Genomic DNA, 57,671 nt, shown 5'->3' on the forward strand with positions numbered 1-57,671 from the left:
GATCGAAACAGCTCCTTGGCCTGCTGTTTCGTCATGGGAGCGTGCGGCTTATTGTCATCCTCGGTGCTTTGTCCGGGAACCTGCCCCAAGGCAGTTATTGTGCAGGAAGCCATCAAAAACGAGCATGTCGCCCATTGTCTTACTCGCCCCACCGTAGTCTTCCGCATTCCTGGCTGCAAACCTGCCTCACTCTCGGACCGCTATAATCAAGTGTACGCAGAGTCCGCTCGAGACGTCGCGCTGACCTTTATGACGACAGAAACTCGCTCCAACACGTTCCCTGCAATCCCATCCTCTTCCGACCCGCAGCTCGAGGCGTTGCTGCATGGGGTGGGTATCGTTTCGCTAGACCAGACAGGATGGATACGGGTCACCGGATCTGATCGCGTACGCTGGCTCAACGGCATGGCGACAAACTCAGTTCAGGGCCTTGCAGCCGGGGAGGGAGTGTATAACTTCTTTCTCAATGCGCAGGGGCGGATTCAGGGCGATGGCAACGTCTTCGCCCGCGAGGACGAGCTGCTGATTGAGACGAGCCACAATCAGGTGGCGACACTGATCCCCTATCTCGACCACTACATCATCATGGATGACGTTGAGCTGGCGGATATCAGCGAGACACGTCACGGAATAGCGCTTATCGGCCCAGAGACGTCGTCCATTCTAGAAATGGCCGGCCTTCCGGCAAGCGAGCTCAAAGAACTGCAAGAGCAGACCGTCTCCTGGAACTCCCGAAAGGTTACGCTCATTCGCGCTTACGGCAGGATCGTTCCTGGATTTGAATTGTGGATGGAAACAGCTGAGGATGCTGAGTCACTCAGGAAGGCTCTGGGAGCTACGGGGGCCGTACCTTGCGGAACCGCCGCGTTGGACGGGCTCCGACTTCTGGAGGGCATGCCCCTGTTCGGCACAGACATTCGCGATCGCGATCTTCCGCAGGAGACCAATCAGGCGCGAGCTCTCCATTTCAACAAAGGCTGCTATCTGGGCCAGGAGATCGTCGAGCGTATTCGTTCGCGCGGCAGCGTTCACCGTGTCTTTGCTACCTTCCGCCTGGAAGGCACATTGCCTGCACCAGGTACAGCTCTCCACTCCGCGGAGAAAGCAGTCGGCGAGTTAACCAGCGTTGCCGCATTACCGATACCCGGCGACTATGGACCCACTCTCAACCTTGCGCTGGGCTATGTCAGACGCGAGGCTCTGGATCGGCACGAACCTCTTCAATATCCGGGCGGCGTGGCCCATCCATCGACTACTCACACCTTTACGCACGGCGACGGTACGTCCGCCTCAAGCATCTGATTCATCAGAGAGATCAAATAATGTCCGAACAAAATAAGCCCTTTGTCGTCACAGATCGCCGCAAATTCAACCTCGATGGCGAACTTCGCCCAGACGCTGATCCATCTCCGGAGTCCGACGAGCGCGAGACGGCGCAGACCGCCTCTCCCATCCCTGTGACCGCTCTTCCAGAGGAGGAGGCTGTCTCAGATGACGCCCTCTCAGATGAAAGGGCCGATGAGCTGTCGGAGGAGATGCTCTCCGGACCCACAGAAGAACAGTCAGAACAGGCGCGGGCAGCCTATGAGGCTACCTCAGAACGCCTCGACACCGCCATTCGCGCGGCAAATCCAGGTGCCGATCATCCGCCTGCCATGAACTTCGAGACTCTCGTTCAATCCATCTACATGACAAGCATCGTTCAGCTTGGGGGTGCCACCCCGGAGGGTCAGCAGCCTCAGGTGGATCTGATGGGTGCACGACAGAGCATCGACATGCTGGGACTGCTGGTAGAGAAGACCAAGGGTAATCTCACGGCTTCCGAACAGCGCCTTCTGGAAAGCGCGTTGTTCGAATTGCGCATGGGATTCCTCGAGATCACGCAGGCCCTGGCTCGCTCTGCCGGGGCCAAAGGTTCCAATCCGGCTCCGGGCAAACCGAGCATCGTCCGCTAGGAGAATGGAGGCTACACTTACCTTTCTCGGAACGGGTACCTCGATGGGTGTCCCCACGCTAGGCTGCGACTGTGCGGTGTGCGCATCCGCGGTTTCGCCCATTGGCGACTCTCGCAATCGTCGTACACGCCCCTCTCTTCGTCTTAGCTACAACAATCACGTTGTGCTGATCGACACCGGACCGGACTTCCATGCACAGGCCATACGCGAGAACATCCGGCACGTCGATGCCGTTCTCTATACCCATGGCCACGCCGACCATGTTCTTGGGTTCGATGACCTGCGCCCACTCAGCTTTCAGTTGAAAGAGAATCTTCCCCTATATGCGGACGTGGAGACCGCGGACACTTTGCGCAGGATCTTCGATTACACGTTTCGTGTGCGGGATCGCTACGCAACAGCCGCCCGCGTTAGCATTCATCCGCTTGATGAGAGTGTCGCCGGAGCCGACGTAGAGATCTTTGGCGCACACTTTCGGCGTGTTCCCGTCACCCATGGAGCACAGACCATTACGGGGTATCGTTTTGGCACCGCTGCTTACCTGACCGATATGAGTGACATCCCGCCCGAGAGTGTACCTCTCCTGCAGGATCTCGACATTCTCATCCTCGATGCACTGCGTCGCCAGCCGCATCCCAGCCACTCGCACCTTGAGCGCTCTCTGGCCTTTGTCGAGCAGCTGAAACCTCGGCGTGCCTTCTTTACTCACATTAGTCACGACCTCGACCACACCGCTACGGAAGCCGAGCTACCTCCCAATGTCCGGCTCGCTTATGACGGCCTTCAGCTGAATTTCGAGATCGCCTAGATGACAGGTTCGAGCCGCATGAAGATCTATCGCTCCCTCTCTGAGCTTCCCAACCCGATGGGTCCGACTGTCGCGACTATCGGAAACTTCGATGGCGTACATCGCGGGCATCAGGCGGTGATTTCGGAGGTGATCCAGCGCGCTAACGCTCTTGGTGCTGGCTCGCTGGCGATCACGTTCGAGCCGCATCCTGCTCGAATTCTTCATCCCGAGAACAGTCGACCTCTTATCACTCCGCTGGCCCAGAAGCTCGAGTTGCTTGAGGCAACGGGACTCGATGCAACACTTGTCCTTCCCTTCACCCAGGAACTGTCGCGCACCAGCGCACAAGACTTTGCGAAACAGGTCTTGAAGGATCGCCTGGAGATTGTGGAACTGCATGAGGGAGAGAACTTCCGCTTCGGCTATCAGGCAGCTGCGGGAGTAGAGTCGCTCGACGCCATGGGACACGAACTCGGCTTCCGAGTCATCATCTATTCCCCGCGGGTGCTTCGCAGGGAAGCCATCTCCTCTACGCGTCTCCGCAGGCTCGTCACGGAAGGAAATGTCAGCGCTGCACGCAGCCTGCTCGGTAGACCCTTCAGCATCATAGGCACGCCGGCATCAGGGCGCGGATACGGTACACGCTACACGGTTCCCACCATCAACCTGGCGCCGTATCACGAACTGATTCCCGCAATCGGGGTATACATCACAACGCTCACGGTAGCGGGCGAACGCTTTGAGGCGGTGACCAATGTCGGCAACAGGCCCACCTTTGGCGAGGACTCCTTTACGATCGAGTCTCACCTGCTCAACTTTCATCCGATTGATCTGACTGACCGAACGCCGCTGCGATTGAGTTTTCTGAAACGCTTGCGCGATGAGATTCGCTGGCCCTCGCCAGAGGCTCTACGAGAACAGATTGGGCGCGATGTGCGGTTTGCCCAACGCTACTTCGCCCTCTGCGATCGACTTACCTCAGCGGCGGTCTAACCATCTCCTGAGCGCGCCACGTCCAAGGGTATGCGTCCTTCAGCGATTGTCCCCGCCTACCGGAGCTTTCGATGGCGATGATTTCGCAGGAGCAGGGGATCTATTCTCCGAGACGCTTAGAAGCTTTTTCTGCAGACTCTCGCCAGGGAAGACTTCTTTAGGTTTACTGGCAATCGCTACCTTCATGAAGTCCATCCAGATCGGCAGTGCCGCTCGTGCACCGGTTTCCTTTTCGCCGAGCGATTGGCGATTGTCGTAGCCGATCCAGGTGCCGCAGGTCACAGATGGCGAAAAGCCCACGAACCAGGCATCCGTGTAGTTGTTGGTTGTACCTGTTTTTCCGCCGAGAGGATGATCCAACTGGGACGCGCGTGCTGCAGTGCCCATGCGGACGACGGCCTCGAAGAGTTGCATCATGGTTCGCGCTGTCTCGACGGAGATAACCTCGCGTACATCGGTAGGCTTTTCATCGAGGGGCAAGCCATCTGCCTGGAGGACCTTGCGTATGTAGTGCGGCTCGATGCGGATGCCATCGTTGGGAAAGACGCTATACGCGCCCACCTGGTCATACAGCGATATATCTGCCGAGCCGAGAGCTACCGGAAGGAACGGTGGGATCTCGCTCGTAATTCCGAACCGATGTGCTGTATCGATTACCTTACGAATCCCCACGTGAGAGGCAAGCTTGAGCGCCGGGATATTTCGGGAATCCGCGAAGGCATAGAGCAGTGAAATGGGCCCCATGTAGTTGCCTTCATAGTTATGAGGCGTATATGGGCCGCTGGGCGTAGGAAAGGTCACTGGACCATCCACGATTACGTCACTCGGTTTCGCACCCTGTTCGATGGCAGTCGTATAGACGTAAGGCTTGAACGAAGAGCCGACCTGTCGTTTCGCCTGCGTAGCCCGATTGAATTGCGACAATGCGAAGTCTCGTCCGCCTATCATGGCCAGGACCTCGCCGGTAGCGTTATCGACAGCCATAAGCGCTGCCTGCGCGCCGGAGTCCTGCTCCAGCGAGGCCTTCCACGTTCCAGCAGGTCCGGGAGCGAGAATCTTCAGGTACACGAGATCTCCGTTGCGGAGGAAGGCGTCGGCCTCAGGCCACTGCGTCCATTGCCAATTCTCGGGGGTCAGGACGGCGACCTGGTTGCCCAGTTTCACGGTGACTCGCTTAGGCTCAACGGCAGTCACTACCCCGTGAATATAGCTATCCTTCGTGATCGGCTGGATCCAGTCGGGATGCTTGTAGCTCTCGATGTCGCGCCCGGAAAGCACGATATTCGGAAGGTCCCCTTTCCATCCTTCGCGACGCTCGTATGCGGCTGCACCGTCAAGTACAGCTCTGTTCGCTACCGACTGCAAGTCCAGATCAAGGGTCGTATAGACGCGAAGACCAGCACCGTGGACTTCCTCGACGCCATACTCCTTCTCTAACTGACGTCTCACTTCTTCAACGAAATAGGGCGCTATGCTGTTGGCCGGAGGCTCGATGTGCAGGCCCAGCGGAGCGGACTTTGCCTTCTCCTCCTGTTCGGCAGTGATCTCGCCATCCTGGCGCATCTCGCTCAACACGAGATCTCGTCTCTTCAGGGCACGATCCGGGTAACGCACGGGCGAATAGTATTCCGGCCCTTTGGGCAACGCGGCGAGCAGAGCGGCCTCCGGTAGGTTCAGATCGCGAACATGCTTGTTGAAGTAATACTCTGATCCCGCTTCAAATCCGTAGGTGCCTCGTCCGAGGTAGATCTGGTTTGCATAGAGTTCGAAGATTTGATTCTTCGTGAACCGTCTCTCGATCTGCATCGAAAGAATGACTTCCTGGAGCTTTCGGCCGTAAGTCTTTTCACTCGAGAGAAATAGATTTCGCGACAGCTGCATGGTGAGGGTAGAAGCTCCCTGTGCCTTGCCCTTCGAGTGCAGATCCCGGTAGGCAGCGCCCAGCGCGCGCACAAGATTTACGCCCCAGTTGCTTTCGAAGCTCTTATCCTCGATAGACAAGATTGCCTGCTTCAGGACCGGCGGAAATTCAGAGTAAGGAACTACGATCCGCCGCTCCAGAGCAAAGGAGCCAAACGGCCTTCCGTGCACGTCCAAAAGCTCTGTGGTCGTATTGGGCCGATACCGTGTCAGATCGTCAATCTCTGGCAGGTCGATCGAATAGACCAGCATCAGGCCACACATTGCACCGAAGGTGGCCGACAGCGCAAGCAGAATGTAAAAGGTTACAAGACGGGCTCGTCGGCGGCTAGGGTACTCACGCCACTCAGTTAAGCGCCGCACGAGCCGCTGCCAGGCTGGCTCAGAGGCGGTTTTTACGGCACTATCATCGCGTCTATATAAGCTCGGCACTGCCCTTCACCATAGCATGCTCGGGCCTGTGAGGCAGATTACGCAAGCATAGGGCAGTTTCGCAGATTCCAGGAAAAAACACCCTGACCGAACAGCTTTACGCGGCCTTGCTCTTCAGCAGATCGAGCGCCTTGTTCAGTTGCTCATCGATTGAAACGGCAGGCTTTTTCGTCTCAGGCTGTGGTGTCGTTGGGGTCGCAGCGTCCTCATCCACCGGCGCATTGTCATCGATATTCGACGCAACCAGGACTCCGGGGGTCACACCTTCGTCTTCAAGTTTTTTGCCGGATGGAGACTCATACTTCGCAACTGACAAGATCAGCGCCGCACCGTCGGGCAGCTCAAAGGTCTTCTGCTGCGAGCCTTCGCCGAAAGTCTTCTCGCCAACCAGGTCTGCCCGCTTGTTATCCATCAAAGCCGCAGCGACGATCTCGGCAGGACCCGCCGTTCCGCGATTCACCAGAACCACTACAGGTGAGGTGGTATCAATCGCCTTTGAGGGTTCGGCCGTAAAGGACTGCTTCTCGACCTTCTGGCCCTCTAACGTTGCAATCGTGCCAGACTTCAGGAGGAAGTTCGTCAATCGGAACGCCTCGGCGTTATCTCCTGCAGCTACATCGCGAAGATCCAGCAGGATCTTCTTATTTCCTGCCTTCTGCATTCCCTTGAGCTTGCTCTCCACCTGCTGCACGTGCTCATGATCGAGCACAAGAGGTTTGAGATAAAGGATGGAAGAGTTCTCATACATCGTCTCTGCCACTGCAGGGATAGAAGTGACAGCCCGTGTCATGGTCAACTTCTCAGGCTGTGCCCGACCGGGACGAACGACGGAAAGCGCCAACTCGCTGCCGGGAGCACCTTCGAGCATGAGGCGAACGACAGCAAGAGACATATCCCGCGTGTCCTGAGTTCCAATGGCTTCTATGATGTCGCCGTCGTTCAGGTCGGCTTTGTCGGCAGGGCTGCCGGGAACAACCGAAACAACCGTGGCATAGCCCCAGCGCTTCGACACGTTAATTCCAACCTGCGCCTTGCCACCCTTCTCTTCTTTGAAGGTCTTGTAATCGGCGGGGCTGAGATAGCTCGAATCCGAGTCGAGGGATTCCAGCAGACCCCGCAATGCGCCGTTAGTCACCAAAGAGATGTTGGGTTCTTCGACGTAATCGGTCTGGATATGCCGGAGGACCTCGCTGTACACGTTGATCTGGTGGTACGCGCCATCCTGATCGTCCGTGGCAGCGCTAACGCCAGTCGAATTGACGCCTAAAAAGACGGTGAGCACCAAGACCACCGAGACGGACAGCAAAAGAATCTTCGAAATCTTCGGCATAGAAAGAGAACTCTCCAGGCGGTGAGAGACCACCCAACAGGCGTTAGACGAACCGCCCTGACAAAATGATACTCTCGCCCAGCGATTCCGTGATATCGGCGATGATCAGGATTGCGGCATTACCACCACCGGTCGAGGACGGCAAGGAGGATCTACCAATAGTGCACGGGGCGCGCTACTATGCGAAAGTGAATATCTTCAAGAAGCGGCTGAACTCCGGAGAGACGTTATCTCTTTTGGAACTCATCAACCGAAGACCGACCCCCCCGGATAGCTTCAAAGTGATGTTTATCGGTAACTCTCTGACACTGCATGGGTTCCTCAAGAAGGTATGGGACATTCCGTGTGGAATGGCTGCATCTTCTCCTGAAAAGGATTTCGTTCATCTGGTGGCGGATGGGATACAAAAAACAACTGATAAGCCTGTCGAGATCCTCTACAACAATGGCGGTAACGGGAAGATCCGAGAGATGGTGGGGTATCTACAGACTGGTAAGTTTTCGCCCCATCTCGTTGTCATTCAGGGGGGAGAAAACGATCGGTTCGATTCGTATTTCAAAGAATACTATCTGCAACTGATCGATTACTTTCAGTGCCCCAAGATCGTGCTCGGAGACTGGTTTACGAAGGAGAAGAGCGACTACTCTCAATGGCTTTGCGCTGAGAAGAACATTCCCTTTGTGAGTCTCTATAGCATCTCCCGCAACGAGGAAAATATGGGAGATGGAGGTCCTTATCGGCGCAAGGATGTCGCGGCGCATCCCAATGATTCAGGAATGGCCGCTATCGCTGAAGGTGTGCTTCACTGTTTTGATCGTCTCCGCACTGAAAATAGCGCGTTCATGGACGTTTTGGGCAAGAGCTTGCCTGCTGTCTGCTCGGGCGGCTCGTCATCCACAGAGTGAGTCAAGATTGTGAGGAAGCGATCACCTTTCCTGCTGACGGTATACTCAAAGGGTTCCGCGATACGATGGCTTTCAAACACGTTGGGTCGTACCCAGGATGTTCTTGGTGGCGGTGGACAGAATCGAACTGTCGACCTACGGGTTATGAGTCCGTCGCTCTAACCATCTGAGCTACACCGCCAATGTGTGAAAGCTATGCCCACCAGAAATCATCGCGAATCGAGGAGAATCGCCGCGGCACAGCCTGGTTCAATCATACTTGATTCCCCCTTGGGGGAAAAGCCCAACGGAGGAAGACCTCTGCGTATCGTTGGAGTTATACCGGCACGGCTTGCTTCCACGCGCCTGCCGCGAAAGATCCTGCGACCTATAGCTGGACGTCCAATGCTTGCCTGGGTCTGGGAAGCCGCTCAAGCATGCCCCCAACTGGATGAGTTGCTGGTCGCTACCGATTCCGAAGAGATCGTCGACCTCTGCAACCAAAATGGCTGGCGGTGCCAGCTCACCTCGCCGTTCCTCGCCAGTGGAACTGACCGAGTTCACGCTGTATCTCAGACGGTAGATGCTGACGTGTACGTCAACATTCAGGGAGATGAGCCTCTCCTGAAACCTGAACATATAACGAGCCTTCTGCTGCCCTTCGCAAATCCGCAGGTCGAGGTGTCGACGCTAAAGGTCGCATGCACCCCGGAGAACATTCACAACCCAAATGCCGTCAAAGTTGTGACAGCATCCGACGGTCGTGCCCTCTACTTCTCCCGCGCAACCATTCCGTACAACCGCGATGGCAATCCCGCGCTCTACTGGAAGCACATCGGCCTCTATGCGTATCGCAAGGCCGCCTTACAGCAGTTTCCAATGCTTCCAGCAAGCACGCTCGAACACACAGAACGGCTTGAACAGCTTCGGTTCCTCGAAAATGGCGTAAACCTGTATGTGGAACCGACACTCTTCGACACTATAGGCGTCGATACGGAAGAAGATCTCCGGCTGGTGGAATCCATCCTTATGCGCTAGCGCTTCTCTGCAGCGAACGCCAAAGCCAAGCCACCGTTATGAACTTCCGCCCGTACCTTTTCCAGGGACTCCACAATCCAGTCTGCCTGCTCCAGCTGAGCGAGGGTATGCGTTCCAACCACCCCAAGCACACGTGAGCCTGCGGCCTTTCCAGCGCCAACCCCGGAAGGGGCATCTTCGACGACGATGCATTCGTCCGGGGTGCACCCGAGAAGTTGTGCCCCTTTGCGATATGGTTCGGGATCCGGTTTCCCCTTCTCCACCTCGTCTGCACTCACGATACGGCCAGGTACCGGGAGTCCTGCTGCCTCCAGTCTGCTAAGCATCAGCCTGCGAGTGGCTGACGTGACGATAGCCCACCGTTCCGATGGAAGGCTCTCGAGCAGTTCCTTCGCGCCTGGGAGAACTCGTAAATCGGAGGTGTCTGCGATCTCCAGATCTTCGATGACCTGCAGGCCTTCTAAGGGATCGATGTCGGGACGGAGGCTGCGAATGATATCGATCGCGCGTACTCCGTGCGGGACCTCGTAGGTATCGGCATTCGGAATGTTGTATTTCTTCGCCCAGATATGCCAGCAGCGCACGACGGAACCGATGGAACTGATTAGAACCCCGTCCATATCAAAGAGCAGGCCCTTTGTCTCTACGCGAACGACTTCGCTCAAACCTGTTCTCCTCTTAATACAAATTCCTTTGCTGCTTCCAGGACCTTCGCCACTGACTCTTTAGAACAGCTCTCGCAGTAGACACGAAGGAGGGGTTCGGTGCCTGAGGCGCGTAGGAGGAGCCAGGTCTCGGCGGCCTTGGCTTTGCCTGCGCACTCCGGGTTATCCAGGAAAAACTTGATTCCGTCGAGATCCTCCGTCCGCAAAACTTTCATCCCAGCCATTTCGTTCAATCCTGTTTTCGCCCGCGTGATCGCAGACTGTTTGACGGTTTCTTCAATGTGCATGTCGATCCTGCCGTACTCGTGAACACCGAACTCGTCTTGCAGCATCGTCACCAGCTCGCCCAGAGTCTTTTTTTCGTCGGCCATGACGTTCGCCAGGAGCAACGAATTCAAGAGTCCATCCCGTTCGGGAAGATGCCGGCTGATCCCCACCCCTCCCGACTCTTCACCGCCGATCAGGATCTCTTTTTCGAGCATCAGGTCTACGACGTATTTGAAACCTATTCCGTGCTCATTCAGCTTACGGCCATACTTCGCCGCTATTCGGTCGATCATCTTCGTCGTGTTGAAGGCCCGCGTTACTTCGCCTGGCCATCTCTTTCTCTCCAGCAACCACCAGAGCAGAATCGAGAAGATCCGATGGGCATCCACAACATTGCCGTGTTCATCGACCGCGCCGATTCGGTCCGCATCTCCGTCTGTAATCAGCCCCGCAGCGCACTTCTCTCTCACAACCGCCTCCTGGGAGGCTTTGATATGCGGAAGGATGGGCTCTGGATTGATGCCAGGAAAGGAGGGGTTGATCTCGGCACGGATCTCTACAAATGGAATGCCGGCACGAGCAAATATTCCAGCAATTACGCCTCGGCCGGCCCCATACATCACATCAATTAGAAATTTTGATCCACTCTCCCTGATCGCCTTCAGATCGACAAACTTTTCGAGCGCGGCTACATAGTCCGGAACGAAGTCCACCGTCTCAATGGGCGCTGGCTTCTCCGCATCCGGAGCAGCTTTGAGGAGGTAGCTTTCGATGGCTGTCATGATCAAGGGCTTGCCAGACCCTCCATAACTCGCCTTGTATTTCACGCCGTTCCACTCCGCTGGATTGTGGCTGGAGGTGATCATCACACCTCCAGCAGCCTTCCGCTCGCGAACCGCATACGAGAGTGCCGGTGTGGGCGTTATTGCGTTTGCAATCAGAACAGGGATCCCTGACTTGGAGAGGACGGCGGCGACGACATAAGCGAAGGACCGTGAACCGAAGCGAGTATCCCATCCTATGCAGACGCCTGCCTTTGCATCCTCATGCTCACGCACATAGTTCGCTATCGCGGATGCAGCTACGCGAACATTGGCGTAGGTGAAATCGTCAGCGATGATACCCCGCCAACCATCGGTTCCAAACTTAACTACCGTCTTCGTCTCTGCCATATGGTGTCGTACCTTGACCTCTTAGGGCCTATATCGTTTCTACGAATAGCGGATGATCGTTACTTTGAATGCGTTCGGGGGCTAAACCAGATCTTCGCGTCCCGCCTGCTTTAGTTCAGCTACAACCTTACCCACATCCTGGGAGCGCTCACGCGTTGTAATCAGCAGGGCATCTTCGGTCTCAACCACGACCAAATCACTCACGCCAACAAGAGCGACCGCTTTCCCAGGCGCATAGACGTAATTACCCTGGGAGTCGATGTCGATACATGCCTGGTTTGTCTTGTCGAAGACGTTCTTCTTGGCAAGATCTTCAGGACCACAATCGGCGACGTGCTCATGGAGCGCAGACCAGCATCCCAGATCGTTCCAGCAGAAATCCCCGGGCAGGCAATAGATTTCCGACGCCTGTTCTCCCTTGGCTGATCTCGGCTCCAGCACCGCATAATCTATCGATATGTTCTCGCACAGAGGGTAGATCTCTGCAAAGACCTGGGAGAACTTTGGAGTTCCATAGGCGGCCGCAATCTTCTCCATCTGCGTCGCGATCGCCGGGCTATGTTCCCGGATCGCGTTCGTGAGGGTCTTCACGCTCCAAAGAAACATTCCGCTGTTCCATGCATAGTTGCCCGAGGCGACAAAAGCTTCTGCCAGCGCCTTGTGCGGCTTTTCGGTAAATCGCTTCACCCTGCGAACCTTGACGCCGTTCATCTCTTCCGATAAGTCGCCATATTCGATATAGCCGTATCCAGTCTCAACTTTTGTCGCGGGAACGCCGAGTACGATAATCTTCTGCCCGCTGGCTGCCAGGGCGATGCCAGCCTTCACGATCGCTGCAAATCTTGCGGCGTCCTTGACCACGTGATCCGAAGGGAAGATTCCGATGATTGTCTCCGGTTGTGACTTTTCCAGGAGAAACGCGGCCAGTGCGCATGCCGGGGCGGTATTTCGTGCAGACGGCTCGCTGAGAATGTGGTTCGGAACCACATTCGGAAGCTGATCGGCGATGGCGTCTTTCAGGAGATCATTCGTCACGACCCAGATATCTTTAGCGTCCGCAATCGGCAGCAGGCGATCAACTGTCTGCTGGATCATGGTTCGTTCGCCATCCAGAGCGAGAACCTGTTTGGCGCGGGATCTCCGGCTCCGTGGCCAGAATCGCGTTCCGCTTCCGCCTGCAAGAATTACCGGGGCAAATCGAAATTCGGAGTCTTCGGTCTGATCTCCAGCCTGGTTCATGTCTTCCCCATTCCAACGCAAAGGACCGCATCGTATCTTACCAATGCGGTCCCTTGCCCAAGATCAAACTTTAGCGCAGCGAAGCGAAGTACTCTCGCATGCGCTTGACTCCCTCATCCACCACATCATGTGAGACAGCGTACGACAGGCGGATATGTTCGGCAGTTCCAAAGGCCTCACCGGGCACGACAACCACATGTGCCTCGCTAAGCAGCTTAGCGGCCAGATCGGTGGCTGAGGTGATGCCACCTTTGCCGATGAAATTCTTAACGTTGGGATAGACATAGAAGGCACCTTCAGGCACGGTGCACGTTAAGCCAGGGATGGTCTTGAAGCCTTCCAGAACGCGATCCCGAAGCTTGATATAGTCTGCCCTCATCTCTGCGACACAGTCCTGCGATCCACTGACGGCGGCAATCGACGCACGCTGCACCATGCTGGCGGTATTCGAGGTGCTCTGGGACTGCAGCTTGCTCATAGCGGCAATGATCGCCTTCGGTCCGAGGGCGAATCCTGCCCGCCATCCGGTCATCGCATAGGTCTTCGACAACGAGCCAAGGACGACTACATGCTCCTTGCAGTCTTTGAAGCTGCCGCCACTGACGATCTTTCCGGTAAAGTTCAGGTACACGTAGCACTCATCCAGCAGCACGAAGATGTCGCGCTGGTGCGCCAAGCGGACAATCGCTTCCAGATCTTCCGGAGACACAACAGCGCCGGAGGGATTGGAGGGAGTGTTGAGGATGATGGCCTTCGTCTTCGGGGTAATTGCCGCCTCGATCATCTTGGCGGTTACGCGGAAGTTCTCCTGCTCGCTCGTCTCCACAGGAACGACAACACCACCGGCATACTGGATGATGTCCTTGAAGGAAACCCAGTATGGGACGGGCAGAATCACCTCGTCGCCGTGGTCGACCAGAACCTGGACGGCATTGAAGAGAGCCAGCTTGCCGCCCGTCGTGAAGACGCACTCGTCAGGAGCATAAGCGGAAGCAAAATCGGCCGCATGACGGTCGACGATTGCCTTACGGACCTCGGGGATGCCGGCCACGTTCGTATAGCGGGTGAAGTTGTTCTCAATCGCCTCGATTGCCGCGTCCTTAATATGACGTGGAGTCGAAAAGTGCGGTTCGCCCGCGCCAAAGTCCGCCAGGTTCACACCCTCAGACTTCAACTTCAGCGCCGCAGCAGTAATAGCCATCGTTGCCGAAACTTCAATGCGACCTATCCGGTCGGCAAAAACCTTGGTTGCCGTTGCTGTACTCATACCTTCTAGTGTGGCAGATTTGGGCACCGAGATAAAGCGCCGGATGAAGGCGGTCGGCGACGGACCGTCAGATTCTGTTAATATTGCCGCCAAACTAAGCAGGGCAAAGTTTTGTACCGCGCCGGTCCTGGCCGTCGCAGCTCGTCTGCTCCGCTTCACATCCAAAAGGAAAGATTCAGGTGGTACATGCTTCTTCTATCGCGGGCGCTAAGAAGCCCTTTTTGCAACACCGTCATCGTCTCCTTTGCCTGCTGGACCGCTCTCTCCGCGCAAACTCAGGCCCCGCTCAAAACCCTTCTAGTCGGCGTCGATCATCGCACAACCGTCTCGCTGAACGGCGATTGGCACTACCTTGTAGACCAACCGCCGGCAAGGGGGTTGTATACCCTGGATGGGAAGGTTCGAGATAACGGGTACGCGCTTAACACCCATCCCAACATCAACACCGGACCTCACAATGAGGAGTACGACTTCGCGACGGCTCCCACGATGAAGATTCCAGGGGACTGGAACAGTCAGGACCCCACTCTCTTTCGTTACGAAGGCGTGGTCTGGTTCCAGCGCAATTTCGAATTCCAGCCCCAGCCGGGAAAGCGCACCTTTCTGCACATCGGAGCGGCAAACTACAGATCATTCGTCTGGGTAAACCAGAAACGAATCTGCGACCATGAGGGTGGATTTACGCCGTTTGACTGCGAAGTCACTCAAGTCCTGAAACCTGGGACGAACTTCGTGGTGGTGGCGGTGGATTCTACGCGACACGTCGACCAGATCCCGGGCATCGGGATCGATTGGTTCAACTATGGCGGGATTCATCGCGACGTTTCTCTTGTCACCGTCCCAGAGAAGTTCATCGACGACTATGACGTTCATCTGAAGCACGACGCAACTTTTTCTGCGGCGAATGCCAACACTCTGACGGGCTATGTCCATGTCGAGGGCGCTCCTGCCGGGACCAAGGTACAGGTCAGCATTCCTGAAGCAGGCGTCAGTACGACTGCCACGACGGACGCGGAAGGCCGGGCTCCATTCGAAGCGAAGGCGAAAACGCTGCAACTCTGGTCTCCGGAGACACCGAAGCTTTACAAGGTGCATCTCGCTTCCGGAGACGATTCCCTGACCGACGATATAGGCTTTCGCGATATCCGCGTGGATGGGACGCGGATTCTATTGAACGGTAAAGCCATCTTTCTGCAGGGGGCAAACATGCATGCCGAGGCTCCTTATCGGGGCGGACGCGTCAACAATGATGAGGATGTGAAGAACATCTTTTCCTTCCTCAAAGACCTGAATGCAAACTTCGTTCGCCTCTGCCATTACCCGCACGACGAACGCATGGAGCGAGAGGCCGATCGGGACGGGATAATGATCTGGTCCGAGATCCCGATCTGGCAGCGTATCTCGTATGAGAAACCCGAGGTCTACGCAAAGGCCGTGACCATGTTGAATGAGATGATTCGGCGAGATCGTAACAAGGCCTCGGTCATCATGTGGTCGGTCTCGAACGAGACACCTAACATGCCTGCACGCACCAGCTTTCTGACAAATTTGGCGAACGAGGCACGGAGGCTGGACTCAACCCGTCCAATCACCTCAGCCCTGATCGGACCTCATCCGAAGGGCAATCAGATGGTGCAGGACGATCCCCTGATCAGTGCGCTCGATATTGTCGGTCAGAACGAATATGTCGGCTGGTACGAAGGCAAGCCTGAAGACGCGGACACCATGGTCTGGACAATGCCAAACAAGCCTATCCTGATGTCCGAGTTTGGAGCTGAAGCGAAATTCGGTGTTCACGGTGGGAAGAACGAGCGTTGGGCCGAGGAACAACAGGTCAACGTCTATGAGCACCAGTTCGTCATGATCAACAAGATCCCCCAGGTCCGCGGTCTTGTTCCCTGGGTCCTAATGGACTTCCGCTCCCCGACACGCAACATCCCAAAGCTGCAGGATGGCTACAACCGCAAGGGGCTGTTCTCCGAAAAGGGCGAGAAGAAGATGGCGTTCTACCTCTTTCAAAAGACATACAAAGAGCACTCGGTTGGCAAGCCCGAATAAAACAAGGTCAGCAAAGTAAAGAGGAGCAGCCATATGGCTGCTCCTCTTTACTTTTGCGTTCAGTTCTTGTTTAGAACAGCACCTTCGCTCCAAGCTGCAGCTGCCGTTGCGGGAAGGCAGAGGAGATCGTGCCGAAGTTGGTATTGCTGGCATTTAGATTCAGTCCGTTGAAGTTCGTCCGATTCAGGATGTTGAAAGCATCCGCCTGCACCTTTACACGAACGCGCTCGGTGACCGGGAAGAACTTCGAGAGGCTTGCGTCGGTCTGGGCCAGTCCAGGTCCAAGAATGGCTCCGTAAGGAGCGTTGCCGAAACGGGGACCAGTCGGAGCGGAGAACGGATTCGCACCTGTCGAGCATCCTGCCGGAAGATTCGTCGAGCCGTTATAGATGTAGCCACACAGCCCCGCATGCTTACTGTAGATTGGCGCACCCGGAGTCATATCAGGCCGAACGTTACCAAGGCTGTATCGCGAGGTCGACTGAACGTTGTAGTAGGCTCCGCTCTGCAGCCGGGCTACACCGGAGATCTGCCATGCTCCTGCAACCTCGCGGATCAGGAAGTTATGGCCGATTAGATCCGGTGTCTGGACAACGAACGTCGCCACAAACGCGTGGCGGCGATCGTTCACAAGCGGACCATAGTTGTAGTGCTGATCGGTCCAGTTCTCAAGCGTCTGGTTATTACCATTCGAATCACCCAGCGCCTTTGCGAAGGTGTAGGCCAGCGTCGTCGTAACCATCCCGGCCCTTTTGGAAGCGAAGATCTGAAGCGAGTTGTAGTTGTAGTTCGAATCGAAACGATTCTGGTTGATTGCGTTGTAACCCTTATAAGGATTGAAGATGGCGATATTGCCATAGCGCAGTCCGCCGGGTCTCTGGTTCTCATATACCGCGCCGATATCTGGGAAGTTGACGTTAGGCTGCCGAAGCTGATGGTGTGAAACGCTGCCAACGTAGTTCATCTCCAGCAGCACCGTGCGAGTGACCTGGCGCTGTGCACCGAAGCTGAACTGCCACGTGTATGGATTCTTGCTGGTCGGATCGATCGCGCTGATAGTCGCCTGCAGAGCCGTACTGTTTGCGGAAAGGCCGCCCAGGGTAGCAAGGTTGCCATTGCCGAACTGCGCATTGTTGAGCCATGGTGCGAGATTCAGTTGGCTAAAGACCAGGTTGCCCTGTGCGCGGTAGTAGAACAGACCAATACCGCCACGGACCGTAGTCTTGTCGTTTGCCGCGTAAGCAAAGCCAAAACGCGGTCCCACGGCTCCGTTCATCTTGTAGAAGCCGCGTGGGGCGCCTGCAGGAATAAGCGGGAACAAAGCCGTATTCACGTTGAGAACGCGAATCTGCTGATCGGACGGAACACCATTGCCCGCGCGAATCAGACCGTTGTAAGGATTGCCCGTGCCGGGAACGATGCTGCCGGAAGTCGTAACCTGCACTGCGTTACCGGGGTTATAGACCTTCGGGTCGAAGTTCGAGGCATTATTACCCTGCAGATAGAACGGCTGCACCCACTGATAGCGGAGGCCATATTCCAGGCTCAGCTTGCGGGTAGCCTTCCACGTGTCCTGGGCAAATCCTTCGATCTGGTTGAAGCGGAAGTGACCCACCGGATCTGCACTGGCCTCTGAATAAGAGGAAAAGTTGCCGAGCAGAGCGTCCGCAGCGGCGTTGCAGGTCGTGTTCGAGGAAGCCGCCCGGCAGCTGCTGTTCGATGCAAGCCCCGTAAAGTTAGCCGTACCGGTGTAGTTCGAGCGGCCATTCTGATCGACGCGGTCACGGATATACGCTCCGCCGAATTTGAACGCATGACTGCCCTTGATCCAGGTCACGGTATCGGAAACCTGGATATCTGTTGAAGGCGACAGCAACGCGAAGTTTGGTCCTTGGAACGGGGCGAAGTTGGTGACGTTCACAATCGGAATGCCATTCGGATAAGGCCCGATCCCCGGGTAGAGCTTCTGGTATTGGAACCCATACGTCTCACGCTTCCAGTTCTCGCCGTAAGGTGGAATACGCTGTGCTGCCCAACTCGTATTGGCCTGCGCCTGGTTGATCAAGTTAGGACGAACCGCCCACGTCCACGCGACCAGATAGCTCTGGCCAGGACGGTTGCGGGTCGTCGGCGTGGTATTGAGAATGCCGCTGTTGGAAAAGGTTCCGAAGGGATCGATGAGCGTGTTCTGATCATGGATCCACCGACCAAATACAGAATGCTGCTGGTTGACCACGTAATCGAAGCGAACCAGGTCCTGGTGGAAGTTCAGAGGATTTGACGGTGCCAAAGTCAGATTGTTCGAAGGGATGCCGCCATCGCGGAAGCTCAGACCCTGTGCGGAGATCGTCCTGTAGACATTCCCGATCGCCTTGCCGTCAGGCGTAAGCAAAGCCGAGATGTTGTTATTGGGAATTGGTGTTGCGGTCCCGGGATAGTAAAGCTGGTTTGGGCTGACTTGCTGCCCGGCGCCAGGAGCGCAAACTCCGTTCACAAATCCGGTCGTGCACAACGCCGAAAAGTCGCCGTTCAGCATTGCCGTCGTCGGCACAGTGAACGTAGTTGCCGTTGCCTGCTGCCGAAGCCGTCTCCACTCCTCACCGACGAAGAAGAACAGCTTGTCGTGGATAATCGGCCCCCCCACGAAAAATCCGAAGTCGTTATAAATCAGCTGCGTCTTCTTCCGTGCAATGTAGTTGGTGGCGTCCAGGTAATTGTTGCGAAGAAACTCGAAGCCGCCGCCGTGGAATGCATTCGTTCCGCTCTTCGTGACGATGTTAAAAGTCGGGCCTGAGGTACGCCCATACTCCGCTGAGGCATTCGAGGTATCGATCTTCACCTCGCTGATAAAGTCCGGTCCCACATTGTTCATCAATGAACCATTGGAACCCGCGACCTGGTTGTAGGCGCCGTCTACGGTTAGGTTATTCGTATCGCTGCGATTGCCGTTAATCGTCTGGTTGCCCGAAGCCAGCGATGTCGTCACCGAAAAGATATCCGGATTGGTCACGACCGCGCCCGGCACCAAAGTCAGCAACTGCGTGTAGTTGCGGCCATTCAGCGCTAGGTTATCGACCTGTTTGGAGTCGATAACGCGGGCCAATTCACCGGAGGTCGTGTTCAACGACTCGACCGCACCGCCCTGCACCTCGACGGTTTCAGTCGTTTCTCCAACGGGAAGTGTAAAGTTCGACGTTACCTTCGCGTCGGCGCTGATCGAAACATTATTCTGTTTTGCTGTCTGGAACCCTGTCTTGGTTACAGAGATCGAATAGAGCCCGATCGGAAGGTTCGTCACGATGAAGTTGCCGTTCTGATCAGAATTGACCGTTCGGGCTGCCTGCGTATTCGTCGACGTTATCGTGACAGCCGCATCAGGAACAGCGGCACCGGACGGGTCCAGAACCGTTCCGGAGATCTGACCGAAGCTGCTCTGGGCATGTGCCTGCAAACCAGAGAAAACGAGTCCAATCGCAAGCAGCAGGACACACCAAACTACACGAAATCTATATTGCATCTCTATAACCTCCAAAAAGTCATCCAGATCGCTGCATTCATAGAAGCTGTCTTTTGAGGGACAGTCCCCTTGAAGCTCGCCTTTGATCCCGGAGATACTACTGCCGAAACCGCTCGCAAATACACTTTCCAAGCGAACGCCATTAATTCGTATTCCGTACATAGTTGTCAAGCGTTAGCCGTTGGCGCTCTTGGTACGAAAATACCCCCCAGTTTTGCGTTTTAGTTGCTGCTCCCCAATGCATGAAGTGTCCGAACAACCATGCTTCCTTCCCCTCAGAGAAGGGCCTGCTCCTGCTACTCCTTGTCGCTGCTGAAGTTGTGTACGAAGGCCGGTGTGCAGTATGTTGAGCGCATCATCTTACTGATGGGAAATGACATTGCATAAAGCACCGGAAGACTCCGCGACAACGAGACGCAGCTTCGTGAAAGGCGCCATCGCTCTTGGTGCCGCACCATCCATCTCCGCTGCAGGACAGCAGGTTCCGCCACCATCTGCGACCGTGGACGATCGCACATACTGGATCGAAATCGTGCGCCGGGTCTCGCAACCTCTTCTCGAAGCGGTCAGCCGCACCCAGCTTCGCGCGACCATGCCGGTCGAGGCTGCGCCGGGGCTGGAAGAGGATCGACGCAAATCAACATATCTGGAGGCTTTCGGACGTCTGCTCAGCGGTCTCGCCCCATGGCTTGAAAGCGACGTGCACGACAAGACCGAAGCCACGCTTCAAGCTCAATATCGCGAGTGGGCACGGATCGGCTTACGCAACGGCACCAATCCATCCTCGCCGGATTACATGAACTTCGGAGCGACTCCACAGTCCGTGGTGGACGCCGCCTTCCTGGTTCTGGGAATCCTGCGTGCCCCCAGGCAGCTATGGGAGCTGCTCGATCGCAACACCCGCGCCAATCTCGTAAAGGCCCTTCAAGCGACTCGTCAGGTCTTACCCGGTCAATCAAACTGGCTCCTCTTCTCCGCCATGGTCGAAGCCGGCCTTTGTTTCATGGGCGAGTGGTGGGACGCACTTCGTGTGGACTACGCCATCCAGATGCATAAAGAATGGTTCGTCGGCGACGGAACCTACGGCGATGGCGCTCACTTTCACTGGGACTACTACAACAGTTTCGTCATCCAGCCCATGTTGATGCAGGTGCTCGATACGGTTCCTCCCCGCTCAGCCATGTGGACCGCGTTCAAACCTATCGTGCTCGAACGTGCTCGCCGATATGCCGCCATCCAGGAACGGATGATCAGCCCCGAAGCCACCTTCCCCGCAATCGGACGATCACTCACCTATCGTTTCGGGGCCTTTCATCTGCTCAGCGACATCAGCCTGCGCAGGCAACTGCCTGAGCCCGTCTCGCCGGAGCAGGTGCGCTGTGCTCTGACGGCCGTCATGCGCCGCATGATCGAGCGTCCCGGAACTTTTGACTCCAAGGGCTGGCTCACCATCGGGTTCGCTGGCCACCAACCTCACATGGGAGAGACCTACATCTCCACGGGCAGTCTCTATCTCTGTGCCGCCGCATGGCTGCCGCTCGGTCTGCCGCCAAGCGATATCTTCTGGTCCGGACCTGCAAAACCTTGGACCGAAGCAAAGATCTGGGGCGGCGAAGACACGCCTACCGATCATGCTTCCTCTGTATAGAGGTGCAACCTTCCTGTTTGCCAGCAGTTCGTCAGTAAATGGATATGATGTCAGCGATGGTTCCTCAGAGAAGATGTCTGCTCCCCGCGTTGGCCGTGATCCTGTTATCTCCGTATGCACCTGCGCAGACGGCGAGCCAAATGGACTGGCCGACGATAGGAGGCACAGCGGGAAATTCCCACTACTCCCCCCTGGATCAGATCAATCGCTCCAACGTCACCGGGCTCAAGATAGCCTGGAGCTTCGATACAGGCGAGCTGGGAGGTCTGGAGACTACTCCCATCATCATCGGGGGCACTCTATTCACGCTGACTCCATCGCAAAAGGTCATTGCTCTCAATGCTGCAGACGGCAAGCTGCTATGGAAGTTCGACTCGTCAATCAAAGGAACAGGCCCGGATCGCGGCCTCAGCTTTTGGACAGCAGGAACCAACAGCAAAGAAGAGCGCCTCTTTGCCGGAATAATGAACTTCGTTTACGCCCTTGACCCTGAGACGGGCAAGGTCATCTCCAGCTTCGGACAGGGTGGGAGGATCGACCTACGGGAAGGGCTCGGGCGCGATCCTGACCATCAATCCATCGCCCTCACAACTCCCGGGGTGATCTACAAGGATCTGCTGATCGTTGGCGGGCGTACTCCCGAAACACTTCCCGCCCCGCCCGGCGACATCCGAGCGTTCGATGTTCACACCGGTGCGCTCCGCTGGAGCTTCCATACCATCCCTCATCCCGGCGAACCGGGATACGAATCCTGGCCCGCCAATGCTTGGAAGACTGCCGGAGCTGCAAACAACTGGGCTGGTATGGCTGTGGATCAAGAGCGAGGAATCGTCTTTGTTCCTACAGGTTCAGCTGTTCCCGACTTCTATGGGGCCTCCCGGCTGGGAAACAACCTCTATGCCAATACCCTTCTCGCACTCGATGCTGCTACCGGCAAACTGCTTTGGCACTTCCAGGGTGTGCACCACGATCTTTGGGATCGAGATTTCCCCTCGCCTCCGCTTCTTGCCGACATCAAACGCAATGGCAAGCTGCTGAATACTGTCGTTCAGACCACAAAACAAGGTACGCTCTTCCTGTTCGATCGAACTACGGGTAAGCCGCTCTTCCCCATTGAAGAGCGCCCAGGCGCCTCAAGTTCGACTCCCGGCGAGATCGCCTCCAAGACTCAACCTCATCCGCTTCAACCCGAACCATTCGCTCCACAGACCGTCACCGAAGCCACGCTGACCCGCCGAACTCCCGCCGCTCACGAGTGGGCAGTCAAGCGTCTCCACGAGATCCGCAATGACGGCTCATACGTTCCTCTCAGCGTTGGAGAAGACACTCTCGTCTCACCAAGCTTCGAAGGAGGCGCTGAATGGGGTGGCTCTGCATTCGACCCAAAGACCGGGATTCTCTATGTGAATGCCAACAACTACGCCTCAATCGGAGCGCTCGCCGTCCATACGACAGAATCCCCTGGACGCAGAACTTATCTCTCTCAGTGCAGTGTTTGTCACGGGGATCATCGTCAGGGATCGCCACCGGAGTTCCCTGCCCTCCTCGGCATTACCAGCAGGCTGACTACAGATCAGGTCTCCGCGACCATTCATCAAGGGAAAGGACGAATGCCAGCGTTCCCCATTCAAGACAAATCCCTGAACGAGCTGCTGAGCTATCTTTCCACTCCCTCTGACGCGATCGCCCGGCCAAGGGTGTCCGAAGAACAGAGCTCCTCCGCGAAGCTTCCATCTGAAGAGGGGAATGCACAGTACACCATGACGGGGTATCGGCGCTTCAACGACCCTGATGGCTACCCTGCTACAGCTCCTCCCTGGGGAACCCTCAATGCCCTTGATCTCGCCTCCGGCAAGTACCTATGGAGGATTCCACTCGGGCAGTATCCCGAGTTGGCTGCTCAAGGCATGCCGGATACCGGAAGTGAAAACTACGGCGGTCCACTTGTGACCGCAGGCGGTCTTGTGTTCATCGCCGCTACCAACTTCGATCACAAGATGCGGGCGTTCGATAAGACAACCGGCAAGCTGCTTTGGGAGAGCACGCTACCCTTCGCCGGTAATGCCACGCCTGCTACCTATGCGGTCAACGGCCGACAGTTTCTTGTGATAGCGGCAGGCGGCTCAACCATGAACCCTCGAGGCCCCTTGGGAGGGGTTTACGTCGTCTTCGCCCTGCCGAAATGATCACCAGCCTTCGCCTTCAGCCTCTCCACGACAAGTGGAGGTACGAGGGTTGATACATCCCCGCCCAGATGGAAGACGCTCTTTATAAGGCGAGAGCTTACGTACGTGTACTTCTCCGCTGGTAGCATGAACAGCGTCTCCAGCTCCGGGTCCAGCTTGCGGTTCATCATCGCCATCTGGAACTCGTACTCATAGTCTGAGATTGCACGAATCCCTCTCAGCACAGCCTTTGCTCCCTGCTCTTTGCAGAAATCCACCAGCAGCCCATCGAACGTGGCCACGGAGACATTTCCGACCGACCGCGTAGCTTCTGTAATCATCTCTACGCGCTCGGGGACCGTGAAGAGCGGGGTGCCCTTTTCAGAGTTCTTCAGGATCGCCACCACCAGTTGGTCGACGATCTTGGCGCCGCGCGCGATCAGGTCGAGGTGTCCGTTCGTCAGCGGGTCGAACGTGCCCGGATAGATAGCCTTTACCGTATGCATCCCCAGCAGCATACCGTTCCCGACGAAAAAAATCTGGTCTCAGTTGTAGTCTTCGCTTCGTAACCCCCGTCTGTTCTGTTATCCGGGCAAGAGTAATTGCTTCGGCCTGTGATCAAAGCATGTTAACAAAGACTCTCTCCGCCGATCTCTTCGCCGAAACTTCCGGGACGGCCATGCTCTCCAGTCCCTTCGACGACCTGAGCGCGGTTATCGAGACCCATAGACCTCGCGTCTTCCGCTTCTTACTTGCCTCCTTACGGGATCCGGATCTCGCGGAAACGCTCACTCAGGAGACTTTTCTTCGCGCTTGGACCTCCCGCTCCAGCTTCCGAGGCGACTGTTCCGTCTCAACCTGGCTCACCCGGATTGCGCTCAACCTCATCCGTGACCATACGCGCACCCATCGCTTCCATTTTTGGCGCAGGGTCTCCACGCAGGCGGTGGATGCGACCGAGATAGCGTCCTTCCTTCCATGTCCTGAGTCGCCGGTCGACTCTCGCATCATCGCAACCGAACAGGTCGCCATCCTTTGGCAGACGATCTCCCTGCTCTCAGCCCGCCAGCGCACCATATTCCTGCTTCGCTTTGTGGAGGAGATGGAGCTGTCTGAGATCGCAGCCGCCACGGGAATACCACTTAGCACAGTCAAAAGTCATCTCTACCGCGCGTTGACGAATATCCGGCAACGGTATGCAGAACTCACTAGGAAAAAGTTATGAACTCCCAATCTCACCTTACCCATAAACAACTATGTGATCTGCTGATCGCGGATCCCCAGGGGACCGAACCCGAACTCGCGCATCTTGATGACCATCTTCGCAATTGTCCTGACTGCACGGACGAATATGCGGCTCTCTGTTTGCCACTGGAAAACTTCCGATCCGCTACTACCGCCTGGGCCAGTCACAGTGCGGCAGCGCGGTCATGGGCTCCAGCTATTCGCTCCAAAAGCGTCGGGCATCTCGTCGGATGGATGCTCGCAACGGCCGCACTCGCCCTTGCCGTTATCGTTCCAATCACGGTTCACGAGCACACCGCCTCCAGAATTCACAGTATTACAAATGCCACATCCCACCAGCTGAACGGCCCATCTACCACCCTCGGAGATGAAGCTCTACTGGAGGAGGTCGATCAGACCGTATCCTCCTCGATTCCCAGCCCCATGCAACCGCTCGCCGACCCCACAGGCGCTCGGACAAGCCAGACCGACTCCAGCTCAAGGAAGAACTGATATGACCCGCTACTCTCTGTTGTCTTTCGCTGCCATCATCTCCCTGTATGGCCTCTCCTGTCCCGCCGAACAGCCCCTGCAGCAACCTGTCCCGCCTTCCCCAGCTGCACCCATTGCAGCTCCGGCTCCCATGCCAAGACCGGAAGGACCGCATAAGGTGCACGGCGGAGAGTACCCGCCGACGAGGGCCGGAGGTCCGGGAATGCGATCTGAGACTCGCATTGCGCCTCGCGGCATGTGGTGGAAGAATCCCGACCTCGTCCAGAAACTCTCCCTCTCTGCCGACCAGCAGAAGCGAATGGACGATATCTTCCAACAGAGTCGCCTCCAGCTCATCGATCTGAAAGCAAACGTTGAAAAGCAGGAAGTCATGCTGGAACCCATGCTCGCCGCGAATCCTCCTGACACCAACAAGGTTCTCTCCCAGATCGATCGCGTAGCCAGCGCCCGCGCGGAGCTTGAAAAAGCCAATGCCCGTATGCTGCTTGGCATCCGCGGTGTTCTTTCCACCGATCAATGGACGAAGTTACAGGCCCAGCAGCGGGATAATCAGCGCTTCCGCTTCAGGGAAGGCGTGGGTGGAGGTCCTCCTCATGGCCCAGGCGGACCAGACTTCGATCCCGGCAGACCAAGGCCGGACAGCTTGCTGCTTCCACTTGGAAGACCTGATGGACCTAACTTCGCTCCGCCGGGTCCACTCAGCATGCTCCAGCCTCCATCCCTGCCGGAGTCCACACCGTTCCTCACTGGGGGATTACCTTCCGCCAACGCGCCGGATCTGGAGGTTCCCCCTCCGCCGTCTCCCGACGTCGACCTCGATCGCTAGAGAAACATTCGTACATAGACAAAGGCTCTCGCTTTTCGCGAGAGCCTTTGTCTATGTACCCTTCGAGTGCGACTACGAACGCTTACTCTTAACCGCCTCAGTCGCCGTTGCTGCTCCGTTTGCAGGAACTGCCGGCACCTCCGAAGCTCCATCTGTGGATGCGATGTTCAGCTTCTTGCGGATCTCCGCATCGATCCGGGCGAAGATATCTTTGTTTTCCTTGAGGAAATTGCGGACATTCTCCCGGCCTTGGCCGATTCTCTCGCCAGAGTAGCTGTACCACGCTCCGCTCTTCTCCACGACACCATGCAGCACCGCCAGGTCAAGAACATCACCCTCGCGCGAGATACCCTCGCCATACAGGATGTCGAACTCGGCATCGCGGAAAGGAGCCGCAACCTTGTTCTTGACGACTTTCACCTTGGTACGCGATCCGGTGACGACATCGCCTTCCTTCACAGCGCCGATACGGCGGATATCGATACGGACGGACGAGTAAAACTTCAGCGCACGGCCACCGGTGGTCGTCTCCGGATTGCCGAACATGACGCCGATCTTGTCGCGAATCTGGTTGATGAAGATCAGGCAGGTACGCGACTTCGCCACCGTTCCAGTCAGCTTCCTCAGTGCCTGGCTCATCAGCCGTGCCTGCAGCCCCATGTGCGAATCGCCCATCTCGCCGTCAAGCTCGGCTTTGGGAACCAGCGCTGCAACCGAGTCCACTACCAGCACGTCGATCGCTCCCGATCGCACCAGCGCCTCGACGATCTCCAAGGCCTGTTCGCCGTAGTCCGGCTGCGAGACTAGCAGGTTGTCCGTGTCCACACCAAGCTTCTTCGCGTACGCCGGATCAAGCGCATGCTCGGCGTCCACGAACGCCGCCAAGCCACCTGCCTTCTGGGCCTCAGCCACAATCTGCAGCGTAATCGTCGTCTTACCCGAGGACTCAGGTCCAAATATCTCCACCACACGCCCGCGAGGAACCCCACCTACTCCAAGAGCAGCATCGAACGAGATAGAACCCGTGGAGATAACCGAGATCGGAACGATGGCCTCTTTGGCTCCCAGCCTCATAATCGAGCCCTTGCCAAACTGCTTCTCCAGCTGCGAAAGTGCCGTCTCTATTGCTTTGTTGCGGTCATCTGCCACGTAGTCTCTCCCTCGGATAACGTCAAAGCGGATTCTAGCATTTAATTGCATGAGAGCAAAGAAAAAGCGAATATTTGCTCCAAATCCTGAGAAACTCCTCTAATCGGAATGTCTTATTTTCATCCATACATCTGACTGCTCCATGCAGGGAATTGCACGTAATGTTCTGGACGCTTCTCGCAAATCCATGGAAACACAATCTTCCGGATGGCGATCGAAATGCGTTACCACGCATTATCAGTCGGGCCCTCGTTCCAATTTTGCGAATGCAAAGGAGAGCACCTGCATGAGAATTCTGAATCTGATTTCCACCCTGGCCCTGGGGATCGCAGTCCCCAGCGCCCTGGCAGCACCCCTCTGCCCTGCCGTTGGCGTCGCAACGGACTGCAATATAGTCCTTACGGTCGGTGCCGACGGTTCCCTCGCCTCAAGCGCTGGAGCCAGTCTAAGGTCGACCTATGACGGCTCCGAAGATGTAATCATCGGCGTTCTCAACAACTCCGATAGCCCCATCAGCAGCCTCAGCCTTTCCGCGACCGGCGTACCCATCTTCGCTTTCGATGGAGATGGAATCGACACTTTCGGTATCGTAAAAAATCCCGGCAACCCCGATACGACGGGATACGGGGGGCCGAACGCTTACTTTACGAATGTTGCGCCAAATTACGCCTCTGGCGTGGTTAACTTCATCACCCCCATCGCCCCTGGTGGAGGATTTGACTTCTTCTCACTCGAAGAGGCCATCACCTTCACCCAGATCGGAGGTTCCACTGGGCCGAGTGCCGTGCCGGAACCGAGCACCTTCCTGCTGCTAGGCACCGGAATAGCTGGGTTCGTTGGGAGCCTCCGCCGCCGACTTTCCGCACAATAAAATACGTCTCAGAAGCATGGCGGGGTAAACAATATCCCGCCATGTCTTTCCCCTACCGCCGCAGCAGATCCACCGGCTGATTCACATCCTCAATCCGGAAGTGACTCGCAAGCGCCGGATGGCGTTCGGCAATCGCTGTGTACATCTCCCATGCCACGCGGCGGTAGCTGAAGTGACCAGCCACTCCGGAACGGAGCTCCGCGATATAAAGCGCCTCGCCAAAGTCCATCTTGAACATCGAGCGGCACCGCGTTCCCAGCGGAAGGAGGTACTGCGCCGACTGCGCACCCTCCGGCACACCAGAATCCCGCAGCTCCCGGTAAGCCACGAACGCCGCATCCATCGCGGTGTTGTATTCGGTCTCTAGCCCGGCCTCTGCCAGAGTAGGCTGTCCAGGGCAAATCGGCTCCTCGTAACCGTGGGCATCCGTGTAGCCCTGCAGCAACTGCACGCAGCGCCGGTGACGATGCATGTCACGGAATCCACCGATATCCATGAGAATGTCGAAGCGGAATCCCTGCCCCGCACTGAACGCCCTTAGAAGTTCGTCATGCCTTCCACGATGCTTCGTTCCCAGCGCGATCAGCTCATCGCGACGGGTAGCCGACAACGCAGCAACATTAGACCGCAACTGCCGATACGAATAGTGGCAGTTGGGATAAAGCAGCGAGGTGGCAAGCTCCACCTCGAGCGGCTCTGAATCATCCAGCAGATCCACCACCGGAGCCGGCTCTATCGCCTGCCCCGCCATCAGCTCATCGGCGGCGGCCTGTAGTTCCCGCCGGCTCTCCTGCAGGTACGCACTCTCAACCGCATACTTCACCAGGGTCGGAGCCGCTTTTACAGGGCGCAACAGCATCTCGGTCGCTCGCTGTCCGCAGACCTCATCGACCGATCCGATCTCTCCGCAGAGCACCTGCGCATCGGCGTGGTACACGTTCCAGGCCGGTTCCGTAGCGGCCACGCGCAGCTTCTCGGCGATCTGACGTATCTCGGCAAACGGGCTCGTCAGCAGCCGCGAGACCTGCGTCTCCAAGGTCCTCGCGTTCACAATCTGGCCCAGCGATGTATTGGTCGCAAGCGGTAGAAGGTACCGCGCCACATCGAACGCCCGTGCCTTCAGGGTCCGCTCATAGGCCTCCGGCTTCATCGCCTCCGGCCGGACAATCGCCCCCTTCAGAGACTCCAACATTCCAGCCGCGATCTTCTGATATCCACGGAAGAGCGACTCGATCGCCTCGGTAAAATCAGCTGTCCTCTCCCCGAGATCCGGGGTATACCATCCCGATCGACGAAAATCTTGGTAGCGCGTAGATCGCTCCTGGCCATCCCACCGCTGCTCGTCCACTAGTTCAATCGCTGCCAGCAGGCTCAGACGTTCAATAGCAAACGGAATATGCGCCAGGTCCGCGATGGAGCGATGTCCATATTGGAAGTAGAAGGTGTTTAGAAACTGCTCAGCACGCTGGGCGCTGATCTCAACTAGCGACTCCTTCATGTTCAATGCAGACCGCGAGTACTTGGCCATGGCATACGCCAGCACTTCGGGGTCAGCTCCGTGAATTGCATAGACATCGGTCTCGGCAGATGGGGAAGGATTTTTCTCGTCCGGCATGGTGAACCTCAGGATACGTCACCCGGCTCTGGACTGATCCCTTCTCTGTGGAAGAGCGCCGTCACCCGAATCCTTCCGCCCGAGGAAACATCGAAAGGCAGTCCCGCGGATTCGTATAATTCGGAGACATAGCATTTGGAGGTTCATTGAGCAATCGCATCGCATTGGTTACAGGAGCTTCGCAGGGAATTGGCCGCGCCGTCGCCCTCGAGCTGGCTCGCCGTGGAGCTCACGTCGCTCTCGCAGCAAGAAACATCGAAAAGCTGACAGCCGTCGAAGCAGAGATCGCCTCCGCAGGTGGAACCGCCAAGGCCTTCGCGCTCGACGTGGCCAGCGAAGAATCCATCAAAAGCGGCATCAAGGCCGTCTTGGAACACTTCGGGAAGATTGAGATTCTCATCAACAACGCCGGAATCACGCGGGACATGCTCTCCATGCGGATGAAGCGGACCGACTGGGACGACGTCCTGATGACCAATCTTACGGGAGCGTTTCTAACCTCGCAGGCGGCGATGTCCTCCATGGTCAAAAATCGCTGGGGACGGATCATCAACATCACCTCCGTGGTCGGAGAGATGGGACAGGCCGGGCAGGCCAACTACGCCGCCTCCAAGGCTGGCCTGATCGGAATGACCAAGTCCCTTGCCCGCGAGCTCGCCAGCCGCTCCATCACTGTCAATGCGGTCGCCCCCGGCTTCATCGAAACGGCAATGACGGACGTCCTGACGGAAGAGCAGAAGAAGATGAACGCCCAGTACATTCCGCTCGGTCGCGTCGGCACCGGCTCCGAGGTCGCCCACGCGGTCGCCTTCCTCGCCTCCGATGAGGCAAGCTACATCACCGGTCACACTCTGGACGTGAACGGTGGCATGCACATGGGCTAATCGAGGACCGCGCATGCCGATCGTCATCCAGGAGGCCAGCAGTCGCCACGACATCGCCTTCGTGCGTCAGCTCATGCGCGATTACGGGAACTACCTGGCCGACAGCCCCTCCGGAGCGGCGAGCATCTGCCTCTCCAACTACGAGCAGGAGCTTCACCAGCTTCCCTCCGGTTACGCCGTGCTCCTGCTCGCCAGCGTCGACGACACGCCCGCCGGGTGTGTCGCCCTGCGGGAGATTCCCGCGAAGGAGCGCGCCTGCGAGATGAAGCGCCTCTGGGTCGACTCCGGTTTTCGTGGTCTCAGTCTTGGCCGACGCCTCATCGAAGCCGCCATCCAGTGGGCCACAGACCGCGGCTTCCACTCCATGTACCTCGACACTGTTCCCGCGGCCATGCCGGAGGCAGTCAAGCTCTACTCCTCCTTCGGCTTTGTCCCTGTCGAGCGATACAACGAGAACCCGGTCCCGGGGCTGGCCTACTTCGCTAAGCGATTGCATTAACGTCCGATAACTAGGAAAAGTTTGTTGTCGTAACAGGTTCCATCTGCGCCTGGGGTTCAAGTAAAGCTTAAAGGAATCCCTCCATCCCTCTGTAGATGAACCTTGGCTGGTACAAACTCCACAGGCATCGAAAGATATCCATTGACCCCCGGCGCTATGCTGTTTACTTTGTGGCTAATGGGCGCCATGCAAACACTTCCTGCCGAGATTGAGAACGAGTCCTCTGAGGCTCTTTCGATTGCAATGAACATTGGAAATACCATCCGGGGCTATCGCCTCCAGAGAGGCATGTCCCAGGGCGACATCGAAAAGCGGACTGGACTTCTCCGCTGCTATCTTTCCCGCGTAGAGAACGGTCATACGGTCCCCTCTCTTGAGACACTGCAGAAGATCGCCCGGGCTCTCGACCTGCAGCTGGCGGAGTTCTTCGCGGAGGAGATCGTCAGCAAAGAGATGTCCCCCCTTCGTCTGGACGAGGACGAGATTCGCTTTTTGACTCAGGTTCAGCGCTACTCCGCCAACCTCAGCGAAAACGATCGTCGGCTTCTGCTGGCGATGGTTCGTAAGTTCGCCCAGACGGCGCTCAGCTAACGAGCTGCCGGGGCTACCGCAGGTTTGCTATCCAGTATCCAAACAGCGCCAGAAGCAGCCCCGCCACCGCAAAGGTGACCTTCTGGCGCGCGAGGTAACGCGACCGTCCACTGGTCATGCGCGGAACCAGGGGAACGCCAAGACCGAGCCCGCTCAAAAACCCTCCCACATGAGCTGAATTATCGATTCGGATAATGGGGAGGACGATGGTCGCCAGACCGATCACAAGGTTCAGCGCGGCAAATTGGATCACTGACCGGCGCAGGCGGTGGAGCTCAAAGGCAGGAATCGGAAGCTTGCGATTCGACAGCAGGATAATCAGGATCCCGGCGATCCCGAAGACGGCGCCGGAAGCTCCTGCTCCGACGGAGATGAAGTCCCGCGTAAAGATATTGACCAGCAGGCTCAGAAGATTACCCGCCACCCCTGTCAGGATGTAGACCGCCACCATACCCCAGGGGCCAAGAAGCGGTTCGCCAAGCAATCCCAGGTTCCATAGGCACCACATGTTCGTCAGCAGGTGAATCAAACCTACATGCACGAAGGTCGCGCTCAACAGCCGGTACCACTGGCCATGCAGGACAAGAGCGGGTACGTTCGCCCCGAAATGAATCAGTTGGACTGGAGTGGGAGAGGCCGGGTCGACCCCGTGAAGAACCATCCAGAGAAAGACGGCGCAGTTGATCCCGACCAGTACATAAGTACCAGGAGCCGAAAGAATGCTTCGCGTACGCCGACGCGGTGGGACGTCTTCGGCGATATAGGCACCGGGCGGATCACCGGACGGAAGGATCTCGCCTTCAGGCTGATAAGAGGATGACATGTGGTCTTTCCTTCTAAGCTACCAAATGCTGAAGCCGAGACGAAGACCGTTCCAGAACGTGAGGGCCAGAATGACTCTACGTTGCTGTGACCCTGCCGGAATTAGGCTGCCTTGGTAAAGCGGTTACGAAGATCAGAGGGGATGTGCTGCTGTACCATCTCTCCCAGGAACCCGGGAAGTGGCGTAGCAACGGCGACCAGGACCCACAGAAGTGTTGAGAGCACAAGACCTGTCACGGCGACGGCTTCGAGCGAGATAGCGACAGCATGGGCCTGATAGAGATGAAGCTCAACTTTGCCGACATGGGTAATCAGTTCGACTCTGTGAATGATCACCGCCGCAAGCAGGAAAGCGACGATCGACAGTGTGCTGACGGAGATCAGCAGAACGTCGATGGTACGGGCTACGCGCTGACGGCGACGGCAGTGGCTGCACTCGGTGAAATGCTGCTCGTAGTCGGTTCGCATCGCCGGCGACAATCCCGAGATGTCATAACGCCAGCCGGAGAGAATCGCTCCCACAACCTGATCGGTACAGGTGGTGGAGCGTTCTGACCTTGCGCCTCGAGAGTCGAATGCAAATCTTTTCATCATCTTTTCAGATTTCCATTTTACCGTGTTTGATGCCCCGGCGAGATGAAAGATTGATCTTCGAAGTAGCTGTTCCGATACCTTGAGACACCGCAAAGCACGTAAGCATTTGAATCATAAAGAGATGGGAGAGAGCGGGGCCGTCTGTTCGGCCAGAAGAATTCGGTTCCCCAACAGCGTCGGATGGTTCATCATCGCTTGTTCGGCGCATAATCGCGCAAGCTCTGGCGCGTTATTGGACTCCGATAGATGACCTAGAACGATATAAGCAGCGCTGCCATCGTAGTCGCGTTCCAGGAACTCGGCAGTCGCAAGGTTGGAAAGATGCCCCACACGCGAGAGAACGCGCTGCTTTACGCTCCAGGGATACGGTCCGTCCTTCAGCATCTCCAGATCATGATTCGATTCGAGTAACAGGACGTCGATCCGCTTCAAAGCCGCCTTAACATTGGGAGGCATATAGCCCAGGTCGGTCGCCAGGGCCATACGAACACCCTCCGACGAAAATACAAAACCGCAGGGATCAGCCGCATCGTGCGGAATTGTAAAAGGAGTGACCTCGATATCACCGATGCAGAATTGTCGGCCGGAGTGGAAATACTCTACTGCAGGCAGGAATGTCGGGTCAGCCTTGGTAGAGGACTTTGCGGCTGTCTCGGGTTCGTCCGGTTCGCCGCAACCTGCTGAAGATGGATCTTCTGCTTCGGCTGACATGCTGTCGCAGATTCCCGGCTTTTGTTCAGCCGCATCCAGAGCCACTGCGTTAGCTCGCGCTTCCTTCTCTCGCTGCACGTGATCGAGCCACTGCGCGTAGGACATCGTCGTCCGGGGCTTGACCATACGGACCCAGGCACGGTGCGTAGGCTCGGTGAAGTAGACGGGGATGCCCAATCTTCTTGCCAGAACACCCAGTCCGGCAACGTGATCCTGGTGCTCATGGGTAATCAGGATGGCGTCCAGCAGAGCTGGATCTTCTCCCGCAGACGCCATGCGCTTTATCAGTTCGCGGCACGACAATCCCGCATCTACCAGGACCCGAGTCTTCGAAGAAGAGATGACTGTGCTGTTTCCCTTGGAGCCGGAGGCAAGCACTGTCATTCGCATCATTGATCTAAGATACGCTCGAATCTTGTGAGTTTTTGGCCGGGTTTACTGGTTTGGTTCCGATAAATCCGGGATTCGCCCGATCTGAGCCACATCAGCCCGCAAAAAACCGAACCTCGTCCACGGGACGTCGTCAGTTCCTGACCTCGCCACTCCGCACGGAAGATGGAAGAGAGAAACGTTCGGTGCTCTTCACTTCTGTCCGGGCGAACGCAGAGGGGCCAGAAAATTTACGGTCGAGCGCAAAACCACCTCGTCGCGCTGGTTTAAGGCGAGTGTCCGGGTGCGCACCACACCATAATCCGGCCGAGAGTTGGAGTGTCTGACACCGACGACCTCGATCTCCGTGCGAATCGTGTCACCGGGCCGGACCGGCTGGGTCCATCTCATCTCCTCAACGCCGGCTCCGATCATGCCTCCAGCTACCGGGACCGACTGCACCCTTAGTCGCATGACGATTGCGGCAGTCAACCAACCAGAGGCAGCAAGACCCTTGAAAAACGATCCCTCGCCCGCAGCCTCGTCCAGATGAAACGGCTGAGGATCGTACTTCTGGCCAAACTCCTTGATCTCCTCAGCGGTTACTTTGGCGCTGCCGACCGAGTTCATCTTCTGGCCGACGTAAAAGTCTTCAAAGTACATCTCTTTCGGCATGGAATCTCCTGGACGGTAGTGTACCTTCCCCCGTGTTGAGCTGGCATCCGTCCAGAGATCTGGCACCTACGAGTACCAATAGAAACCCCGACCGGATTTGCGTCCCAGCCAGCCGGCATCCACCATGCGGACCAGCAGAGGGCATGGACGATACTTCGGATCCCCGGTCCCCTCCTCCAGGACACGCATGATGTCCAGGCAGACATCCAGCCCGATAAAATCGGCGAGCGTCAGCGGTCCCATCGGGTGAGCCATTCCAAGCTGGAAGATCTTATCCACAGCCTCTGCCGTGGCCACATTCTCCATCACTGCGAAGATCGCCTCATTGATCAGCGGCATCAGCACACGATTGGAGATGAAACCTGCCGCATCGTTCACCTCGACGGGAGTCTTGCCGAGCTGGATCGCAACGGAGCGCACCGCTTCGAAGGTCTGCTGGGAGGTCTGGAGCCCTCGGATCACCTCGATGAGCTGCATCACAGGAACAGGATTGAAGAAGTGCATCCCAATGACCTGCTGCGGGCGTGAAGTTTGGGCCGCGAGTTTTGTAATCGAAATGGAGCTAGTATTGGTCGCGAGAATCACCTCGGGACGCAGGATCCGATCGAGATCCTGGAAGAGCTCCCGCTTTACCTGGAACCTCTCCGTCGCTGCCTCGATGAGAAAGTCACATCGCGAAAGAGACGCCCGATCGGCTGTAGGAACGATCCTGGCTCGGGCTTCGTCGGCCTGCTGCTGCGTAATCTTGTTTTTTGCGACTTCACGGCCGAGATTCTTCTCGATCGTGGCAAGACCCAGGTCGAGAAGATTTTGCGTTACATCACACAAGAGGACTTCATAGCCCGAACGAGCCGCTACGTGCGCAATGCCATTGCCCATGGTCCCTGCACCGATTACAGCGATCGTCTTGATCTCATTCATAGTGAGAGCCAAATCCACCTCAGTCGCTACTACTGACAGCGACATCTCCTTGGCCGGAATGAGGCGCTAGAGTCACCAGGACGACCGTGATGTTGTCGTTCCCACCCTTACGGTTTGCTGCCTCGACAAGTTCTCTGCAGGCGGAGTGCAATGCGCCCTCCGTGATCCGGTACGGCATTCGGCAAAGAACGTTGGCTATCTCATCGTCCGTCAGGTCACGGGTCAGACCATCGGACGCCAGCAGAAAGAGATCCTGCTCTTCAGCGGAAAAGGCGTAAATCTCTGGCTCCACGGAAGCCTGGGTGCCAACGGCCCGGGTAATAAGATTGCGCATCGGAGATTCCAAGGCCTGGGCCTCTGTAATCTGGCCGGCCCGAACCTGCTCCTCCACGATGGAGTGATCCGCCGTGAGGCGTTCCAGACGATGCTGGCGCCATAGATAAGCCCGGCTGTCTCCCACATGCACAAGCCAGAAGGCCGGGATCGACGGGCTGTCGCCATTCCGATCCCGCGAGGCTGCAGTGGAATTCTCTTCGCTGACCGGCGTATGCACAACTCCGACCAGGGTTGTTCCCATACCGGCAAGATGCGGCGCCTTGCGTGCCTGCTGGTATACGGCCCGGTTGGCCGCCTGGACCGCGCCTGCGATCCGTGACCGAATCCGCGGTGGCGTCTGGCTTGAATGCGCTCCATCCCGCGAAAGAGAAGAGATAAAGGTCTCCGCTGCCAGATGGCTGGCAATCTCTCCCCCGGCCGCGCCCCCCATTCCGTCACAAACCACAAACACGCCATGTAACGGAGCTGCAGCGCACACGTCTTCGTTCCGGCGCCTTACCCGGCCCCGGTCCGACAACATCGCGAAGATGGGTTCTGTATTCGCCATGCCAAAATTGGGCCCGGAGAAAACAATACACGCCGACCGGAAGAAGGCAAAGACTGAGTTACTGTTGAGGAGGAAATGAAAGAGACGGGGCCACTTCAGAACGGCAACCGCATCCTGCTGGCAGACAACCTTCAGGCGCTGCGAGAGCTGGCGAGCGAGTCCGTAGAGTTGATCTACGTTGATCCTCCCTTCAACACGGGGCGAGTCCAGAGCCGCCCGCAACTCCGAACCATTCGCGATGAAAAGGGCGATCGGACCGGCTTCGGAGGGCGGCGTTACCGCACCGAGCGCGTAACCGGTGAAAGAGCTGGAACCGGTTACGCTGATCAATTCGACGATTTTCTCGGATTCCTCCGGCCGCGCATGGAAGAGGCCTATCGAATCCTCAGTCCGGCAGGCTCCCTCTTCTTCCACATCGACTACCGTGAGGTGCATTACTGCAAGGTCATGCTGGACGAGATCTTCAGCGTTGAAGGCGGTCATCGAGGGCGGGACTGCTTCCAGAATGAGATTATCTGGGCGTACGACTATGGAGCGCGGGCAAAGAAGCGCTGGCCCGCCAAACACGACAATCTCCTCTGGTATACGAAGGATCCAAAGCGCTACACCTTCAACCTGGACGAGTGCGACCGTATCCCCTATATGGCCCCCGGCCTGGTCGGGGAGGAGAAGGCCGCGCGGGGGAAGACCCCTACCGATGTCTGGTGGCACACGATCGTCTCCCCCACCGGGAAAGAGAAGACGGGTTACGCCACCCAGAAGCCGCTGGGGATCCTGGAACGGATCGTCAAGGTGCACACGAATCCGGGCGAGACCGTGTTGGACTTTTTTGCTGGCAGCGGCACGGCAGGAGAAGCAGCGGCCAAAAACGGCCGCCACTTCCTCCTGATCGACGCCAGCGAGGATGCCGTCCGGGTCATGAAGCGCCGACTCGCAGCTTACCTGCCGTCCAAAATCTAAGTATTGTTCGGATCGATCGATTTGAAGCCGTAGGTCTCGTATCGAGTCGAAAGTCTCCCATTCTCGACCGTAACGACGGTAAAGCCTTCAGGGGTTCCCATGCGGGTTCCACGCCACCAGTTGCCGGAGACAGCGCCGGAGGTGATGTATGGGATCCCGTGCCATTCGACCCGCTCGTTAATGTGGGTGTGCCCCTGCAGCACTCCAAGCACATTGTGTCCCTCGAAGAGTGGGAGAACCTCATTCGCGTTGATCACGGTGAGACCGTGGTGTGCCTCAGGTTTGGCCGGGACCGCGACGTAGGAAGAGAAGGCCGAGACCAGCGGAATGTGGACGGAGACGATGACAGGCGTTCCCTGGGGCAAAGCGGCCAGATCCTGTGAGATCCACTGCATCTGTTCCGGATCGATACGGCCTTCGTAGGCGCGATCCGAGGTGATGCCGATTGAATCCAGAACCATGAAATGGTGCCCCTTGTGGTCGAAGGAGTAGTAAGTCCTGCCGAACCGCTCCTCGAAGAGCTTTTTCCCGTACAGGGAATCGGTCGGGGGCACACCGCTCTGCGGGTAGATCCCCACGACGTCATGATTGCCCAGGGTGTGGTGCAGCTTCATTCCGAGATCCTGCTCGGTCTTGCCGTAGAGATCAAAGAGGGACAGAGCCCGCTGTTTCGGCACTGCGAGCGAATCGAATACATGATCTCCACCCTGGATTGCGAAGTCTGCCTTAATCCCACGTGCCTTCCTGAAGGCCATATCTGTACCGTGTGCCGCATCCAGCTCCGGCTGCAGATGCGTGTCAGTAAGAAAGAGGAAGGTGAAGGATTCCGGGGTCGGAGCAGCGATAAGGGTCGATGGCAGGGCCGATGCAGCTCCTGCAGCTCCCATAAGAGCGAAAAATTTGCGACGAGTCGTTTTCACGCAGATATTTTAGGACTCGCGTATGACAGCAGGAAGAATAGACTACTGCGGATACCCTTCGTCGTAGAATCGAAAGATGAAGTATCTGGTGGCTCTTCTGGCAGTTGCGGGTGTCGTTGTGTCGGCGATGGCGCTTCATGTGCACTACATGGATCCCTCCCAGGCGCCCCCTTGCGCAGTGACCGAGAGGTTCGATTGTGGTGCAGTCAATCACAGCAGATTCGCAGTCCTCCCACCACGCACCTTCGACGAGCCTCCGACGGGCGGCCATCACATTCCGATCGCGACTGTTGGCATCGTGGGCTATCTCCTGATCGCGGGTCTTGCATTGGCCGAATGGTGGTGGCTGGCCTTCCAGGCATCGCTGGTCGGCTTCATGTGCGCCTGTTTTTTGAGCTATCTTGAGGCCTTTATTCTCGAGAAATGGTGCATCTACTGCTTATGGTCGCAGGGAATCATGACAGCAATCCTGCTGATAACGGGAGCCGTGCTGGCCATACGAACCATGCGAATGCGCAAGATGATGCCTTTTGAAAGGTAGGATCCGGAAGAATGTGGCCCAGAGTACTCATGCAACTTGTCGAACTACTGCCGCACGTGTCCCGCCTGGTCCCCATCGCAGACCGTTACCTCTCTTCGAAGGCCTCCGGCGAACGCGCCAGTGAGATGGCGCTAGCGAGCCTGGCCGAGGGAGTACAGACCGACCTTGGGCAGGTGACCAAGGCACACACAGCACTCTACCGTCAGCTGCAGGCGCAAGGGACGCAGATCTCCGCCGTTGGAGATGAGGTCCACAAGGCCCGGGCTTCGCTGGAGGCATCGGATCGGCGAGTCGTCGCTCTGGAACAGCGGGTGAATTCGCTGAACCTCTGGATTCGCATCGGAGTCATCGTAATAACGGTTCTTCTGATCGTGGTGATCGGTCTTCTGCTGCGGAAATAAAGTTGCCGCTCGCGCCAGAGCGTAAAATAACGGTATGGGAATCAGCCGCGAACAAGCCCTGGACTGCTTCAACAGCGACGATCTGATCGGCATCGGCATGGAAGCAGATGCGGTTCGCCGACGTCTGCATCCCGAGGGTGTTGTCAGCTACATCATCGATCGGAATATCAACTACACAAACTTCTGCACGGAGTACTGCACCTTCTGCGCCTTCTATCGTCCCCTGAAGGGAAAGATGGCGTCAGAGGGGTACATCCTGGACTTCGACACGATCTATCAGAAGATTGCCGAGACAGTCGAGATGGGAGGCACCGGCGTGCTGATGCAGGGGGGTCTGCATCCCGATCTGAAGATCGACTGGTTCGAGGGCCTGTTCCGTGGTATTCGGGAGCGATTCCCTTCAGTCTGGCTTCACTGCCTGTCTGCGAGCGAGATTCTCGCGATCGCAGAGTATTCCGAGCTGAGCCTCCGCGACACGATCATGCGTCTGCGCGATGCCGGCCTGCAATCCATTCCCGGGGGTGGCGCTGAGATTCTGGATGACGAGGTTCGCCACCGCATTGCCCGTCTGAAGTGCAAGACAGAGGATTGGGTATCGGTCCATCGCACCGCCCACGAGCTTGGCATGCGAACGACAGCGACGATGATGTTTGGGGTAGGCGAGACCTTCGAACAGCGCGTGAATCACTTCGAGGTGGTTCGCCGCCTGCAGGAAGAGACTGGCGGTTTCACCGCCTTCATCCCCTGGAGCTTTCAGCCCAACAATACTGCGCTCGGAGGCCGGGGATGGGATGAGGCGACCTCGGTCGAGTATCTCAAGACGCTGGCCATCTCGCGCATGTACCTCGACAACATCGAAAATGTGCAGTCAAGTTGGGTGACCCAGGGTCTCAAAGTGCTACAGATGGGACTGCGCTTTGGCGGAAACGATGTCGGGTCAGTGATGCTGGAGGAGAACGTCGTCAAGGCAGCAGGAACCTCCAACTGTACGACCGAAGAGGAGCTGAGGCGTATCATCCGGGATGCCGGATTCAGGCCTGTACAACGGGATACCCTGTACCGAACCATGTTCTTGAACTGAGCTTTCCAAGCGCTCATTCGGAGAATCTCTTCACGTAAAATTGGTTCGGCTAGAATTGAGTTTTCGAACCGGAGCAGCGTCCTGTCCCTTTTGCCCCCATACCTGACCTCGGCCCTCGGGCTGTTCATGGCCCCGCATGGATTCGGCCATTATTGGAAGTCGCATTATCTCGATCAGACGTTCAAGGGGCTGTATCGCTGGAACGCCTTCGATACCTGGCTCCTGATTCCCTACTTTGTCGTGATGGTGATTCTGGCGTTTTATGGCATCCATCGCTACCAGCTGGTCTGGCTGTACTACCGCAATCGCAAGAATGCCACCAAGTGGAATGAGCCAGCGGCGCGGTTTGAAGACGACAATCTGCCCTTTGTCACCATTCAGCTTCCGATCTTCAATGAGCAGTTCGTTATCGATCGGCTGATCGACGCCTGCTGCCGGTTGAATTATCCGCGCGATCGGTTTGAGATTCAGCTGCTCGACGACTCCACCGACGAGACTACCGTGGTCGCGCAGCAGATCGTCGAACGCTATGCCACGGGTTTTGCCGGAATGGATCCGCAACCCATCACCTACATCCATCGCACCAACCGCCACGGCTACAAGGCTGGTGCACTCGATGCGGGCCTTAAAGTGGCTCGAGGTGAGCTGGTCGCCATCTTCGATGCGGATTTCGTTCCGCCTCGAGAGTGGATCATGCAGGTCATTCATCACTTCGCCGAGCCTGAGATTGGAATGGTTCAGACTCGATGGACCCACCTCAACCGGGATTACAGCTTCCTGACCCAGGTGGAAGCCATCATGCTGGACGGACATTTTGTGCTGGAGCATGGGGGCCGATCGCGCGCCGGAGTGTTCTTCAACTTCAACGGAACGGCTGGCATGTGGCGTCGTGAGACCATATCGAGCGCAGGTGGATGGCAGCACGACACATTGACGGAAGATACGGATCTGAGTTATCGCGCGCAGATGGTGGGCTGGCAGTTTAAATATCTGCAGGACGTGGAATGTCCGGCTGAACTGCCCATCGAGATGACGGCCTTCAAGACCCAGCAGGCGCGCTGGGCCAAGGGATTGATCCAGACCGGCAAGAAGATTCTTCCGCGCGTGTTGAAGAGCGATGCACCGTGGCACACCAAGCTCGAGGCCTGGTATCACCTGACAGCAAATATCAGTTATCCGCTGATGATCGTCCTTAGCGTTCTCTTGATGCCTGCGATGATCATTCGAAGCTGGCAGGGACTGCTGCAGATGCTGCTGATCGACTTGCCCCTGTTTATGGCCAGCACGATGTCTGTCTCAAGTTTTTATCTCGTTAGCCAGAAGGAGCTGTTCCCAAAGAGCTGGGGGAAGACGCTTCTTTATCTTCCTTTTCTGATGGCTCTTGGTGTCGGTCTTACGATTACAAACACCAAGGCGGTAATGGAAGCTTTGTTGGGGGTTCAATCTGCTTTTGCACGCACGCCGAAGTACCGCGTCAATAAAAAGGGCGAGAAGAGCCAGGCCAAGAAGTACCGTAAACGCCTCGGAATCATTCCATGGATTGAGCTGGCGATCGGAACCTACTTCGCCGCAACCGTCTGGTATGCGATCACGACCGAAAACTATTTCACCGTGCCGTTTCTTGTACTCTTCGTTTTTGGCTACTGGTACACGGGCCTGCTGAGCTTACTGCAGGGGCGCTTTGAGCGCTTTGGAACGGCCGGCCAGGAGTTCCACGAAAAACCCTATCCGATGGGAATTTAGCGCTCCGAGGAGCATTCGTGAAAATACGCCTGACGCTTCTCGGCTCATTCTTTCTCGTCGCATCCAGCGCATTGCATGCTTTGGATTCGGTTCCGAAATCGGAGTACCGGCAGCGCCGCACTGCTCTCGCAGCAAAGATGAAGACCGGCGTGGCCATTCTCTTTGCAAATGAGGAGCCCGCGCTTGAGTACCAGGAATTCCGCCAGGATGAGGACTTCTATTACCTGACAGGCTGGAATGAACATGGTGCGGCCATGATCGTGATCCCGGCCGCGGACGCACAACCCGAGACTCCCGGAACTGCACTGGGCAGACGAGCGGCACAGCCGTATCGGGAGATTCTCTTTCTTCCTTCCCGTATAGCTCGATTGGAGAAGTACACGGGTGCGCAGATGGATGCTGCCACTCCCGAGATCACCGCAATCACCGGCTTCGATGAAGTCCTGCCCATGACTGAGCTTCCCGCTGTGCTGAACAAGCTTGCTCTGTCAGACCGCATGCGCCTGCGCAAAGTTTGGGCTGAACAGAACTCGCCGGAAGCGAAGTCTCTGCTGAATTTCGTGGGATCGACGCTGGGGTCGCCTGAAATTGATGCTGCTGAAGATGTCTCGCAACCGATCATGGAATTACGAGCCATTAAATCTCCGGCAGAGGTTGCACTGATCCGAAAGGCATCGAATGCATCCATTGCGGGGCAACTAGCCGGGATGCGTGCGATCAAACCTGAAGTTCGCGAACGAACGGTAGCGGGCGTTGAGTTGGCCAAGATGATGGAGGATGGCTGCGAGCGCGCCAGCTATCCGCCGATCGTAGGGTCGGGACCGAACTCGACAACGCTGCACTACAGCGAGAATTCACGCACGATGCAGGCTGGAGATCTGGTCGTGATCGACGCAGCTGGCGAGTACAGCATGTACGCCTCCGACATCACTCGAACCATGCCGGTCAGTGGGCATTTCACCGCGCGGCAGCGGGAGATCTACGAGATTGTTCTGGGAGCACAGCGCGCGGCTGCAGCGGCTTTCGTTGCGGGAACCTCGAAGATCAACGACCCTGAGCATAAACGGCCAGACTCACTGGATACAGTGGCCTTCGATTACATCAACGCTCATGGGAAAGACCTGCATGGCCAGCCTCTGGGTCAATACATGATTCATGGAATCGGGCACCTCGTCGGCATCGATGTTCATGATCCTTGGGATTACAGCAGGCCACTCGACAAAGGTATGGTCTTCACGATCGAACCTGGGATCTATCTTCCCGAAGAGGGCTTCGGCGTGCGTATCGAAGATACGTATTACGTAGATGAGAGTGGCAAGTTGATCGACCTGATCGAGAAGCTTCCTCACGAAGCCAAAGACGTGGAAGCTGCAATGAAGAAGTAAACGTTAAAAGAGAAAGGGCCCAGCAGCGATGCTGAGCCCTCACGCGTTCGACGCACTACCAGCGGATTCCAACGGTCACAGGAAAGTATCCCGTACGCTTGTTGTTTTCGGGATAGTAGGAGCTGACAGAGTTCGCGCTCGGTTGATTGTCGACCCAGGCGTAACGAGCCTCAGCATAGAGCTTCTGCGAGGCGAAACGCGACAATCGGTAGGTGAAGCCGATACCGCCGTTTACTCCTCCTGCATTGTTCGAGTAGTGATCGAAGGTCTGGTTCTGCGTGTATTGGTAGCAGAACCCATAGAAGTCGCAATAGACTCCCGTCGAGGGAAGAGTAAAGTTGGTGACTTTACGGTAGAACCCGCCGCCGCCGATCACATAGGCTCCCAGACTATCTCCCTGGTAGTAGGTGTACATCGGGTTCAGCGTAATCGACCACATGTGTGCATTGCCGTCCAGACCTGCAAAGCTGACAGGTGCGCCTGTATCGTCCGTCAGCCCGAGGTTTGTATAGCGAGTGTATTGCCGGTCCAGATTGCCGCCGGTCAGTCCAAAGCGGTCGTAGTCCCACTGCACAAGGAGCGCGAACTTCTTATTGAAGTTGTAGCCGCCGGCTACCTGTACCTTCCAGTTCAGGTCCAGTTCTTTGCCGGCCGATCCGGTCGGAAGGCCGAATCCGCCGCCTCCAGCGAAGGTGTACTTGTTGGAACCATCTGCGTGATGCCATCGATCACTATAGTTTGTCCGACGACCGTACCTTCTTCGCGGCGGGGGCTGATCTTCGCTACTGCCTATGTTGAAGTTCTCCGCCGATGCCGTCTCCTCGACGCCCACGCTCGAGCTATAACTTAAATCCGCAGGCTTCGTTAAATCGAGGGGAGCCATAAGGCTCTTCTTCAGGTCAATCGTCTTTCCAGCAGATGGAGCAGTGGCGGTCTGTGCAGAAAGACAGAGAGTTGCCGCGCCACTTAGAACTGTGACAGCCACCGTATGGGATATCACTTTGGAGAGGCGACGTGTTTTTATCGTCGAATGCATCCTTTTTACTCCTGAGTTGAATCTACGTGCTTCCTCTAACCCGAACTTGATGTGCTTGTTGTGTAGGACGCTCGGAAAGGGATTTTGGATGACAAAAGTATTTGGCCGGTTTGGTCACAAAAAGAGGGCATCTCGCAAGATGCCCTCTTTTCGCCAGCTGAGACTTGCTCTAGTGAATGTCGAACTGCTCGGGATGAAGACTTGGATCGGATTTGACCAGGATAGTCTTACCCACCATCTCTTCCATCTCCTGAAGCCATTTGGTGGATGACTTCAACTGCCTTACTACCTCAGGATGAACGCGCAGCATCACGTCGCCACGATCCAGGTGCTTGGACATCTTGCGCATCTCGACATAGATGTCGTTGCAGACCGTCACTGGCGATTTGACCATCCCCGTGCCTGCGCAGATGTTGCAAGGTGTCGAGAGTGTCCTCTCAAGGGACTGCTTGACGCGCTTGCGGGTGATAGCAACGAGACCGAAATCGTTGAACTGAAGAATCTTCGATGGTGCACGATCGCGCTTCAATTCTTCTTCTAGAGCTGCCATCACACGGTTGCGATTCTTCCGCTCGTCCATGTCGATGAAGTCGATGATGATGATCCCACCCAGGTCACGCAGGCGGATCTGACGAACGATCTCCGGAATAGCATCGAGATTCGTCTTTACGATCGTGTCCTCGAGCCGTGCCGTTTTACCGACATACTTGCCGGTGTTGATGTCGATTGCAACCAGCGCTTCAGTCTGATTGATTACGATGGAACCGCCAGATTTCAGCCATACCTTCGAGCGGAGAGCTTTGTTGATCTCCTCGGTGATGCCGAACTGCTCGAAGAGAGGCGTCTCCTTCGTGTAGAGCTTCACACGACGAATTAGACTCGGCTGGAAACGCTGCAGGAAGCGCAGCACACGCTCATACTCGGTCTCGGTGTCGACCCAGATCGCCGAGAAGGTATCTGTCACTTGGTCGCGCAAGATGCGTTCCACAAGGTTGAGATCGTGATAAATCAGCGCAGGCGACTTTGACGACTCCGACCGCTGCTTGATGTCGGCCCAGAGGTTCAGCAGGAAGCGAAGATCCGAACGCAACTCCTCTTCGGTAGCGCCTGAAGCGGCCGTGCGCACGATGAACCCGCCGGGTGCATCTCCCTTTTCACTGAGAAGAATCTCCTTCAACCGCCGCCGTTCGCCGTCGGATTCGATCTTCCTTGAGACCCCGGTGTGATTGACCGTCGGCATGAAGACGAGAAAACGTCCTGGCAGCGCGATGTGCGATGTGATGCGTGCTCCCTTTTTAGCGATGGGCTCCTTGGCAATCTGAACCAAGATCTCCTGCCCTGGCTTCAGGAGCTCTGTGATCGCCGGGAGGTCGGTCGCCTGCATGGAGCTTCGGCCGCGACCACGCCCACCGCTTCGATCCTGATCACTGTTGCCGCCCGCATGGCGACTGCGGTCGCGTCCTCGCCGATCGCGACGCCCATGGCGACGCTCGATGTCGCGCCGTGCCTGGTCAGGAGCAGCCTCTTCCACTGTGGCGACTGGCTCTTCTTCCTCGAAAGAATCGACGTGCGAAGATTCGTCCGGAGCCTCTTCGAAGGTCGAGTACTCCGCACCGAAGCTACCGTCTTCTACGGCGTCTTCCTCTTCGAAATCCTCTTCCTCTTCTCCCTCTACAAGGTTCGCACTGGTGATCTGATCGATCGACATCTCGCGAATCATTGCGCCCAGATCCGCCGCGCCTTCGAGGGTCTCTTCCTCGTCCAGATCGTCAAGCTCCTCAATCGAGGAGGCATGAAGCATAGTCGTATCGTAGTCATCACCGGAGATAGCCTGTTCCTCGATGACACTGGCACCGGGCTCGAACGCCTGATGTTCGGCTTCAGCCTCGACAGGATCCACGACGGGAGTGGGAGAAACCATCTCTCCCGTGGCATGGATCGAGGTGACCTCGTGGGTCTCCGACGTCTCTGCGCCACCGGATGTGCTGATCTCTTCCTGCGAAGTCTCCATGGGCTGAGCCGCCCATTCGGTCTCTTCGATCTCGGCATGCGGCAGTTCGGAGTGAGTTGCCGCGACTTCTTCCAACGCAACCGCAGCATCCTCCTCGACCGAGGCACTCTGACGGAATTCGCTGGGCGCAATGGGATCGAATCGGTAGGAAGCGGACGCTTCCTCCGGCTCATATTCCATGGGCTCCTGGATCTTTCCGGGTTCCGTTCGCTCCTCTGGCGCTACAGCTTCCTGGACTGCCGCTTGAGGCTCCGGCACAACCTCCTCAGTCGCCTCAGGGACAACAACAGGAGCTGCGTATCTCTCTGTGGTCTGTGGAGAGCTGCGACGCCTGGAGAGTGACTCTCCCGGCAGGGTCAGCCCACCATCCCAGCCTGCAGGAATTTCAAAGCCTGGTGCCGAGGGTACTGCCGGCACAGACACTGTTTCTTTTGAAGTCTGAGTTGCAGGCTCCCCGCCTTTTCGATATTTGGAAAGCGACTCTCCGGGCAGGATCAAGGGTTCGGCTGGAGCCGCATCCGAAGCGAACTCGTCTGCTGATGCCCCTTCAAGACCATAAAGCGAGGTCTTAGGCGCGAATCCGCGCGGCATCCTCCGCTCGCGGCGTTCACGATCCCGGCCACCCCGGCCGCGGTCTTCCCGGCCACCACGCTCTTGCCGGCTGAAGTTTTCCTGCCTCAGTTCCTGCTCCAGAGGAGCTTCGGGAAGGGTCTCTTGAACCGCTTCTGAAACTTCCAGATCGACGGGCAGGTTGCCAGAGGCTGCCTCGACCGGTGCCTCGGCGCCTGTCTCAGAGCCATACTGCCGGCCTCTTCCGCGCCGACGGCCACGGCGGCCTCGCCAGCGGCGGCTGCCGTCAGCTCCTGGTGCACCTTCGCCAATAACTTCGTTCCGGCCGGCTGCCGCTAGCTCCTCAGGAGCTTCGAGACTCTCTGGAGCGTAGGTTTCTTCGAGGCTGTAGTCCTCTGACGCCTGTGTGGGCTGCGCCACGTCCTGGCGGTCGCGACTTCCCCGGTCTTTGCGGTCGCGGCGTCCGCGTCCGCGGTCACCTCTGTTCTGATCCTCGGAGGCTGGTTCGCCACCTTCCAAGGTAATTGGCTCGCGGGTTCCACGATCCCGCTTTCCATTTTTCTTGGAGCCTTCGCTCTCAAAGTCGGCTGAATCGCCAGCCTCTTCCATGAAATCGGTGATGTACAGGAAGGCATCACGCTCCAGACCGATATCCACGAAGCTGGACTGCATGCCGGGTAGAACGCGGGTTACGCGGCCGTTATAGATCGATCCGGCCAGCGTGTATTCGTTCTCGCGTTCATAGTAAATCTCCGCGAGGGCGTCGTTTTCGACGATGGCAAGCCGCGTCTCGTGCGGCGTGCTGGATATGTAAATTTCCTTCGACATTTCTCTGCTCTTTCTGCCCCGATGGGCGGCAGACACGGCAGAGAGAAATCGCGAGCAAACCTAGCGAACCGCTAGGTGCAGCTCACCGAGGTACGGACAGGATCGGGAAATAGGTGCAGCGACTCGAATAAGCGTTCGATAGTGGTGGAAACAAGTCTCCCAACAGCCCTTCCGCCTAAGGCGGTCTGGATGGGACGATAGAGATCGGATACGCCAGGAGAATCTTCGAGCAACTGCCAGCATGCGGAGTTTGTGACCGTAACAACCTCAAAATTCAGAACTTGAGGCGGGGCCGTTTGCCATCCGGATGCAGTCATCTTCCGTGAAACCTGTCCGGCCAACGGATCGATGTCTCTCGCCTGGCCGGCCTTTTCTTTCAAATCTTGTTAAACCGCTCTGGCAATACGTGCCTGAAGAGAGCGGGATATCACTGACATGGCATCTACAGCCTGTCAGATTTCTTCTCCTAGTATTGCACTAAAGTCTCGACAACCGCCAGTGCGATAGCCGATACGGATTACGGCCATATACCAGACCGTAAGCTGTTCTTGAAACTCAGATTTCCGACAGGAGAATGCCGGTCTTCAGTTCACAAACCTTCGCATCCGAACGTTCATCACGATTCCCAGCGACAGGAATGTGAATAAGATGGACGATCCACCATAACTCATAAGAGGCAAAGGGATTCCCGTGACAGGCATAAGACCGACCACCATACCGATATTCACCGCAATCTGGAAGACGATGACAGCCACGACCCCCATGACGATGTAGGCTCCGGGAAGGTCGGCCGCAGTCTGCGCATTTTGAATCAGGCGCATCAGGATCAGGAAGTAAAGCAGAAGAACACCCATGGCTCCAACAAAGCCATGTTCTTCACAGAAGGCGGCGAAGATAAAGTCTGTATAAGGAATGGGGAGGAAGTCGCCTTGGGTCTGCGTACCTTTATTGGCGCCTTTCCCCCAGATGCCTCCCGAACCGACTGCGATCAGGGACTGGCGAATCTGGTATCCAGATCCCTTGGGGTCAGAGTCGGGGTTGAGGAAGGCGTTGATTCGGGCCTGCTGATACGGCTTCAGGCGCTTGCCGCTCTTCCAGGCAACGCCCCCCAGGAACATCAGCACGATCAGGATAATCCCAAGCTGCCGGAGCCGGATGCCACCTAAGAACAGACCTGCCATCAGGATAGGAGAATACGTCAGAGCCGTTCCCAGATCCGGCTGCGTCAATACCAAAACCATTGGGACGCACACCAGGGCCGCCGCTTTACCTATGTCAGACCAGGAAAGTTCCCTTCCTGTGAGGTTCCAGAAGTAGCGTGCGACCGCGACAATCAGCACGAGCTTGACCCACTCCGATGGCTGAAAATGCACCCCGCCACCCAGATTGATCCATCTTCGTGCTCCTAGAACCTTCTGGCCGGCAATCTTCACTGCGACGAGGGATAAGATGCTGATTCCATAGGCCCAAGGAACAATATCCAGGAGCCGATGATAGTCAATCATTGAAATCAGGAACATCAGGAACAGACCAAGAGCCAGAAAACCGATCTGCTTGTGGTCGAAGCCGTGGAACTTGGTATGGAGGGTCGCCGATTTGATCTCGAGGACGCTGATGATCGACAAAACGGCGACGAATCCCAGCAGGACCCAGTCAAAATCGCGGTAAGAGGTGAGGCGAAACATGTTCGACGGTTGTTCTCAGTGTAACCGTGAAACGCCAGGGATGAATTTGTTCGACCGTTACTTCCGACCGGACCGCAGCCTAGTCCGCCACACCGGAAGAAGCTTTAGCAGGAGCCTTCAAGGAAGACTGGTCGGATGGCATTGCGGGCGGAGTCTCCGCGATACGGACATTGTTCTCCTGTTTGCGCTGTTTATTGACGAACGTGGAGATCACCTGGGCAGCCAGCTGGGCAGAGTGCCAGCCCCAGTCACCGTTTTCGAGAAGGACAGCGACCACGATGTCCGGATTTCGTCTCGGAGCCATTCCAACGAACCATGCGTTAGGAACCGTCCTGTGGCCTCCACCACTGCGGGCCAACGCATCGTGGCTCATGACCTGGGCGGTTCCCGTCTTGCCTGCGAAATCGATCCCTTCCAGATGCGCTGGAGCCGCTGTATCGAAGCCTCCAGGAACTGTGGTCTGCGCCATCGCGTCGGTGATGATCTGCCAGTTATCGGTAGACAGAGGAACAGTCTTCTCCCCCGAACCGGGAAAGGTCTCATGAATTGCCTCCAACTCGTTCGGAGGAACTTCGTCCGGGAAGACGAGATGCGGACGGTGCAGTACGCCACCCGAGGCGATTCCGCCGATCGCACGCGCAAGCTGAAGCGGAGTAGCAGTCACCGCTCCCTGCCCGATCCCGACTGAGATGGTCTCGCCTGCGAACCATTTCTCATGGAAGTTCCTCATCTTCCACTCGGTGGATGGCATGGTGCCGGCAGCTTCATCGGGAAGATCGACTCCTGTACGCTGCGAAAAGCCGAGCTCAGTGGCGTATTTCGCTACCGTATCGATCCCGAGTTTGTTGGCCAGGGTGTAGTAGAAGGTGTCGCAGGACCACGGAATTGCGTTATGGATATCGACCATCCCATGGTGCTTATCGCAGGCGAAGAAATGCCCGTAGAACGAGGCTCCGCCGTTACACATGACGCGCATCGTCTGTGCCTCGTTCTCCTGAAGCCCTGCGTAGGACATTATGATCTTGAAGGTTGATCCCGGAGCCAGCTGTGCCTGAATGGCTTTATCCAGCAGCGGGTGGTCAGGGTTGGTCAAGATCTCATTCCAGTAACTTTTTGTGAGCCGGACCGCGAACTGATTAGGGTCGAAGCTGGGTCGGGAGACGAGAGCCAGGATCTCCCCTGTGTGGGGATCGAGGGCAACAAGGGCTCCCATCTTGCCCTCCATGGCCTTCTCTGCCGCCATCTGCACGTCAAGATCAATCGTCAATCGAAGATCTTTACCGGGAACGGCCATGGTCTCCCCCAGGTGTCCGATCTCTTTGCCATGGGAGTTGACGATGATATCCCGGCTTCCGTCTACGCCTCGCAGAAGCGCATCATAGGTCGCCTCGACACCGGATTTACCCACGACATCGCCGGGCTGGTAGAAGGCGTACTTCTCTTTATTCAGGTCGTCTTCGGAGATCTCGCCGACGTAGCCGATCAGGTGGGCCGCGAAGCCATCCCGGGGATAGACCCTCCTCTGCTCTTCCAGCGTCTCGAGCTCTGGAAGCTCGTTTCGATGTGCCTCGATAAATGCCTGCTCGTCCGGCGTGATGTCCTGCTTCAGGGGAATCGGCTGATATTTGGGAGCAGCCTGGAATCGCTTGACCGCTGCATGAATTTGATCGACCGTCAGGTGCAGCCCCGAGGCGATCATAGGCAGGTCTGTATTGAGGTCTTTCACCTGTTCGCGAAGCAGGTAGCAGGAGACAGAAGGATAGTTGTCGACCAGCAGCCGGCCTTGACGATCGAACAGCCTTCCGCGCGGTGCCATAACAGGAACCTTGCGAATTCGGTTGGCCTCCGCAAGCGCGCGGAAATTGTCTGCGCTTACCACCTCGAGACGCCAGAGACCGATGGAGAGGATAAGAAGTATAGCCGCGACAAGATACTGAGCTACATGCAGTTTGCCCAGTGGCAGTTTCTCGGCCTTCCCCAACGCGAGCTCAGTCTGTGGATTAAGTTCCATATCTCTCCGGTGTATCGATTAGACGTTCCAGAATGTTACTCAGCTCTCTTGGTGGTATCCAGCAAAAGGAAGACAGGAATCGCAAGCAACGAGTTCGCCAGCGCGCGGAAGAGCTCCTGAATCCATTGGAGATGAAGCTGCGTCTGGCCCAGCAACCGGCGCCCGATCGCAAATAGAATTACAGCGTTCAGGATGGAAAATACGAAGTTCATCACGACGCGCGTCGTGAGGCTATCGACGTCCACCTGTATGCCTATGCTTGCAGCGATGTAACCAATGACGCACTTTGCCATTCCATTGACGCCGATCGGACGGCCTGTCAGTGCGTCCTGGATCAGACCTATCGCAGCTCCGGTCAGGGTGCCGACTGAAGGGCTCCGTCGAGATACCGCGAAGAAGATGGTGACGATCAGAGGCAGATCGAGCATCGAAAAGCGCCAGTAAAGCTTTGATAACAGGACCTGCACAACAATGGCCGCAATCGGCACCAGGATGGTGACAGCGGGGGAAAAGCTATGCTCCTCAAGTTCGCGGCGTGATGTGTAACTAAGGCTTGGCATGAAGTCTAGTTTTCAGGGCTGGTACTGTCAGGCTTTGATGGATTCTTATGTTTCTGTGACGACACCCCGTCTTGAGCGGGCTCTGTGCCGGAGCTGTTCTGTGCGGCGGGAGGTGTTGAGGGAGCATATGCAGCTCGGTCCTGTTCTGCGCCCGGCTTGAGAGAGGATGCTGGAGGGGTCGCTCCCGGAGTGTAGCGGTCGGAATGGAGAATCGGCGCGGGCTTTGGAACCGCAAAACTCGTGGCGGGATTTGTAGCTGGAGTTTTGCTCGAATCGGCGGGAGTGCCCGCCGTCCCCTGCTCTCCCTCATGGATACTGGGCAGCTTTTCAGCAATAATCTGCGCAGCCGAGCGAGCCGCGGCCTCAGCAGCTTCTTCCTCCGCAGCGGCCTTGGCGGCAGCCATCTCCTTCGCCGTCGCCGCGCCCTGCGCAAGATCTTTCTGAGCCAGGGGAGCAAGATCGTTTTGCGTTCCCGTTATGACCAGGACCTCCTCAAGCTGAAAGAGGTTCGTTGCCGGCTTCACCTGGATGATGGTGTAGGGCTGGTGCTCTGGGTCGGGCGCGATCGACTCAATGGTTCCAACTTTGAGGCCTCGAGGATAGACCTGGTCGCCTCCCGAGGTAAGGACCTGCTCGCCCGGCTTGATACGCGAATCCGGAGTGAGGTTGGTGATTACGATATGACCTCCCTGGCCGCCTCGAAGTATGGCCCGGATTCTGGTCGATGCAAACAGAACTCCCGCACCGGAGGTGGGATCGTTGATCAGCAGCACCTGGGCCGTATGGGGGGAAGTCTGAGGGAAGACCTCACGGATCTTTCCGACGATTCCGTCAGGGGTCATCACTGCCTGATCCACCTTCAGTCCGTCGGCACTGCCTTTGTCGATATACAGCACCCGCGATTGATCGGTGCCGCTACCCCCAATGACCTGGGCTGCCACAGTCGAGGTCACATATTTGCGCTGAAAATTTAGGAGTGTCTGCAGACGGTGGCCCTGAAGAGCGTCTTCCGCTAGCTGTGCCTGCTCCAGCCGCAGGCGCGCCACCTCATCCTTCAGCTCATGGTTCTGTTGTCGCGTGTTACGCAGATCTATATAGTTCGACCACCCGAAGCGCAGGTTGTAGCCGATGCCATGAAAGAACTTCTCTACCGGAGCCATTGCCCCCACTGCCCAAGATCGGAGCAACGTCACCTTCTTGCCATCGGGCGCTCCCACCTCTGCCGGCCTGCGGACCTGGATCGCAAGACCGATGGTCTGGGCCAGAAGAACGACCACCAGAACCAGCACGTTTTTGAATCGAGAGAAGAAGGACTCCATGGGCTGTACTTAATTATCCCGCGAGTCGGGGTCCCGTGCAGGTTGGCGCTTATGGTGCTTTTGGGTCAAAATTACCCAAAACGGGCGTCAGAAGATCGTGGACGCGAATCGGACCAGCCCCTCGCGCCAGACGATGTAGCTATGCGTGCCTTCGGGGACGTCCAGGTCGACCTCCTGGCCCCGACCTCGCAGCCACGCCGCAAGGCGTTTGTTGCTGTCCAGCAGCTCATCGTTACGCCCGCAGACCATCTGAATCCTGTGAGAAATCCTGGTAAATGAAGGAATTTCTACGTCAAAATTGAGATTTATAAGAGCGGAGCTCTCGCCTCCTACCCATCCGAAGCGGTCTGGGTGCCGCAATCCGATGATCATGCTTTCGAGGCCCCCCATCGAGGCTCCGATGATGGCAGTCCCTTCTGGATCTTTGCGAACGTTGTACATGGAGGCTACGCGAGGCATCACCTCCGAAATAAGGGCTTTTTCGAATAATCGAAGGTTCCGATCCACGGCCTCCGGATGGCTCCAGAGATCATAGTCGTCCGCAAACTTCATCTCGCCATACCCAAGCGGCATAACAACTACCATCGAGCGGGCTTTGCCCTGCGCAATCAGGTTGTCGAGGATAAGGTTTGCCTGTCCGAAGCGGTTCCAGCTGTCCGCCCGATCGCCCCACACGTGGAGCAGATAGAGCACAGGATAGGGCTTACCCTTCGGATCGTATCTTGGCGGGGTATAAACCACGAAGTCGCTTCTGTTCTCGGGCAGTCCCTCCACGACCGCCGAGGTGTACTGATGACTGGAGACGTCTCCCCGCGGAGCCCCAGCATCTTCCCATGGTTCAGGTGGATGGCCCGCTACAAGGAGAAGGTCATTGCCATATCGTCGTGCCGTGCTCTGGGGATCGTGGACCGTCTTGGGGCTTCCATCGATGGAGAAGCGATAACCGTAGATCTCCGGCCTCAGCGGGTTCGTCGTAACCGTCCAGACGCCGCTCTGCGTCTTTTGCATGGCCAGCCGGTCAGGACGATTTTCGAGCACCAGATCGACCCGATTCGCCGCAGGGGCGAAGAAACGGAAGGTGACCGTGTGATCGGGATGAACTTCTGTAGAACGAAAGCTGGGTGTCTTTTGCGTCAGCGCTGGTTGAACGAGGAGGATCGACAGCACGATTGACACACACGCGCCTGCCAGCTTTGGGCGGATGACCATACGCGACAAGTGTAGCGGACGCGGATCACCAGACTGGACGGATGCAGCGCATAATAAGAGAGATGGCATTACGCTCTGGTTTCGTCTCTATCATCGGCCGCCCGAATGCGGGTAAGTCCACGCTGCTTAATGCGCTGCTGGGCCAAAAGCTCGCTATCGTGACTCACAAGCCACAGACGACCCGCACCAGGATCCAGGGCGTTCTTGAGGTTCCGTTGCGAAAGAAGACACGCGCAGATGCCGGACTGCCTGCCGCCCAGGTGGTGCTGGTCGATACCCCAGGTATCCACAAGCCAGCCACCCAACTGGATCGCCGGATGATGCAGGAGGTTCAGGATGCGCTGGAATCTCGCGATGTGGTTCTCTTCATCGTGGACGTAACCCATCGTCTGCCGCGCGAGCAGGATTCCGACAGTAAGTCTCCCACTGCCGTTCGACGAAAGCTTTCGGCAGCCGAGGATGAATTTGCCCTCTCCTTCATACGCAAGTTGACCTGCCCCGTCATCCTCGTTCTCAACAAAATTGATTCCGTCGCAAAAGCCGACCTTCTGCCATTGATCGCTCATTGGAGCGCACTGCATACCTTCCGCGCAGTCATTCCGATCTCCGCGCGAAAGAAGCAGGGTCTGGATCTCTTGCTGGATCAGGTTGTCGCGCAGCTTCCACAAGGACAGCGCTACTTCCCGAAGCATCAGTTGACCGACCAGCCCGAGCGCTTCCTTGTCGCCGAGATCATTCGTGAGAAGATTCTGTTGCTGACGGGCGAAGAGGTGCCTTACGCCACGGCCGTAATAATTGAGAAATTCGAAGAACCCGCTTCTACGAAGAAGACCAAGGATGGCAAGCTTCCGGTCACGAAGATCTCCGCTGCCATCTTCTGCGAACGAGCTGGACAGAAGGCAATCCTGATTGGTCGCGGCGGAGAGATGCTCAAGCGGATCGGCACCACCGCCCGCAAAGAGATCGAGTCCCTCCTGGGGACGCGCGTGTTTTTGGAGCTGTTCGTCAAGGTTCACGAAGACTGGCGCAGTTCGACGAGCTTTGTGGAAGATCTTGACTGGCGCCGTCAGTTGGAAGAGATCGCCACGCGCCAAGCCAAAGAGTAGTCACTGCACTCCTTGACTTGACGCTCCGCAGCTCGATCCATATTCTCCTCGCACCGAAAGAAGTCCTGGTTCACGTTACCGCTAGCGTTTTCCGTTTTATATGCTCTATAGCAAGGAAAGGGGGAGTCCTGTTGCACGATAGATCTCTCATCCAGCGTTCCGGGATAGACCGACGCATCTTCTTGAAGATCGCCAGTCACGCTGCAGCGGCTGCGGCGTTCGCTCCCGCCGCACTGGCTGCCGCACCCTCCGCGAAGAAGTACGAGCCGTTCGCGATGGGGCTGCTGATCAAGCCGTTCCCTGATCCTGAACCGAAGATTGCTCTCGTTCGCCAGCTTGGTATTCCGACGTGCTTTCTGTCACTCGACGATTACATCGGCAAGTTCACACCTGGACTGGTAACAAAAATGCGGGATGCTCTCGACAAGCATCAGATTGTCGCTACCACCGTAGAGGTCGTCCGCCCCGAACCGTTGAAGTGGAACTTCCTCGATGGGCCTTCGACGATTGGGATTGTTCCGCGGGCTTACCGCGCGGCGCGAATGGATGCACTCAAGCAAGTCTCTGATTTTGCAAAACAGTTAGGCGTCGATAAGGTTCAGACTCACTGCGGCTTTATGCCCGAGGATCCCAAAGATCCCCTCTATGCAGAGACGGTCCAGGCCATCCACGAACTCACGCTGTATTGTGCAGGCAACGGGCAGAGCTTCCTTATGGAGACAGGCCAGGAGACTCCAACCACCATGCTGCGCGTGATCAAGGACGTGAATCATCCTGCACTTGGAGTGGGCCTGGATACCGCAAACCTGATCCTGTACGGTAAGGCGAACCCCGTGGATGCGGTCAAAATCCTCGGCCCTTACATAAGGGCTATGCACGCCAAAGATGGCAAATGGCCTACTAACCCGATGGAACTCGGCCAAGAGGTCGTGATCGGCAAAGGTGAGGTGGATTTTGCCAAGGTTTTCACCGGTCTTCGCGCCGCAGGCTACAAAGGCGCGGTGAGCATAGAGCGGGAGACCTCCGGGCCGCAGCAGATAGAAGACGTACGGCAGGAGAAGGTCTACCTGGAGCACGTCCTCGCTCAGACCAGCAACGTATAAACCAGGAAGCGGAGAGAATTGCATGGATCGACGGCAGTTTGTACAGGGTGCAGCCACGGCATACGGACTCATGATTGTGAAACCCGAGACAGCGTTCGGCTATGCTGCCAACTCACGCGTACGCTACGGCCTGCTGGGCTGCGGCAGGCGCGGCACTGCTGTAGCAACCTCATTCGCCAAAAATGCCGGGGTTGAGATTGTTGCACTCGCCGACATATTTCCTGATCAACTCGCGACGGCAAAGACTCATTTCGATGCGGTCAACGCTTCGCTCCAACTCCCGCCCATCGATAGTCGCCGCACCTTCCGCGGTCATGATGCGTCCCAGGCGATCGCCGCTTGCAAGGATGTCGATGCGATACAGATCTCCACGCCGCCTTTCTTCCATGTGGAGCATCTCGAAACTGTCACTGCGGCCGGAAAACATGCCTATTGCGAGAAGCCCGTCGGAGTCGATATTCCCCAGACGAAGCATGCGCTTGAGATCGCTCGCCGCCACGATGGCAAGGTGAGTATGGCAGTCGGTTTTCAGATTCGCTCCGCACCACCTTTTGTCGAACTGGTTCACCGGATTCACTCAGGACAGATCGGAAAGATGGCGCAGATCGCGGCGTTCTATAACGCACCGCCTGCCGTCATGGTCGACAAGGGACAACCGTCCTCTGACGAATATCGCCTGCGTAACTGGTTGCTCTATCGCAACCTCTCCGGAGAC

General features: G+C 56.9%; 50 protein-coding genes and 1 tRNA gene (2 of these 51 cut by a window edge). 25 read left to right on the forward strand and 26 right to left on the reverse strand.

Annotation, left to right across the window (positions count from 1 at the left end; all coding sequences use genetic code 11):
* Positions 1–167, reverse strand: the start of a protein-coding gene (locus JAO29_RS00440) for a hypothetical protein (protein ID WP_334266198.1). It extends 1,402 nt beyond the left edge of the window; the window shows 167 of its 1,569 coding nt (coding positions 1–167); it begins with the start codon at positions 165–167; its stop codon lies off the left edge, out of view.
* Positions 168–249: 82 nt separating this feature from the next.
* Between JAO29_RS00440 and ygfZ the strand changes: the two genes are divergently transcribed.
* The 4 genes from ygfZ to JAO29_RS00460 are packed head-to-tail and all read left to right on the forward strand — an operon-like array spanning position 250 to position 3,738.
* Positions 250–1,302 carry a CAF17-like 4Fe-4S cluster assembly/insertion protein YgfZ gene (ygfZ, locus tag JAO29_RS00445; protein WP_334266199.1) on the forward strand — a complete coding sequence of 351 codons (1,053 nt, stop codon included), beginning with the start codon at positions 250–252 and terminating at the stop codon, positions 1,300–1,302.
* A 20-nt stretch (positions 1,303–1,322) separates the two neighbouring features.
* Entirely contained in the window at positions 1,323–1,955 is a 633-nt protein-coding gene (locus JAO29_RS00450) for a DUF1844 domain-containing protein (RefSeq protein ID WP_334266200.1), read from the forward strand.
* 4 nt (positions 1,956–1,959) lie between these two features.
* A complete protein-coding gene (locus tag JAO29_RS00455; RefSeq protein ID WP_334266201.1) occupies positions 1,960–2,763 on the forward strand; it encodes an MBL fold metallo-hydrolase in 804 nt (267 codons plus the stop codon).
* A complete protein-coding gene (locus JAO29_RS00460) occupies positions 2,764–3,738 on the forward strand; it encodes a bifunctional riboflavin kinase/FAD synthetase (protein WP_334266202.1) in 975 nt (324 codons plus the stop codon).
* Positions 3,739–3,777: 39 nt separating this feature from the next.
* Here the strand turns inward: JAO29_RS00460 and JAO29_RS00465 are convergent, their stop codons facing one another.
* A complete protein-coding gene (locus JAO29_RS00465) occupies positions 3,778–6,021 on the reverse strand; it encodes a penicillin-binding protein 1A (protein ID WP_334266203.1) in 2,244 nt (747 codons plus the stop codon).
* 166 nt (positions 6,022–6,187) lie between these two features.
* Positions 6,188–7,420 carry a S41 family peptidase gene (locus JAO29_RS00470; protein WP_334266204.1) on the reverse strand — a complete coding sequence of 411 codons (1,233 nt, stop codon included), beginning with the start codon at positions 7,418–7,420 and terminating at the stop codon, positions 6,188–6,190.
* A gap of 101 nt (positions 7,421–7,521) precedes the next feature.
* Between JAO29_RS00470 and JAO29_RS00475 the strand changes: the two genes are divergently transcribed.
* A complete protein-coding gene (locus tag JAO29_RS00475) occupies positions 7,522–8,325 on the forward strand; it encodes an SGNH/GDSL hydrolase family protein (protein ID WP_334266205.1) in 804 nt (267 codons plus the stop codon).
* A 104-nt stretch (positions 8,326–8,429) separates the two neighbouring features.
* Here JAO29_RS00475 and JAO29_RS00480 read toward each other — a convergent pair.
* Positions 8,430–8,506, reverse strand: a tRNA-Met gene (locus JAO29_RS00480).
* An 89-nt stretch (positions 8,507–8,595) separates the two neighbouring features.
* On the opposite strand from JAO29_RS00480, the gene kdsB reads away from it, so the two are divergent.
* Entirely contained in the window at positions 8,596–9,342 is a 747-nt protein-coding gene (kdsB, locus tag JAO29_RS00485; protein WP_334266598.1) for a 3-deoxy-manno-octulosonate cytidylyltransferase, read from the forward strand.
* Here the strand turns inward: kdsB and JAO29_RS00490 are convergent.
* The 4 genes from JAO29_RS00490 to JAO29_RS00505 form a co-directional block, all read right to left on the reverse strand.
* On the reverse strand, positions 9,339–10,007 hold the full coding sequence (locus JAO29_RS00490; protein WP_334266206.1) for an HAD-IA family hydrolase: 669 nt from the start codon (positions 10,005–10,007) through the stop codon (positions 9,339–9,341). The genes kdsB and JAO29_RS00490 overlap by 4 nt on opposite strands.
* On the reverse strand, positions 10,004–11,446 hold the full coding sequence (locus JAO29_RS00495) for a phosphoglucomutase/phosphomannomutase family protein (RefSeq protein ID WP_334266207.1): 1,443 nt from the start codon (positions 11,444–11,446) through the stop codon (positions 10,004–10,006). The genes JAO29_RS00490 and JAO29_RS00495 overlap by 4 nt, the downstream gene beginning before the upstream one ends.
* An 81-nt stretch (positions 11,447–11,527) precedes the next feature.
* Positions 11,528–12,685, reverse strand: a complete 1,158-nt coding sequence (locus JAO29_RS00500; protein WP_334266208.1) for a mannose-1-phosphate guanylyltransferase — start codon at positions 12,683–12,685, stop codon at positions 11,528–11,530.
* A gap of 70 nt (positions 12,686–12,755) precedes the next feature.
* On the reverse strand, positions 12,756–13,952 hold the full coding sequence (locus tag JAO29_RS00505) for a pyridoxal phosphate-dependent aminotransferase (RefSeq protein WP_334266209.1): 1,197 nt from the start codon (positions 13,950–13,952) through the stop codon (positions 12,756–12,758).
* A gap of 186 nt (positions 13,953–14,138) precedes the next feature.
* On the opposite strand from JAO29_RS00505, the gene JAO29_RS00510 reads away from it, so the two are divergent.
* Positions 14,139–16,010: a glycoside hydrolase family 2 protein gene (locus tag JAO29_RS00510; RefSeq protein ID WP_334266210.1), complete on the forward strand. Its 1,872-nt coding sequence runs from the start codon at positions 14,139–14,141 to the stop codon at positions 16,008–16,010.
* Positions 16,011–16,080: 70 nt separating this feature from the next.
* Here the strand turns inward: JAO29_RS00510 and JAO29_RS00515 are convergent, their stop codons facing one another.
* Complete coding sequence (locus tag JAO29_RS00515; RefSeq protein WP_334266211.1) at positions 16,081–19,527, reverse strand: TonB-dependent receptor; 3,447 nt, start codon at positions 19,525–19,527, stop codon at positions 16,081–16,083.
* A 373-nt stretch (positions 19,528–19,900) separates the two neighbouring features.
* On the opposite strand from JAO29_RS00515, the gene JAO29_RS00520 reads away from it, so the two are divergent.
* Positions 19,901–21,175 (forward strand): DUF2264 domain-containing protein, encoded by a 1,275-nt coding sequence (locus tag JAO29_RS00520; protein ID WP_334266212.1) that lies wholly within the window; start codon positions 19,901–19,903, stop codon positions 21,173–21,175.
* Positions 21,176–21,315: 140 nt separating this feature from the next.
* A complete protein-coding gene (locus JAO29_RS00525) occupies positions 21,316–23,361 on the forward strand; it encodes an outer membrane protein assembly factor BamB family protein (RefSeq protein ID WP_334266213.1) in 2,046 nt (681 codons plus the stop codon).
* Here the strand turns inward: JAO29_RS00525 and coaD are convergent.
* Positions 23,334–23,846, reverse strand: a complete 513-nt coding sequence (coaD, locus tag JAO29_RS00530) for a pantetheine-phosphate adenylyltransferase (protein ID WP_334266599.1) — start codon at positions 23,844–23,846, stop codon at positions 23,334–23,336. The two genes, JAO29_RS00525 and coaD, sit on opposite strands and share 28 nt — an antisense overlap.
* Before the next feature lie 119 nt (positions 23,847–23,965).
* On the opposite strand from coaD, the gene JAO29_RS00535 reads away from it, so the two are divergent.
* The 3 genes from JAO29_RS00535 to JAO29_RS00545 are packed head-to-tail and all read left to right on the forward strand — an operon-like array spanning position 23,966 to position 25,903.
* Positions 23,966–24,565 (forward strand): RNA polymerase sigma factor, encoded by a 600-nt coding sequence (locus tag JAO29_RS00535; protein WP_334266214.1) that lies wholly within the window; start codon positions 23,966–23,968, stop codon positions 24,563–24,565.
* The gene (locus JAO29_RS00540) at positions 24,562–25,077 is read left to right on the forward strand and encodes a hypothetical protein (protein ID WP_334266215.1); all 516 of its coding nucleotides are present in this window, start codon (positions 24,562–24,564) and stop codon (positions 25,075–25,077) included. The genes JAO29_RS00535 and JAO29_RS00540 overlap by 4 nt, the downstream gene beginning before the upstream one ends.
* A gap of 1 nt (position 25,078) precedes the next feature.
* Complete coding sequence (locus JAO29_RS00545) at positions 25,079–25,903, forward strand: Spy/CpxP family protein refolding chaperone (RefSeq protein WP_334266216.1); 825 nt, start codon at positions 25,079–25,081, stop codon at positions 25,901–25,903.
* Positions 25,904–25,975: 72 nt separating this feature from the next.
* On the opposite strand, the gene recA is transcribed toward JAO29_RS00545, so the two are convergent.
* Entirely contained in the window at positions 25,976–27,052 is a 1,077-nt protein-coding gene (recA, locus tag JAO29_RS00550; RefSeq protein WP_334266217.1) for a recombinase RecA, read from the reverse strand.
* Between the two features lie 286 nt (positions 27,053–27,338).
* Between recA and JAO29_RS00555 the strand changes: the two genes are divergently transcribed.
* Positions 27,339–27,923: a PEP-CTERM sorting domain-containing protein gene (locus JAO29_RS00555; protein ID WP_334266218.1), complete on the forward strand. Its 585-nt coding sequence runs from the start codon at positions 27,339–27,341 to the stop codon at positions 27,921–27,923.
* Positions 27,924–27,975: 52 nt separating this feature from the next.
* On the opposite strand, the gene JAO29_RS00560 is transcribed toward JAO29_RS00555, so the two are convergent.
* On the reverse strand, positions 27,976–29,538 hold the full coding sequence (locus JAO29_RS00560; RefSeq protein ID WP_334266219.1) for an FAD-dependent thymidylate synthase: 1,563 nt from the start codon (positions 29,536–29,538) through the stop codon (positions 27,976–27,978).
* 146 nt (positions 29,539–29,684) lie between these two features.
* On the opposite strand from JAO29_RS00560, the gene fabG reads away from it, so the two are divergent.
* The 3 genes from fabG to JAO29_RS00575 all read left to right on the forward strand — a co-directional run bounded on the left by fabG (position 29,685) and on the right by JAO29_RS00575 (position 31,512).
* A complete protein-coding gene (fabG, locus tag JAO29_RS00565) occupies positions 29,685–30,422 on the forward strand; it encodes a 3-oxoacyl-[acyl-carrier-protein] reductase (protein WP_334266220.1) in 738 nt (245 codons plus the stop codon).
* Between the two features lie 13 nt (positions 30,423–30,435).
* Positions 30,436–30,921 (forward strand): GNAT family N-acetyltransferase, encoded by a 486-nt coding sequence (locus JAO29_RS00570; RefSeq protein WP_334266221.1) that lies wholly within the window; start codon positions 30,436–30,438, stop codon positions 30,919–30,921.
* Positions 30,922–31,107: 186 nt separating this feature from the next.
* On the forward strand, positions 31,108–31,512 hold the full coding sequence (locus JAO29_RS00575) for a helix-turn-helix domain-containing protein (protein WP_334266222.1): 405 nt from the start codon (positions 31,108–31,110) through the stop codon (positions 31,510–31,512).
* A gap of 13 nt (positions 31,513–31,525) precedes the next feature.
* Here the strand turns inward: JAO29_RS00575 and JAO29_RS00580 are convergent, their stop codons facing one another.
* The 6 genes from JAO29_RS00580 to JAO29_RS00605 all read right to left on the reverse strand — a co-directional run bounded on the left by JAO29_RS00580 (position 31,526) and on the right by JAO29_RS00605 (position 36,487).
* Positions 31,526–32,335 carry a rhomboid family intramembrane serine protease gene (locus tag JAO29_RS00580; RefSeq protein ID WP_334266223.1) on the reverse strand — a complete coding sequence of 270 codons (810 nt, stop codon included), beginning with the start codon at positions 32,333–32,335 and terminating at the stop codon, positions 31,526–31,528.
* Between the two features lie 101 nt (positions 32,336–32,436).
* Positions 32,437–32,928 carry a hypothetical protein gene (locus tag JAO29_RS00585; RefSeq protein ID WP_334266224.1) on the reverse strand — a complete coding sequence of 164 codons (492 nt, stop codon included), beginning with the start codon at positions 32,926–32,928 and terminating at the stop codon, positions 32,437–32,439.
* Between the two features lie 111 nt (positions 32,929–33,039).
* Positions 33,040–34,032 carry an MBL fold metallo-hydrolase gene (locus JAO29_RS00590; RefSeq protein WP_334266225.1) on the reverse strand — a complete coding sequence of 331 codons (993 nt, stop codon included), beginning with the start codon at positions 34,030–34,032 and terminating at the stop codon, positions 33,040–33,042.
* 189 nt (positions 34,033–34,221) lie between these two features.
* The gene (locus tag JAO29_RS00595; protein WP_334266226.1) at positions 34,222–34,683 is read right to left on the reverse strand and encodes a MaoC family dehydratase; all 462 of its coding nucleotides are present in this window, start codon (positions 34,681–34,683) and stop codon (positions 34,222–34,224) included.
* 66 nt (positions 34,684–34,749) lie between these two features.
* A complete protein-coding gene (locus JAO29_RS00600) occupies positions 34,750–35,604 on the reverse strand; it encodes a 3-hydroxybutyryl-CoA dehydrogenase (RefSeq protein ID WP_334266227.1) in 855 nt (284 codons plus the stop codon).
* A 19-nt stretch (positions 35,605–35,623) separates the two neighbouring features.
* A complete protein-coding gene (locus JAO29_RS00605; protein ID WP_334266228.1) occupies positions 35,624–36,487 on the reverse strand; it encodes a PP2C family protein-serine/threonine phosphatase in 864 nt (287 codons plus the stop codon).
* Positions 36,488–36,562: 75 nt separating this feature from the next.
* Here JAO29_RS00605 and JAO29_RS00610 point away from each other — a divergent pair, with 75 nt between their 5' ends.
* Positions 36,563–37,447 (forward strand): DNA-methyltransferase, encoded by an 885-nt coding sequence (locus JAO29_RS00610; protein WP_334266229.1) that lies wholly within the window; start codon positions 36,563–36,565, stop codon positions 37,445–37,447.
* Here the strand turns inward: JAO29_RS00610 and JAO29_RS00615 are convergent.
* Positions 37,444–38,367, reverse strand: a complete 924-nt coding sequence (locus JAO29_RS00615; RefSeq protein ID WP_334266230.1) for a metallophosphoesterase family protein — start codon at positions 38,365–38,367, stop codon at positions 37,444–37,446. The two genes, JAO29_RS00610 and JAO29_RS00615, sit on opposite strands and share 4 nt — an antisense overlap.
* Before the next feature lie 76 nt (positions 38,368–38,443).
* On the opposite strand from JAO29_RS00615, the gene JAO29_RS00620 reads away from it, so the two are divergent.
* From JAO29_RS00620 to JAO29_RS00640, 5 genes are all read left to right on the forward strand, one after another.
* A complete protein-coding gene (locus tag JAO29_RS00620) occupies positions 38,444–38,908 on the forward strand; it encodes a vitamin K epoxide reductase family protein (RefSeq protein WP_334266231.1) in 465 nt (154 codons plus the stop codon).
* Between the two features lie 29 nt (positions 38,909–38,937).
* On the forward strand, positions 38,938–39,309 hold the full coding sequence (locus JAO29_RS00625; protein ID WP_334266232.1) for a hypothetical protein: 372 nt from the start codon (positions 38,938–38,940) through the stop codon (positions 39,307–39,309).
* A gap of 34 nt (positions 39,310–39,343) precedes the next feature.
* On the forward strand, positions 39,344–40,390 hold the full coding sequence (gene mqnC / locus JAO29_RS00630) for a cyclic dehypoxanthinyl futalosine synthase (RefSeq protein WP_334266233.1): 1,047 nt from the start codon (positions 39,344–39,346) through the stop codon (positions 40,388–40,390).
* Positions 40,391–40,516: 126 nt separating this feature from the next.
* The gene (locus JAO29_RS00635) at positions 40,517–42,133 is read left to right on the forward strand and encodes a cellulose synthase family protein (RefSeq protein ID WP_334266600.1); all 1,617 of its coding nucleotides are present in this window, start codon (positions 40,517–40,519) and stop codon (positions 42,131–42,133) included.
* Positions 42,134–42,150: 17 nt separating this feature from the next.
* Positions 42,151–43,518 (forward strand): Xaa-Pro peptidase family protein, encoded by a 1,368-nt coding sequence (locus JAO29_RS00640; protein ID WP_334266234.1) that lies wholly within the window; start codon positions 42,151–42,153, stop codon positions 43,516–43,518.
* 55 nt (positions 43,519–43,573) lie between these two features.
* On the opposite strand, the gene JAO29_RS00645 is transcribed toward JAO29_RS00640, so the two are convergent.
* The 7 genes from JAO29_RS00645 to JAO29_RS00675 all read right to left on the reverse strand — a co-directional run bounded on the left by JAO29_RS00645 (position 43,574) and on the right by JAO29_RS00675 (position 54,714).
* A complete protein-coding gene (locus tag JAO29_RS00645) occupies positions 43,574–44,554 on the reverse strand; it encodes a hypothetical protein (RefSeq protein ID WP_334266235.1) in 981 nt (326 codons plus the stop codon).
* A gap of 169 nt (positions 44,555–44,723) precedes the next feature.
* Positions 44,724–47,963 carry an Rne/Rng family ribonuclease gene (locus JAO29_RS00650; RefSeq protein WP_334266236.1) on the reverse strand — a complete coding sequence of 1,080 codons (3,240 nt, stop codon included), beginning with the start codon at positions 47,961–47,963 and terminating at the stop codon, positions 44,724–44,726.
* Between the two features lie 584 nt (positions 47,964–48,547).
* Positions 48,548–49,648, reverse strand: a complete 1,101-nt coding sequence (gene rodA / locus JAO29_RS00655) for a rod shape-determining protein RodA (RefSeq protein ID WP_334266237.1) — start codon at positions 49,646–49,648, stop codon at positions 48,548–48,550.
* Between the two features lie 79 nt (positions 49,649–49,727).
* Positions 49,728–51,659: a penicillin-binding protein 2 gene (gene mrdA, locus JAO29_RS00660; RefSeq protein ID WP_334266238.1), complete on the reverse strand. Its 1,932-nt coding sequence runs from the start codon at positions 51,657–51,659 to the stop codon at positions 49,728–49,730.
* 35 nt (positions 51,660–51,694) lie between these two features.
* Positions 51,695–52,219 (reverse strand): rod shape-determining protein MreD, encoded by a 525-nt coding sequence (gene mreD / locus JAO29_RS00665; RefSeq protein ID WP_334266239.1) that lies wholly within the window; start codon positions 52,217–52,219, stop codon positions 51,695–51,697.
* A gap of 5 nt (positions 52,220–52,224) precedes the next feature.
* Complete coding sequence (mreC, locus tag JAO29_RS00670; RefSeq protein WP_334266240.1) at positions 52,225–53,538, reverse strand: rod shape-determining protein MreC; 1,314 nt, start codon at positions 53,536–53,538, stop codon at positions 52,225–52,227.
* Positions 53,539–53,625: 87 nt separating this feature from the next.
* A complete protein-coding gene (locus tag JAO29_RS00675) occupies positions 53,626–54,714 on the reverse strand; it encodes an alpha/beta hydrolase-fold protein (protein ID WP_334266241.1) in 1,089 nt (362 codons plus the stop codon).
* Positions 54,715–54,809: 95 nt separating this feature from the next.
* Between JAO29_RS00675 and era the strand changes: the two genes are divergently transcribed.
* The 3 genes from era to JAO29_RS00690 all read left to right on the forward strand — a co-directional run.
* Positions 54,810–55,853 (forward strand): GTPase Era, encoded by a 1,044-nt coding sequence (gene era / locus JAO29_RS00680; RefSeq protein ID WP_334266242.1) that lies wholly within the window; start codon positions 54,810–54,812, stop codon positions 55,851–55,853.
* Positions 55,854–55,984: 131 nt separating this feature from the next.
* Entirely contained in the window at positions 55,985–56,956 is a 972-nt protein-coding gene (locus JAO29_RS00685; RefSeq protein ID WP_334266243.1) for a sugar phosphate isomerase/epimerase family protein, read from the forward strand.
* A 22-nt stretch (positions 56,957–56,978) separates the two neighbouring features.
* Positions 56,979–57,671, forward strand: partial view of a Gfo/Idh/MocA family protein gene (locus JAO29_RS00690; protein WP_334266244.1) — the 5' portion only. 570 nt of this gene lie beyond the right edge of the window; 693 of the gene's 1,263 nt are visible here — the first part of the coding sequence; its start codon is at positions 56,979–56,981; its stop codon lies beyond the right edge, outside the window.

It is taken from the genome of Edaphobacter sp. HDX4 (assembly GCF_036877565.1).
GTDB lineage: Bacteria > Acidobacteriota > Terriglobia > Terriglobales > Acidobacteriaceae > Edaphobacter.

Excerpts from the sequence above, each read along its gene's own strand:
- ygfZ (WP_334266199.1), top strand. The coding sequence starts at position 250 with ATGACGACAGAAACTCGCTCCAACACGTTCCCTGCAATCCCATCCTCT.
- JAO29_RS00450 (WP_334266200.1), top strand. The coding sequence starts at position 1,323 with ATGTCCGAACAAAATAAGCCCTTTGTCGTCACAGATCGCCGCAAATTC.
- JAO29_RS00455 (WP_334266201.1), top strand. The coding sequence starts at position 1,960 with ATGGAGGCTACACTTACCTTTCTCGGAACGGGTACCTCGATGGGTGTC.
- JAO29_RS00460 (WP_334266202.1), top strand. The coding sequence starts at position 2,764 with ATGACAGGTTCGAGCCGCATGAAGATCTATCGCTCCCTCTCTGAGCTT.
- JAO29_RS00470 (WP_334266204.1), bottom strand. The coding sequence starts at position 7,420 with ATGCCGAAGATTTCGAAGATTCTTTTGCTGTCCGTCTCGGTGGTCTTG.
- JAO29_RS00475 (WP_334266205.1), top strand. The coding sequence starts at position 7,522 with ATGATCAGGATTGCGGCATTACCACCACCGGTCGAGGACGGCAAGGAG.
- JAO29_RS00495 (WP_334266207.1), bottom strand. The coding sequence starts at position 11,446 with ATGGCAGAGACGAAGACGGTAGTTAAGTTTGGAACCGATGGTTGGCGG.
- JAO29_RS00500 (WP_334266208.1), bottom strand. The coding sequence starts at position 12,685 with ATGAACCAGGCTGGAGATCAGACCGAAGACTCCGAATTTCGATTTGCC.
- JAO29_RS00505 (WP_334266209.1), bottom strand. The coding sequence starts at position 13,952 with ATGAGTACAGCAACGGCAACCAAGGTTTTTGCCGACCGGATAGGTCGC.
- JAO29_RS00510 (WP_334266210.1), top strand. The coding sequence starts at position 14,139 with ATGCTTCTTCTATCGCGGGCGCTAAGAAGCCCTTTTTGCAACACCGTC.
- JAO29_RS00515 (WP_334266211.1), bottom strand. The coding sequence starts at position 19,527 with ATGCAATATAGATTTCGTGTAGTTTGGTGTGTCCTGCTGCTTGCGATT.
- JAO29_RS00520 (WP_334266212.1), top strand. The coding sequence starts at position 19,901 with ATGACATTGCATAAAGCACCGGAAGACTCCGCGACAACGAGACGCAGC.
- JAO29_RS00525 (WP_334266213.1), top strand. The coding sequence starts at position 21,316 with ATGGACTGGCCGACGATAGGAGGCACAGCGGGAAATTCCCACTACTCC.
- coaD (WP_334266599.1), bottom strand. The coding sequence starts at position 23,846 with ATGCATACGGTAAAGGCTATCTATCCGGGCACGTTCGACCCGCTGACG.
- JAO29_RS00535 (WP_334266214.1), top strand. The coding sequence starts at position 23,966 with ATGTTAACAAAGACTCTCTCCGCCGATCTCTTCGCCGAAACTTCCGGG.
- JAO29_RS00540 (WP_334266215.1), top strand. The coding sequence starts at position 24,562 with ATGAACTCCCAATCTCACCTTACCCATAAACAACTATGTGATCTGCTG.
- JAO29_RS00545 (WP_334266216.1), top strand. The coding sequence starts at position 25,079 with ATGACCCGCTACTCTCTGTTGTCTTTCGCTGCCATCATCTCCCTGTAT.
- JAO29_RS00555 (WP_334266218.1), top strand. The coding sequence starts at position 27,339 with ATGAGAATTCTGAATCTGATTTCCACCCTGGCCCTGGGGATCGCAGTC.
- JAO29_RS00560 (WP_334266219.1), bottom strand. The coding sequence starts at position 29,538 with ATGCCGGACGAGAAAAATCCTTCCCCATCTGCCGAGACCGATGTCTAT.
- JAO29_RS00570 (WP_334266221.1), top strand. The coding sequence starts at position 30,436 with ATGCCGATCGTCATCCAGGAGGCCAGCAGTCGCCACGACATCGCCTTC.
- JAO29_RS00575 (WP_334266222.1), top strand. The coding sequence starts at position 31,108 with ATGCAAACACTTCCTGCCGAGATTGAGAACGAGTCCTCTGAGGCTCTT.
- JAO29_RS00580 (WP_334266223.1), bottom strand. The coding sequence starts at position 32,335 with ATGTCATCCTCTTATCAGCCTGAAGGCGAGATCCTTCCGTCCGGTGAT.
- JAO29_RS00585 (WP_334266224.1), bottom strand. The coding sequence starts at position 32,928 with ATGATGAAAAGATTTGCATTCGACTCTCGAGGCGCAAGGTCAGAACGC.
- JAO29_RS00590 (WP_334266225.1), bottom strand. The coding sequence starts at position 34,032 with ATGATGCGAATGACAGTGCTTGCCTCCGGCTCCAAGGGAAACAGCACA.
- JAO29_RS00595 (WP_334266226.1), bottom strand. The coding sequence starts at position 34,683 with ATGCCGAAAGAGATGTACTTTGAAGACTTTTACGTCGGCCAGAAGATG.
- JAO29_RS00600 (WP_334266227.1), bottom strand. The coding sequence starts at position 35,604 with ATGAATGAGATCAAGACGATCGCTGTAATCGGTGCAGGGACCATGGGC.
- JAO29_RS00605 (WP_334266228.1), bottom strand. The coding sequence starts at position 36,487 with ATGGCGAATACAGAACCCATCTTCGCGATGTTGTCGGACCGGGGCCGG.
- JAO29_RS00610 (WP_334266229.1), top strand. The coding sequence starts at position 36,563 with ATGAAAGAGACGGGGCCACTTCAGAACGGCAACCGCATCCTGCTGGCA.
- JAO29_RS00620 (WP_334266231.1), top strand. The coding sequence starts at position 38,444 with ATGAAGTATCTGGTGGCTCTTCTGGCAGTTGCGGGTGTCGTTGTGTCG.
- JAO29_RS00625 (WP_334266232.1), top strand. The coding sequence starts at position 38,938 with ATGCAACTTGTCGAACTACTGCCGCACGTGTCCCGCCTGGTCCCCATC.
- mqnC (WP_334266233.1), top strand. The coding sequence starts at position 39,344 with ATGGGAATCAGCCGCGAACAAGCCCTGGACTGCTTCAACAGCGACGAT.
- JAO29_RS00635 (WP_334266600.1), top strand. The coding sequence starts at position 40,517 with ATGGCCCCGCATGGATTCGGCCATTATTGGAAGTCGCATTATCTCGAT.
- JAO29_RS00645 (WP_334266235.1), bottom strand. The coding sequence starts at position 44,554 with ATGCATTCGACGATAAAAACACGTCGCCTCTCCAAAGTGATATCCCAT.
- JAO29_RS00650 (WP_334266236.1), bottom strand. The coding sequence starts at position 47,963 with ATGTCGAAGGAAATTTACATATCCAGCACGCCGCACGAGACGCGGCTT.
- rodA (WP_334266237.1), bottom strand. The coding sequence starts at position 49,648 with ATGTTTCGCCTCACCTCTTACCGCGATTTTGACTGGGTCCTGCTGGGA.
- mrdA (WP_334266238.1), bottom strand. The coding sequence starts at position 51,659 with ATGGAACTTAATCCACAGACTGAGCTCGCGTTGGGGAAGGCCGAGAAA.
- mreD (WP_334266239.1), bottom strand. The coding sequence starts at position 52,219 with ATGCCAAGCCTTAGTTACACATCACGCCGCGAACTTGAGGAGCATAGC.
- mreC (WP_334266240.1), bottom strand. The coding sequence starts at position 53,538 with ATGGAGTCCTTCTTCTCTCGATTCAAAAACGTGCTGGTTCTGGTGGTC.
- era (WP_334266242.1), top strand. The coding sequence starts at position 54,810 with ATGGCATTACGCTCTGGTTTCGTCTCTATCATCGGCCGCCCGAATGCG.